A 56838-nucleotide genomic window follows, 5' to 3' on the forward strand; every position below is an offset into this window, starting at 1 on the left:
CCCCCCCCCCCCCCCCCCCCCCCCCCCCCCCCCCCCCCCCCCCCCCCCCCCCCCCCCCCCCCCCCCCCCCCCCCCCCCCCCCCCCCCCCCCCCCCCCCCCCCCCCCCCCCCCCACGGCTCTATCTCGCGGGCTGGTGGGGGTGGGGCCGGGCGGGTCAGGCGGTGGCGACGAACTCGATGACGGCGTCGGCGACGAGCTGGACGGCGATGGCCGCGAGCAGCAGACCCGCGATGCGCGAGATGAGGATCGTGCCCGAGTCACCGAGGATGCGGTGGACGACGTTCGCGAACCGCATCGCGAGGAACAGGCACACGTGCACCGCGAGCAGGGCGAGCGCGATCGAGCTCCAGTCGCCGGCAGTGCCGTCGCTGCTCTGCACGAAGACCATGGTCGCGACGATCGCGCCCGGTCCGGCGAGCAGCGGGGTGCCGAGCGGCACGATCGCCGCGTTGACCCCCTTCGCGCCCGAGGGGCTCGGCTCCTCCATCTTGCCTGTGAGGAGCTCCATCGCCACGAGCAGCAGCAGCAGACCGCCCGAGGCCTGCAGCGCGGGCAGCGAGATGTGCATGTAGGCGAGCAGCTGCTGGCCGAAGATCGCGAACGCAGCGATGACGCCGAGCGCCACGAGCACGGCCTGGCGCGAGGCCTTGTTGCGCTGCGCCCGCGTCATCGTGCTGGTCAGCGCCAGGAAGATCGGCACCGCGCCGGGCGGGTCCATGATCACGAACAGCGTGATGAAGACCTCGCTGAAGAGCCGGGCGTCGAAGACGGCGCTCACGGTCGCACCACCTCGACGTGCCCCTGCTCCTCGATGGCGCGCAGCACCGCGGCATCCGTCAGGTTCTCGCCGATCCGGTTCTGCTTGCCCGCACCGTGGTAGTCGCTCGAGCCGGTGACGAGCAGCCCGAGCCGCTCGGCGATCCCCCGCAGGCGGACCTTCTGCTCGGGCGAGTGGTCGCGGTGCTCGACCTCGAGCCCCGCGAGCCCGGCGTCGGCCAGCTCGTCGAAGACCTCGTCGGGCACCACGCGTCCACGACCGTCCGCGCCGGGGTGCGCGAAGACCGGCACCCCGCCCGCGGCCCGGATCGCCCGCACCGCGGCGGCCGCGTCGGGCGCGTGGTGCGTGACGTAGTAGCGGCTGTCGCTCGTGAGCAGGTCGGCGAACGCAGCGTCGCGGCTCTCGACGGCACCGATCGCGACGAGCGCGTCGGCGATGTGCGGGCGACCCACGACGGTCTCGGGCGTCGACTGCGCGAGGACGTCCTCCCAGGTGATCGGGAAGTCCTCGGCGAGCAGCTCGACCATCCGCCGGGCGCGCCCGAGCCGCGACGTGCGGGTGCGCTCGAGCTCGGCGACCAGGGCCGGGTGCGCGGGGTCCTGGAGGTAGGACAGCAGGTGGACGGACACGCCGTTCGAGCGGGCCGAGACCTCGGTGCCGCGCACGAGCGCGACGCCGTGGTGCACGGCGGCCCGGGCAGCCTCGTCCCAGCCCGAGGTGGTGTCGTGGTCGGTGAGGGCGACGACGTCGAGGCCGGACCGGTTCGCGGCGGCGAGGACGTCGGACGGGCTCTCGGTACCGTCCGAGGCCGTGGAGTGGGTATGCAGGTCGATGCGCACCTCACAAGGGTAGGGCTCACCGCTGGGTCGCCCGGTCGCGGGGCGGCGCACGACCCCGCGCACGACCCGCGTGCCCAGGCTCTGGTGCGAGGATGGTGCCCATGACCGAGGACGTGAACCCTGAGACCCTGCCGTCCGGCGAGCAGCCCCTGGAGAGCCGGGGGGAGAACCGCTCGCAGCGACCGGCCTCCGCCGCGTTCAAGGAGTTCATGGCGTCGGGGTGGGGTGCCCGCCCCGAGCTGTCGACCGAGCGCGGCGCGGCGGCGCCGTTCACCGCCGAGCGCCGCGACCGCCTGTCCGCGCAGTTCCCCGGGCAGCGTCTGGTGATCCCGGCGGGCACGTTCAAGGTCCGCTCGAACGACTGCGACTACCGCTTCCGCCCGCACTCGGCGTTCGCGCACCTCACCGGTCTGGGCGCCGAGCAGGAGCCCGACGCCGTGCTCGTGCTGCACCCGGTCGACGAGTCCGAGGCGCCCGACGGCGTGACCGGCACGCCCGGCACGCACCGCGCCGTGCTGTACGTGCGCCCGCCGGCCGGCCGGGACTCCGAGGAGTTCTTCTCGGACGCGCGCTACGGCGAGTTCTGGGTCGGCGCGCGTCCCACGTTCACCGATCTCGAGACCCTCACGGGCATCCGCACCGCCCACCTGGACACCCTGCGCGACGCGCTGGCGAAGGACGTGGGGCCCGACGGCGTGCAGCTCGTCGTGGTGCCCGGCGTCGACGAGGCCGTCGAGGCGGTCGTCGAGGAGATCCGTGCGGCGCAGGACACGGGCGGGTCCGACGCTCGTCTCGCCGAGGCGCTGTCCGAGCTGCGGCTCGTCAAGGACGAGCACGAGGTCGCGCAGATGCGCGAGGCCGTCGCCACCACGATCGCGGGCTTCGAGAAGATCGTCGGCCAGCTCCCCGCCGCTGTCGCGCACCGCCGCGGCGAGCGCGTGATCGAGGGGACGTTCGTCGGGCACGCCCGGCAGGAGGGCCACGCGGTCGGCTACGAGACCATCGCCGCGGCGGGCGACCACGCGACGACGCTGCACTGGACCGACAACGACGGCCGGGTCCGCACGGGCGAGCTCGTGCTGGTCGACGCCGGGGTCGAGGTCGACTCGCTCTACACGGCCGACATCACCCGCACTCTGCCCGTCGACGGCGTGTACACGGACGTGCAGCGCCGCGTGTACCAGGCCGTGCTCGACGCCGCGGACGCCGCGTTCGCCGCGGCCGTCCCGGGCAACAAGTTCCGTGACGTGCACGCCGCGGCCATGGAGGTCATCGCGGCCCGGCTCGGCGAGTGGGGTCTGCTGCCCGTCTCGGTCGAGGAGTCGCTGAGCCCCGAGGGCCAGCAGCACCGCCGCTGGATGGTGCACGGCACGAGCCACCACCTGGGCCTCGACGTGCACGACTGCGCGCTCGCCCGCCGCGAGCTGTACCTGGACGCGACGATCGAGCCCGGCATGGTGTTCACGATCGAGCCGGGCCTGTACTTCAAGAGCGACGACGAGCTCGTGCCCGAGGAGTACCGCGGCATCGGTGTCCGCATCGAGGACGACGTGCTCGTGACGGTGGACGGCAACGAGAACCTCTCGGCGGCCCTCCCCCGCGACCCCGACGAGGTCGAGGCCTGGATGGCACGCCTGTCGGCCCGCTGACCCGCACGCACCAGGCCGGGCCACCCACGTCGGGCGGCCCGGCCTCGTCGCGTCACCCGGCCGGCGGCTGCTGCGGCGGCGCGGGAGGCGTGGTGGGGCCCACCGGCGGGACCGTCGGCGACGCGCTCGGCGGCTGCGCGCCAGGAGGCGTCGGGTACGAGCCGGACGGGTCGGAGGGCGGCAGCGTCGCGGGGGCCGTGCGGGCCGGCCAGCCGGACTGCACGCCGCCGATCTCCTGCAGCAGCGCACGGGCCCGGTGGGCGTGCTCCGCCGCGCACAGCACCGCGTACTGCGCCGCGACGATCTGGCTGGACGAGGTGAAGTCGCGCTTGCCGCCCGTGAACGCGTAGGTGATGACCGAGAACAGCACACCGAACGCGGCACCGATGAGGATCGCGGCGAGCAGCGGCGGGGTCGAGCCCGATCCCGCCGAGAACATCCAGAGCAGCAGGCCCACGAACAGCCCGAACCACATGCCCGTCGCGAGGCCCGCGAGCGCGACCCGCGGGTAGGACAGCCGCCCGGTGACGCGCTCGACCATGCGCAGGTCCGTGCCGACGATCGTGACGTTCTGCACCGGGAACTGCTTGTCGGCGAGGTGGTCCACGGCCCGCTGCGCCTCGAGGTAGGTCCCGTACGACGCGACGGGTTCGCCCTTCGGCAGGGTGGGCGCCTGGGGTACGCGGGTCTGACGGGTGAACGACATACCTCGATCCTCTCTCAGGGTGCGGCTGCACGCCAGGATCCGCGCACGTCTAGGCTGACCTGCGTGAGCAGCACTGGGACCCGTGTCTTCGTCGCGCGCCTCGCCGGCACCACGGTCTTCGATCCGCTCGGTGACCAGGTCGGGCGCGTGCGCGACGTCGTCGTGCTCGTGCGCGCCAAGGGCGCCCCGCGGGCTGTCGGTCTCGTGGTCGAGGTCCCGGGGCGACGCCGTGTGTTCCTGCCCTTGACCCGGGTGACAGCGATCGACCCGGGCCAGGTCATCTCGACCGGTCTGGTCAACATGCGCCGGTTCGAGCAGCGCCCCTCCGAGACCCTCGTGGTGGGTGAGCTGCTGGACCGCACCGTGCAGCTCGTCGACGGATCGGGCACGGGCACGATCGAGGACGTCGCGATGGAGCGCCAGCGTGACGGCGACTGGCGCGTGGTGCAGCTGTTCGTGCGCCGTGACGGCACCGCCAAGGGTGGTCTGCTGCGCCGGCGCGGCGAGACGGTGCTGGTGCCGGTCGACGCCGTGACGGGGCTGGCCGCGACGGACGTGACGCAGGGCGCCGCGCTCATGCTGGCGCGCTACGAGGACCTCAAGCCGGCCGACCTCGCGGACGTGCTGCACGACCTGGGCCTCACCCGGCGGATGGAGGTCGCCGCGGCGCTCGACAACGAGCGCCTCGCGGACGTGCTCGAGGAGCTGCCCGAGGACGACCAGGTCGCGATCCTCTCGGGTCTCGAGCGCACGCGTGCTGCCGACGTGCTCGAGGCCATGCAGCCCGACGACGCGGCAGACCTCCTGGGTGGGCTCCCCGACGCGCAGGCCGCCGAGCTCCTCGAGCTCATGGAGCCCGAGGAGGCGCGCGACGTGCGCCGCCTGCTCGCGTACGAGGACAACACCGCGGGCGGCATGATGACCTCCGAGCCCGTGATCCTGGGCCCGGAGACCCCGGTGGCGGCGGCCCTCGCGCACGTGCGCCGCCAGGACCTCGCGCCCGCTCTGGCCTCCATGGTCTTCGTGGTGCGCCCGCCGCTGGAGACCCCCACGGGGCGCTTCATCGGCGTCGTGCACCTGCAGCGCATGCTCCGCGACCCCCCGCACGAGCCGATCGGCGCCCTGGTCGACACCGACATCGAGGCGGTGTCGGCCGACGCCCCGCTGCTGCACGTCACCCGGCTGCTCGCGACGTACAACCTGCTCGCGCTCCCGGTCGTGGACGCCGAGCGTCGCCTGCTGGGCGCGGTCTCGGTCGACGACGTGCTCGACCACCTGCTGCCCGAGGACTGGCGCGAGGCCGACGACGAGCCGCTGCCGACTCCCCCGCCGGCCCCGGTGCGCGGGCGCGGCCCGACAGCTCGGGGAGGTCGCGATGCCTGAGCGGCTCGACACCCCGAAGGAGACCCGCCGCACCTGGATCCCGCGGGTGCGTTTCGACGACGACACGTTCGGCAAGGTGTCGGAGGGCATCGCCCGGTTCATGGGCACGCCGCGCTTCCTGCTGTGGCTGTCGCTGTTCTGCGTCGCGTGGATCGGCTGGAACACGTACGCGCCGACGCCGGTGCAGTTCGACAAGGCCGCCCTCGGGTTCACGGCCCTCACGCTCGTGCTCTCGCTGCAGGCGTCCTACGCCGCGCCGCTGATCCTGCTCGCGCAGAACCGGCAGACCGACCGGGACCGCGTCACGCTCGAGCAGGACCGGCAGCGCGCCGAGCGGAACCTGGCCGACACCGAGTTCCTGGCGCGCGAGATGGCGGCGCTGCGCATCGCGCTCAACGACGTGGCCACCCGTGACTTCGTGCGGTCCGAGCTGCGCAACCTCCTCGAGGAGCTGCTGGTCGAGCGGGAGGCCGAGCGCGAGGCCGACCGTGCCGAGCGAGAGGCAGAGCGAGATGCAGAGCGGGAGGCGGAGCGGGCAGGTCACCGGCCCGGACCGGACGTCTCGGACCTCCCGGACAGCGGCGACGCCCCCACCCAGACGGACGACGGCCCTCGGCCGACCTAAGGCCCAACGGCCCTTGTCGCGGACCGACCTACGATGGGGCCATGCCGTCCTCCCTTGACCCCGCCGCCCTCGCCGATGCCGTGCGAGGTGCCCTCGCGAGCGTGCTCGACCCCGAGATCCGCCGTCCGATCACCGAGCTCGGCATGGTCCGCTCGGTCGACGTGACGCCCGGCGGTGCGACCGACGGTGGTCCGCTCGTGGTGGTGGGCGTCGACCTGACCACGGCGGGCTGCCCGCTCAAGGGCACGCTCACGACCGACGTGACAGCGGCGGCCCGCACGGTCGAGGGCGTCACCGACGTGCGCGTCGACATGGGCGTGATGTCGGCCGAGCAGCGGTCGGCGCTGCGCACGCTGCTGCGGGGTGACGCCGCGGAGCCGGTGATCCCGTTCGCCCAGCCGTCCTCGCTGACCAAGGTGTACGCGATCGCGTCGGGCAAGGGCGGCGTCGGCAAGTCGTCCGTGACAGCGAACCTGGCCGTGGCGATGGCGGCCGACGGGCTGCGGGTGGGCGTGGTCGACGCCGACATCTACGGCTTCTCGATCCCGCGCCTGCTGGGCGTGACTCGCCCGCCGACCAAGGTCGACGACATGCTCATGCCGCCCGTGGCGTTCGACGTGAAGGTCGTCTCGATCGGCATGTTCGTCCCGGAGGGCCAGCCGGTGGTGTGGCGCGGCCCGATGCTGCACCGCGCACTGCAGCAGTTCCTGGCGGACGTGTTCTGGGGTGACCTGGACGTGCTGCTGCTGGACCTGCCGCCCGGAACGGGTGACATCGCGATCTCGGTCGCGCAGCTGCTGCCGACGTCGGAGGTCGTGGTGGTCACGACGCCGCAGGTCGCGGCCGCCGAGGTGGCCGAGCGCGCGGGGACGGTCGCGCAGCAGACCCGGCAGAACATCGTGGGGGTCGTGGAGAACATGTCGTGGCTCGAGCAGCCCGACGGCTCGCGGCTCGAGCTCTTCGGCGCGGGCGGCGGTGCGCGCGTCGCCGAGAACCTGTCGCGGATCAACGGTGCCGACGTGCCGCTGCTGGGTCAGGTGCCGCTCGACGTGACGCTGCGCGAGGACGGTGACGCGGGCACCCCGGTGGTGCTGGCGCACCCGGACTCGGCCGCCGCGGTGGCGCTGCGTGGTGTCGCGCGTGCGCTCGCCGGTCGTTCGCGCGGGCTCGCCGGACGCTCGCTGGGGCTCACTCCCGCGGGTCGGTGACGCGCCGCACAGCAGCCATGTTGGTTGTTGTGCGTTCTTGGTGAATACTGTTCGGGTGCTCGCCTCCCTTCGTCAGGAGCGCATCCTGGCAGCCGTCCGTCTGCACGGGGCCGTCCGTGTGGCCGACCTCGTCGACGAGCTCGACGTGTCCGACATGACGATCCGGCGCGACATCACCGAGCTCGCCCGTGCCGGCCTGGTCCGGCGCGTGCACGGCGGCGCGGTCGGCCCCGACACGGGCTCGCGCCCGGCCCACGAGCCGGGCTTCGAGGCCAAGCGCAGCTGGGCGACGGCCGAGAAGCAGGCGATCGCCCGGCTGGCCCTGACCCTCGTCGAGCCCGGGCAGGCGATCGCGCTCTCGGCCGGCACCACGACCCACCTGCTCGCGCACCTCGTCGCGGCCGACGCCGCGCTGCGACCGCTCACGGTCGTCACGAACTCCCTCGCGGCCGCCGAGGCCCTGCACGCCGCCGTCACCCCCGCGGGGCTCGACGTGATCCTCACGGGCGGGGTGCGCACCCCGTCCGACGCGCTCGTCGGCCCGGTCGCGGACGCCTCGCTCGCCCAGCTGCGGGTCGACACCGCGTTCCTCGGCGTGCACGGGCTCGACGGCGACGGGCTCACGACCCCCAACCTGCTCGAGGCCGCGACCGACCGGGCGCTGCTCGCGGGCGCGGCCCACGTCGTGGTGCTGGCCGACCACACCAAGTGGGGCGTCGTCGGGCTCGCCCGCATCGCCCCGCTCGACGAGGTCGACACGCTGGTCAGCGACACCCAGCTCACTGCCGAGGCCCGGCGCGCGCTCGACCCGCTCGTCGGGCGCGTGCTGCTCGCCCCGCCCGACGACCCGACCCCCGAGCCCCCCCTCGACCCTGGAGCACCATGAGCGCCACCGTGCGTCGCACCGCCACGACCCTCGCCGACGGCCGCGACCTGCTCTACTTCGACGACTCCCCCGAGTACGTCTCGGGGCAGCGCACGCGCCGCCTCGACGACCCCCGCCCGCTCACCGGCCGGTTCGCCGACGTGACCGGTCCCGACGGCGCGGTGCGTCCGTTCCAGGGGCCCGAGATGCGCCTCGACCCGCTCACGGGCGACTGGGTGCCCATGGCCTCGCACCGGATGAACCGCACCTTCCTGCCCGCCGCGGACTCGTGCCCGCTGTGCCCGGCACGCCCCGGCGCGGAGTACTCCGACGGCGAGGTGCCCGACACCGACTACGACGTCGCGGTGTTCGAGAACCGCTTCCCGGCCCTCATGCAGGTCCCCGGTCTGAGCGTCGACGACACCTGGGCGGTCGACGGCGAGGACGTGTGGCAGGCCCGGCCCGCCGCGGGACGCTGCGAGGTCGTGTGCTTCAGCTCCGACCACACGAGCTCGTTCGCCGACCTCACCCCGACCCGGGTCCGCACGATCATCGAGGCGTGGGCCGACCGCACCCGCGAGCTGGCCGCGCTGCCCGGCGTCGAGCAGGTGTTCTGCTTCGAGAACCGCGGCAAGGAGATCGGCGTCACGCTGCCGCACCCCCACGGCCAGATCTACGCGTTCCCGTTCGTGCCGCCGCGCACGCAGGCCATGCTGCGGCAGGCCGCCGCCCACCAGGCGCGCACCGGGCGCAACCTGCACCGCGACGTCCTCGACGCCGAGCGCCGCGCCGGCACCCGCGTGGTGCTCGAGTCGGAGCACTGGACGGCGTACGTGCCCGCCGCGGCCCGGTGGCCCGTCGAGGTGCACCTGGCGCCGCACCGCGACGTCCCCGACCTGCCGGCGCTGACCGACGCCGAGCGCGACGACCTGGCCGTCACGTACCTCGAGCTGCTGCGCCGGCTCGACAGGTTCTTCGTCGAGCCCGACGGCACGCCCATCCCCTTGCCGTACATCGCGGGCTGGCACCAGGCCGTGGTCGGCGAGGGACGCGACCTGGGTCGCCTGCACCTGCAGATCTTCTCGGTGCTGCGGGCCCCGGGAAAGCTCAAGTACCTCGCGGGCGTCGAGTCGGGCATGGCCGCGTGGATCAGCGACACGACGCCCGAGCGCGTCGCCGCCCGCCTGCAGGAGGTCTCCCGATGAGCACCACGCCCCCTCTGGCGCGCGTCGATGCGTGGGCCCCCGAGGCCGGCACCGAGCGCGTGCGCGCCGCGTTCACCGAGCGGTTCGGCACCGACGGCCCCGCGCCGGGAGTGTGGTCGGCACCGGGCCGGGTCAACCTCATCGGCGAGCACACCGACTACAACGGCGGGCTCTGCCTGCCGATCGCGCTGCCGCACCGCACCTATGTCGCGCTGCGCGCCCGCCAGGACGACGTGGTCCGGCTCGCCTCGGCCCAGGAGCCGGGCTCGGGAGGGGTCGAGCTCCGGCTCGCGGACGTCGCCCCGGGCACCGTGGACGGCTGGGCCGCGTACGTCGTCGGGGTCGCGTGGGGCCTCGCCGGGCAGGGTCACCGGGTGCGCGGCTTCGACGCCGTGGTCGACTCGTGCGTGCCCTACGGCGCGGGGCTGTCCTCGTCGGCCGCGCTCGAGTCCGCTGTCGCCGTCGCCCTCGACGCCACCTTCGGGCTGGGCCTCGCCGGCCCGGTCGACGCGCCCGACGACGCGGGCCGCACGGTGCTGGCCGCGGCGTGCGTCCGGGCCGAGAACGACATCGCGGGCGCCCCCACGGGTGGCATGGACCAGGCGGCCTCGCTGCGGGCCCGGGCCGGCCACGCGCTGCTGCTCGACTGCCTGGACGCCTCGGTGCGCCATGTGCCGTTCGACCTCGAGGCGCAAGGCCTCGCGCTGCTCGTGGTGGACACGCGCGCCGCGCACGCGCTTGTGGACGGCCAGTACGCCGCCCGCCGGGCGACCTGCGAGGCGGCCGCCGCGTCGCTGGGCGTCGCGACCCTGCGCGAGATCGCACCGGACGACCTCGACACGGCCCTGGACCGGCTCGCCGCCACGTCGGAGGCCGACGTGGCCGAGGTCGCGGTGCGGCGGGTGCGCCACGTCGTGACCGAGATCGCCCGGGTCGAGGCGGTCGTGGCCCTGCTCGACGCCGACCGGGTGCGCGACATCGGCCCGCTGCTCGACGCGTCGCACACCTCGCTGCGCGACGACTACGAGGTCTCGTGCGTCGAGCTCGACGTCGCGGTCGAGGCGGCCCGCTCGGCCGGTGCGCTCGGCGCCCGGATGACCGGCGGCGGCTTCGGTGGTTCCGCGATCGCGCTCGTCGAGGCCTCCGACGTCGAACCGGTTGCCGCGGCCGTGGCCTGGGCGTTCGTCGCGCACGGCTTCACCCCCCCGGCCTTCCTCGTCGCGACCGCGGCGGCCTCCGCCCACTGACGGACCAGCGCCCCGAACCACTCATCCCGCGGTCTGATCCCGCTGCGCCACCGGGGCCGCTACGTTCCCTGCCAGGGGCGCAGCGGCGTACCCCTCCACCCGACGCGAGGAGCCAGACCGTGGGGGTCACCCGCAGGATCATCTTCCCGACCATCCGCATCCTGCTGTGGGCGGTGATCGCCGCGGCCCTGGTGAAGATCGCGTTCCAGGGCGCCGAGCTCACCACCACCGACGACGCGCTGGTCCCGACCGCCGTCATCACCGAGCAGCACGCCGAGGTCACGACCGGGACGGTCACCAACGCGGTCGCGGTGCAGGGATCGGTCATCGACGACCCGTCCGTCCCGGTCAAGGTGACGATGGCCGGGACCGTCACCAAGGTCCTCGCGACCGCCGGGCAGCACGTCGAGGTGGGCACCCCCGTCCTCGAGGTCACGCTCGAGACACCCGTCGAGCCCACGGTCGCGACCAACCCCGAGACGGGTGAGCAGACCGTCACCGAGAACAAGCCGAAGATCAAGAAGGAGACGATCAAGGCCTCGTCCGCCGGGACGCTCACGCTCACGGCGCTCAAGGAGCAGATCGTCGCGGTGGGCGACACCGTCGGCTCGGTGGCCCCGGGCACGCTCTCGGTCACCGGTGCACTCTCGGCCGACCAGCAGTACCGCCTGCTCGGGCTGCCGGGCGAGGCGCAGGTGACGCTCAAGGGTGGCCCGGCCCCGTTCACGTGCACCGGCCTGCGGATCGGGTCCAGCATCCCGGACACCGGCACGGACGCGACCCAGGTCGACACCAGCCCGTCGACCGGGGGCACGGTGACGTGCGCGGTCCCCGCCGGCATCACCGCGTTCGCCGGGCTCGGCGCCGACATCGTCATCACGAACGGCACGGCCGAGAACGTCGCTGTGGTCCCCGTGACCGCGGTGCAGGGCTCGGTCCAGGACGGCAACGTGTGGGTCGTGCTGCCCGACGGCACCAACGAGGAGCGCGCCGTCAAGCTGGGGCTCACCGACGGCGAGAACGTGCAGGTCACCGAGGGCCTGTCCGTCGGCGACCAGATCCTGCTGTTCGTGCCCGTGGGCGACGTCACCGCGGAGTGCGGCGACGGCACGTCGGGGGTCGACGGGGTGTGCCCCGGATGAGCCTCCTCGAGCTGACGGACGTCACGCGCTCGGTGCGCCTGCCCGACGACCGCGTCCTGGAGATCCTGCGCGGCATCACGCTCAGCGTCGACGCGGGCGAGCACGTCTCGATCGTCGGCAGGTCGGGCACCGGCAAGTCCACGCTGCTCAACATCCTGGGGCTGCTCGACTCCCCCACGTCGGGCGAGTACCGGCTCGAGGGCGGGTCGGTCGCCCGGCTGTCGAACCGTCGCCGTGCCCGCCGCCGTGGCGACGACTTCGGCTTCGTGTTCCAGCAGTTCAACCTGCTGCAAGGGCGCACGGCCCTGGAGAACGTCACCGCCCCGCTCATGTACGCCCGCGGACGCCAGTTCTGGGCGCGCCGCCGGATCGCCGCCGAGATGCTCGAGCGCGTGGGCCTGGGCGACCGTCTCGACGAGAAGCCCGAGAAGCTCTCGGGCGGCGAGCAGCAGCGCGTCGCGATCGCCCGGGCGCTCGTGCGCGGGCCCCGCGTGATCCTGGCCGACGAGCCGACCGGTGCGCTCGACGTCGACACGGGTGGCGAGGTCATGGCGCTGCTCGACGAGATCGCCGCGCAGACCGGCGCCGCGCTCATCGCCATCACGCACGACCTGGCCGTCGCGGCCCGCGCCCAGCGGCACTACCGGCTCGCCGACGGTGTGCTCGTGCCGATCGTCCTCAACGCCCCTGGCCGCGTCACGGAGTGGGTCGGTGACGTCCCCACCGACGTGCACCACCACTCCGACCCGAGCCGCCCGGCCGGGACCGTCGAGCTGCCCGGGACGGTGCACGCATGAGCGGCGTGGTGAGCACGATCCTGGAGGCCTGGGACGAGCTGCGGATCCACAAGCTGCGCGTGCTGCTCGCGCTCATCGGGGTCGCGGTCGCGGTCACGGCGATCACCGGGATCACCGCCGCCGTGCAGATCCTCGACCAGGCCGTGACCGAGATGACCGAGCGCGGCCAGGGTCGGGAGGGCACGTTCGACGTCAGCGCCTACCAGGAGTGGGTCGACGGCGAGCAGCCCGTCGCGCCCGCCGACGAGGTCGTCGACGCCGCGTTCGAGCGGATCGTCGAGCAGTACGGCATCACGTACTGGTCGCGCCAGTCCTACACCCAGACGACCCTGCGGTTCCCGACGGGAGCGGCGACCGTCGACACCCGGGTGGTCGACCCGGGGTACGGGACCATCACCCGGTTCCGCACGACGCAGGGCCGGTGGTTCACGGACGCCGACGCCGAGCGCCTCGCCCCCGCGCTCGTCGTCAACGAGTCCACCTGGGCGCTGCTCGGCTCGCCCGCGCTCGACACCCACCCCACCGTCACGTTCGGCGGAGCGAACCCCGTCGTCGCGGAGGTGGTCGGGGTCTACGCGAACTCGTGGGAGAAGTCACCGCCCGAGGCGTACGCGCTGAGCGCCCAGATGACCCGCTGGGGCATCGGCGACTTCCAGGGGCAGATCCCCACGCTGCGCATCTGGGCTCCCCCCGAGATGACCAAGGAGCTCATGCCGCTGGTGAGCCGCGACCTCGCGGCGGCGATCCCGGGCGTCCACGCCGACGCGTGGACGTCGGGCGGCTACAACGTGCTCGACGGGGCCACCAAGTGGGCCGTCCTCGGCATCGGCGGCATCGCGCTGCTGCTCGGCGGGCTCGGCCTGGTCAACATCGCGCTCGTCACCGTGCGGCACCGCATCCGCGAGATCGGCATCCGGCGCAGCTTCGGGGCCACGTCGGGCCGGGTGTTCTTCGGGGTGCTCATGGAGTCGGTCGTCGCGACGGTCGTCGCGGGCGTGGTGGGGGTCGTGATCGCCGTCGCTGTCATCAAGAACATCCCGGTGGACCGGCTGACCGGCGGAGGCCTCGACGACCTGCCGCCGTTCCCGCTGTCCGCGGCGCTGGTCGGCATGGCGTGCGCGACGGGTGTCGGCATGCTCGCGGGACTGATCCCCGCGATCGTCGCCGTGCGGGTCAAGGTCATCGACGCCATCCGCTACTGACCCCATCGACCGGTCTGCACCCAACGGTTCCCGGACGCGCACCACGCGCGGCCGGGAACCGTTGTCAGCCCGGAGGATGACTGTCCGGGCGGCTGCGTACGCCTGCGGGTCGAAACCGGTCGATCTGCGCCCGAATCCCTCCCGCGACCGCGCACGTGCGCGCTACGGTCCTGGGACCGCGCTCGAGGACCAGGCGCGGCGGTCAGGGGGCCGTTCCGGGTGAGTGCCATCGCCCGTCCTTCCGTGCACCCCGACCCGCGTGCCCCGCGCGGTCCTTCGAGCACGCCCGCACATCGAGGAAGGCACACCCATGAGGGCCATCACCCTGACCGTGGCCGCGGCCGGCTGCACGGCGCTGCTGCTCGCCGGTTGCTCCGACGCGTCGTCGACGTCGAGCGAGGACCCGACCACCGGCCCCCTCAGCGCCTACTTCGAGCGCATCTCGGGCGGGTACGAGGAGCAGGACTGGGACGCCATGAACCGTCAGATGGAGGAGGTCACCGCGGCGTGCATGCGGGAGGCCGGCTTCGAGTACACCCCCCAGGACTACACGGGGACCACGACGGTCGTCACCGAGGAGGCCGGCGCCGAGTACGGCACCGAGGAGTACGCCGCCAAGAACGGCTACGGCATCACCACCTCGATCGGGGCCACGGCTGACCCGGACGCCGAGGAGTGGGTCGACGCGAACGCCGACTACGTCGCCGGCATGTCGGAGACCGAGCAGGCCGCGTACTACGAAGCGCTCTACGGGGAGCAGTCGACGACCGACGTCGAGGACCCCGAGGCCGAGGCCACCGAGTACGACTGGACGACGGCCGGGTGCCAGGGCAAGGCCAGCCACGAGGTCTACGAGACCGGCACGGCGCAGGAGGCGTGGGAGGACCCGGCGTTCGCCGACCTGCAGGAGCAGATCCAGGCGCTGTACGAGCAGTCGAGCACAGCTCCGCAGTTCACCGAGATCAACACCGCGTGGTCCGACTGCATGAGCGAGGCCGGCTACGACTTCGCGACGGTGAACGACGCGTCGATGAGCATCTCCGACGCCAGCAACGCGCTGTGGGAGAACGTCCAGGACGAGAGCGGCCCCGACCCCGCCGCGCTCGAGGAGCTCAAGACGAAGGAGATCGCCACGGCCGTCGCCGACGCGCGGTGCCAGAAGTCCACCGACTACCAGAAGCGGTACCAGAAGGCCTGGAACGCCCTCGAGCAGGACTTCGTCGACCAGCACAAGGACGAGCTCGAGGCCTGGGTGGCCGCCCACGCGACCGACGAGGCCGACAAGTGAGGTTCGCCGTCACCCGGGGCAACCGGACCGTGCTGGTGATGGCCGCGGTGGCCGTCCTGTCGCTCGTCGCGGGGCTGCTCCTGAGCAGGCTCATCACCTCCCCCGCGCAGGCCGCCGCCGACGCCGCCGCCCCGGTCGCGGGACCCGTCACGGTCCCGGTCGAGAGCCGGGTCCTCGCGAACGACGTGACGCTGCGCGGCGACGCGCAGTATGACGACCCCGCCGACGTGCGCATCGAGACGGGCGAGATCGGCGGCTCGGCCGTGGTCACCGGCCAGGTGCCCGATGTCGGCGCGACGCTCGACGCGGCCGGCATCGCGCTCGAGATCATCGGGCGGCCCGTCATCGTGCTCCCCGGGACGCTGCCGACCTACCGCACGCTGCGCGAGGGCGTGTCGGGGCCCGACGTCCGCCAGCTCAAGGCAGCGCTCGCCACGCTCGGCATCGCCGCCGGCAAGCAGGACTCCGACGTGTACGACGCGGCCACCGCCGCCGGGGTGGTCGCGCTCTACCAGCGCGTGGGCTACCAGCCGCCGGCGACCACCAAGGACCTGAAGGAGGCCGTCAAGGCCGCTCAGGACTCCGTGCGGGCGGCCGAGCAGAACCTCGCGACCGCGCAGCTCGCCCTGACCCAGGCCAAGGCGGGACCGAGCGACGTCGACCGGCTCCAGGCCGACAACGCGGTGCGGGCGGCCGAGCGTGCCCTCGCCGCCGCCCAGAACCCCCCGACCGGCACCGAGACCGAGGCCCCGGCAGCACCGACCGACGTCGCCGAGCTGCAGGACGCGCTCGCGCTCGCCGTGGCGCAGCGTGCCGCGCTGCTCGCCGGCACCGGTGCGGCCGCGGAGGCCGCGCAGGTCTCTGCCGCCCAGCTCGCCCTGACCGACGCCCGCACCGCGCTGACCGAGGCGAAGGCGTCGACGCTCACCCCGCTGCCCGCGAGCGAGGTCGTGTTTCTGCCGTCGCTGCCGCGTCGCGTCGACGACGTCACGGTCAAGCAGGGCTCGGTCGTCAACGGGCCCGTCATGAGCGTCTCGGGTGCCACGCTCGAGATCGTCGCCTCGGCCGCACGCAAGGACGCCGACCTGCTGACCGTCGGGGCGGTCGGGGCCACGACGGTCGACGGGACCGACATCCCGCTCACGGTCACCGCGATCGAGGCGCCGGGCACGTCGGGCGAGCCGAGCGACGACAGCACGGGGGGCACCACCAGCAGCTCGGGCACGACCGGCAGCGACAGCGGCCGGTACACGGTCCGGTTCGCGCCGGGTGAGCTGACCGAGGCCCAGGTGACGGCGCTGCAGGGCACCAACGTGCGGGTCAAGGTCCCCGTCAGCTCGACCGGCGGCGAGGTGCTCGCGGTACCGCTCGCGGCGCTCACCGCGGGCCCGGGCGGGGAGTCGCGCGTCGAGCGCCAGGCGAAGGACGGCACGAGCGAGCTGGTCACGGTCGAGACGGGGCTCGCCGCGGGCGGGTACGTGCAGATCACGACATCGAGCACACCGCTCGCCGCGGGTGACCTGGTCGTGGTGGGGATCTCGGGCCCGACCGCCGAACCGGCCACGACCGACGACGCCACGACCGCGGGAGCCGACGGATGAGCATCCTCGACGCGATGCTCGACGAGCCGGCGGTGCTGCCCGCCCCGGCGGTCATCGAGCTCGCGGGGCTCACGCGCTCGTTCCCGGGCGACCCGCCCGTGGTCGCGCTGCACGAGGCGGACCTGCGCATCGAGGCCGGCGAGTACGTGTCGGTCATCGGGCCGTCGGGCTCGGGCAAGTCGACCCTGCTGCACATCCTGGGCCTCCTCGACCGGCCGTCCACGGGCGAGTACCTGCTCGACGGGGTCCCCACCGGCAGCGCGCCCGAGTCCGAGCGGTCCCGGCTGCGCGGGGGCCGCATCGGCTTCGTGTTCCAGTCCTTCCACCTGCTGCCGCACCGCACAGTGCTCGACAACGTGCTGCTCGCCACGCTGTACGCCGGTGTCCCCCGTGCCGAGCGCCGCGAGCGTGCCCTGGCGGCCCTCGCCCGGGTGCACCTCGGGCACCGCATCGACTTCCTGCCGACCGTGCTCTCGGGCGGCGAGCGTCAGCGCGTGGCCATCGCCCGCGCCGTGGTCGCCTCCCCGCAGGTGCTGCTGGCCGACGAGCCGACGGGCAACCTCGACTCGTCGAACTCGGCCGGCGTGCTCGACCTGTTCGACGAGCTGCACGCCGACGGGCTGACGCTCGTGGTCATCACGCACGACCCGGCCGTGTCCGCGCGGGCCCAGCGCCGCGTGCGGATCACCGACGGCACCCTGACCGAGCTCGCATGAGGCACCTGCTCGCCCGCCCCCGGACGGCCGGCGTCCCGCGCGGCGACCGGTTCGGCGTGCGGGACCTGGTCGCCGAGGCCACGTTCGGCATCGGCGCACGACCCGGGCGGCTGCTCCTGACGATCCTCGGCACCGTGCTCGGCATCGCCTCGGTCGTGGTGACCGTGGGCCTGGCGCAGACCGCCGCCGGGCAGATCAGCAAGCAGTTCGACGCCGTCGCCGCGACGCAGGTCGTGGTCCAGCCCGCCACGTCGACCTCGATGACAGGCCAGACCCTTCCCAAGGCCCGGCTGCCGTGGGACGCCCCCGAACGCGTGGGTCGGCTCGCGGGAGTCGAGTCGGCCGGCACCCTCGCGACCGTCGACGTCGGCGCAGCGGCCATCACCTCGGTCCCCGTCAACGACCCGTCGCAGCCGGCCACGCTGACCGTCCCCGTGCTCGCGGCGTCCGGCGGACTGCTCGAGACCGTGCGCGGGCACGTCGTCACAGGGCGGTGGTTCGACGCGGGCCACGACGCGCGCGGCGACCGCATCGTGGTCCTCGGGGCGCGCGCCGCCGAACGGCTCGGCGTGCACCGCGTCGACCGGCAGCCCTCGATCTTCATCGGCGAGGTCTCCTACACCGTGATCGGGATCATCGACGACGTGAAGCGGCGCACCGACCTGCTCGACGCGGTCGTGCTGCCCATGGGTACCGCGCGGGCCGACTTCGACCTGGCGGCCCCCGAGCAGCTGCAGATCCGCATCGCCGTCGGAGCCGGTCAGGTGGTCGGCGAGCAGGCGCCGGTGGCCCTCGACCCCAACTCCCCCGACGGCTTCACGGTGCAGGCCCCGCCCAGCGGCTCGAAGGTCCGCGCCGGCGTGCAGGCGGACATCAACACGATCTTCCTCGCGCTGGGGGCCGTGGCCCTGCTCATCGGCGGGGTCGGGATCGCCAACGTGACGCTGCTGTCGGTCATGGAGCGCGTCGGCGAGATCGGGCTGCGGCGCGCGCTGGGGGCGACCCGGCGGGACATCGCGGCGCAGTTCGTGGTCGAGTCCGTGGTGGTCGGTCTGCTCGGAGGGCTCATCGGCGCGTCGCTGGGGGTGGCCGTCGTGGTGCTGGTCTCCGCGCTGCAGGAGTGGACCCCGCTGCTCGACCTGCGGGTCGTGGGCGCCAGCGCGCTCGCGGGCGGCGTGATCGGGCTCGCCGCCGGCATCTACCCGGCGCTCAAGGCCGCGGCGATCGAGCCGATCGCCGCGCTCCGCGGAGGGGTCTGACGATGAGGTCCTGGAGGCGGGGGGCGCCGGGCGTCGCGGCCGTCGGCGGTGCACTGCTGGGCGTCGCCCTTCTCGCGGCGTGCACGTCCGGCCCGGACCCGGTGGCGGCAGCCTCGCCGACCGTCGGCCCGCTCGACGTGTACCTCGACCTGATCACCGGCGTCGAGGACGAGAGCGCCGAGGCCTTCGTCGCCCAGGCGTCGAAGGCCGAGGAGATCGTCGCGGCCTGCATGCACGACGCGGGCTTCGAGTACGTCCCTGACCCCACGAGGTACCACTCCTCGGTGCAGGACACCGAGGCCCTCGCGACCTTCGACGAGCACGCCTACGCGGCCGAGTACGGCTACGGGCTCACCGAGCCCGGCGAGCGGCCCGGCATCACCACGTCCTCGGTCGCCGACGACCCGAACACCGAGTACCAGATGGCGATGTCGCCGGCGCAAGGGGCCGCGTACCAGAAGGCGCTGCAAGGGGTGTTCGCGTTCGGCGACACGGCGCCCACGGACGAGGAGATCGACGCCGCCTACACCGCACCGTGGACCGAGAAGGGCTGCTCCGGCCGTGCCGAGCACGAGGCCTTCGACTGGGAGGTGGCCACGAGCGAGGACGTCGTGATGATCCGCGACGAGTGGGAAGGGTCCTGGCAACGCGACCTCGACCCGCAGTTCGACGCCGTCCGCACCGCGTGGGTGGCCTGCATGCGCGAGGCAGGGACCCCCGCGTACACGCACCCGCAGGACGCGGTGGACCAGCTCCAGGCCGAGATGCTCGTGCGCCAGGAGGCGCTCGCCGGCGGGGAGCCGGGCTCGGGCAAGGCGTGGAAGGAGCTGCACGAGCTCGAGATCACCGTGGCGGTCGCCGACCTCGCGTGCCAGGACGCGACCGACTACCAGGACGAGCTCGAGGCCCTCGAGCACGAACGCCAGCAGGAGTTCGTCGACACGCACCGGGCCGAGCTCGACGCGCTCGTCGAGCGGTACTCGGCCGACCGCTGAGGCGATGTCCGCCGGTCACAGCCCCGGCGGCCCGGCTCGCCGAGAGGGCGGTGCGGCAGGTCAGCGCGGCAGGCGCCCGGTGTCCTCGTGCATCGCCCAGAACAGCGAGTACGGGACGCCGTCCGCGTCCGGCTCACGCGCCGCGAGCTCCTCGAACAGGGCGTGCACCCGGGTGCGCAGCTCGTCGAGGTCTGCCGGGCTCAGCCGCACCCCGAGCCGAGTGATGGACACGCTCGCGGGATCGGCCAGGGCGAGCTCCTCGACGAACGTGTCGACGAGGACCCGGTCCTGGCCCGGGGCGAGGCTCGTGCGCCACGACTTGCCCGTCGCTCGGTAGGGCACCTCGCGCGCGCCCCGGTTGCCGCGGCGCGCCGGCTCGGCGGCGAGGAAGCCGCGGTCGACGAGCATGCGCACGTGGTGCAGCGTCGTCGCGGGATTGCGGCCGAGGCGTTCGGCGATCTCCCGGTTGGTGCGGGGCTCGTCGAGGCACAGCCGCAGGATGCGCAACCGGACGGTCGAGGCCAGGGCGCGGGCGTCTGCGTCGGCGTCGGCGTCGGCGTCGGCGTCGGCGTCGGCGTCGGCGTCGCGGGCCACGTCGGGCGCGGCAGGTCTCCTCGCGGGTGTCGCCATGCCCCGATCCTATCTAGTGATTGACTTTTCCCAATCGCACGCACCATGCTCCCCTCGTGACCTCCACGACGCCCGGCCCGGCAGACGCCGGCACCGACCATTCGCCTGCCCGGCGGTCGCTCGTCCGGCACGCCGACTTCCGGCGGTTGTGGGCCGGCGACGCCCTGGGCCAGCTCGGGTCGCAGCTCACCATGCTCGCGCTGCCCGTCCTCGCTGTGCAGCACCTCGGTGCTGACGCGTGGCAGATGGGGCTGCTCAGCGCGGCGGAGACCGCCGCGTTCCTCGTCATCGGGCTGCCGGCGGGCGCCTGGGTGGACCGGATGAGCAAGCGCCAGGTGCTGATCCGCGCCGACCTGGTCCGCGCGCTCGTGCTCACCGTCCTCGTCGCCACCGCGCTGGCCGGACAGGCCTCGATGCCCCTGCTGTACGTGCTCGCGATCGTGCTCAGCGCCGCCACCGTCTTCTTCGACGTCGCGCACCAGAGCTATGTGCCCGGCCTCGTGGGGCTCGAGCACGTCGTCGAGGGCAACGCCAAGCTCCAGGCCACGCAGTCGGTCGCGGGCGTCGTGGTCCCCGCGATCGGCGGAGCGATGCTCCGGGTCGTCACCGCGCCCGCGCTCATCGCCGTCAACGTCGTGCTGTACGTCGTCTCGGCCCTGACGGTCGCCCGCATCCGGGCGTCCGAGGAGGTACGCCCCCGCGACGAGCACCCGCCGCTGCGCGCGGCCATCGCCGAAGGCCTCGGCTTCGTGGTGCGGCATCCGCTGCTGCGTCGCATCGTCGCGTGCACGTCGGTGGGCAACCTGTTCGCGACCGCCGGGCAGGCCCTCGTCGTGCTGTTCGTGCTGCGCGAGCTCGGCCTCGACGTCGCGACCCTGGGCGTCGTCTACTCGGCGAGCGCGGTGGGCGGACTCGTGGGTGCCGTGCTCGCGGAGCGGATCGCGCGCGTCGTGGGTGAGGGGCGCGTCATCGCTCTCACTGCCGTGGCCATGGCCCCGGCGCTCGCCCTGATCCCGCTCTCCCTGCCGCTCGCCGGCTGGGGGGTGCCGCCCGTCCCGGTGCTGGTGCTCGGCGGCGCGCTCGTCAGCCTCAACGTCGTCGTGTACAACGTCGCGCAGGTGAGCTACCGCCAGCGGGTGTGCCCGCCCGAGCTGCTGGGCCGCATGAACGCCTCGGTGCGCTTCCTGGTGTGGGGCTCGATGCCCCTCGGCGGGCTGCTCGGCGGCGTGCTCGGCACCCACCTCGGCGTCGTCCCCACCCTGTGGGTCGCGGCCGCCGGTCAGATCCTCGCCGCCCTGCCCGTGCTGGCCTCGCCGATCGCCCGGATGCGGACGCTGCCCGCGACCTGAGGTCGAGGCAGCGTCCGCCGTTCCCGGGCGCCCGGAACGATCACCGGCGGCGCCGCGACGGGTCACCAGGGGGCGTCGAGCGCCTCCCGCACGTCGGGTGCCAGGGTGAGGCGGATCCCGGACATCGCCGCCTCGAGCTGCGCGAGGCTGCTGACCCCGAGCACCGGGCGGACCACCGGGTCGCCGCCCGCGAGCCACGCCAGCACGACCTCGCTCCGGGTGCGGCCGAGCTCGCGCGCGACGGCGTCGAGCACCTCCAGGCGCCGGGTCGTGCCCGGGTGCGTGAACGCGTCGGACAGCGGACGGTCGGGGCGGTCGTAGGCGCCCTGCACGAGCGGGCTGTAGGCCCACAGCTCGACGCCCGGGTTGCTCACCGCGTAGTCGAGCACCTCGTCGGTGATCCAGCCGAACCGGTGGTCGTGGTCGTGGTCGCGGACGAACGGCCGGGGCTGGACGTACGAGTACCGCAGCTGGAGCGCGCTCGGCCCCACGAGCCCACGGGACGTGGCGTGCGCCGCGGCCCGCTCGAACCGCCACGGGGTGGTGTTCGAGTACCCCCAGCGCCCGATCGCACCGTCCTCGACGAGCCCGCCGAACGCCTCGACCGTCTCGGCGACCTCCGTCGCCCGGTCGTCCCGGTGCGCCAGGAACAGGTCGATGCGGTCGATGCCCATCCGCTCGAGGCTCTGCGACGCGACGCGGCGCACCACGTCGGCACCGAGTCCGTCGGAGTGCGCCGGGTAGCTGCCCGGGTACAGCGGCTCGCACCCCACCTTGGTCACGATGCGGACCTGCTCGCGGACCCCGGGGCGGGCCGCGAGCCAGCGGCCCAGCAGCAGCTCGCTCGCCCCGCCGTGGCCCGACTCGTCGACCCAGAACGAGTAGCAGTCGGCCGTGTCGATCCACACGCCGCCCGCGGCCACGTAGGCGTCGAGCAGGGCGAACGAGGTGTCCTCGTCGATCGTGGTGCCGAAGGGCATCGCGCCGAGCGCGAGCGGAGGTGCGGCGGGGGTCGGGGCGGTCGGGGTCGGGGCGTCGGGGGTCGTCATGCCCCTACTGTCGGACCTGGAGCGCGCTCCAGGTCAAGCGACACGTCGCGTGCCGACGCAGGTCCCGGGCCAGGTGGGATCATCGGCGGATGACCTCGTTCACCCCCGCCGAGGCGGCGCGACGCAGCGGCTTCAGCATCGACACCCTGCGGTACTACGAGCGGATCGGGCTGCTCACCGGCGTCGAGCGCGACCACGCGGGGCGCCGCGCCTACTCGGACGGCGACCTCGGGTGGCTCGAGATCCTGCGGTGCCTGCGTGACACGGGCATGCCGATCGCCACGATGCGCCGCTACGCCGAGCTCGCGCTGGCGACCGGTGCGGACGCCGACCGGACCGTGCCCGAGCGGCTCGAGATCCTCGAGCAGCACGCGGCCGAGGTCGCCGCGACCGTCGCCCTGCTGGCGCGCCAGCAGGAGCACCTGGCCGAGAAGATCGCGTACTACCGCACGGTCGTCGACGGGTCCGGCGCGCACGAGCTCGCGGGCGCGGCGGCTCAGACGTCGTAGGTGACCACCACGGGGGCGTGGTCGCTGAACCGCTCGTCGTAGGTCTCGGCACGATCGACCACGGCGGTGCGGGCCAGGTCGGCGAGGGCCGGCGTCGCGAGCTGGTAGTCGATGCGCCACCCGGAGTCGTTGACGAAGGCCTGCCCGCGCCACGACCACCACGTGTACGGCCCGGGACCCTCGCCGCCGAGCTCACGCCCCAGGTCCCGCCACCCGAGCTCGTCGAACCAGCGGTCGAGGTAGGCGCGCTCCTCGGGCAGGAAGCCCGCGGCCTTGAGGTTGCCCTTCCAGTTCTTGATGTCCACGTTCCGGTGGGCGATGTTGAGGTCGCCCGCGACCACGACGTGGCGGCCCTCCCCCGTGAGCTCGGCGAGCCGCTTGGTCACGTGGTCGAGGAACGCGTACTTCTCGTCCATCTTGGGCGTCCCGGCCGTGCCCGAGTGGATGTACGTCGACACGACGGTGACCGTGCGCGTCGTGCCGTCCGCGGCCGGGACCTCGAGGTCGGCCTCGACCCACCGGCCGGTGTCGACCGGCACACCCGTGGCCAGCCCGATCCGCACGGCCGACATGGGCAGCCGCGACGCGATCGCCACGCCCGCCCGGCCCTTGATCTCGCACGCCTCGTGCGCGACGTGCCACTCGCTCGTGGGCAGGAAGTCGCCGACGATCTCGTCGGGCGCCCGCACCTCCTGCAGCAGCAGCACGTCAGGCTTGCGGGTCGCGACCCACTCGGCCATGCCGCGCTTGAAGGCGGCGCGGATCCCGTTCACGTTCACAGTGGCGATGGTCAGCACGGGGACATCCAACCCCATGACCCTGACAGAGGCCGCCGCCGTCCGTGGTGTCAGACGCCGTCGTAGGCGGCCTGCACCGCCGCGATGTCGAGCTTCGTCATCGCGAGCATGGCCTCGGTGGCGCGCGCTGCGCCCGCAGGGTCGGGGCCGAACAGGACGCCCCCGAGCATGCGGGGAGCCACCTGCCACGAGAGCCCGAACCGGTCGGTGAGCCAGCCGCACTGCCCGTGCTCGCCACCGTCCACGACGAGCGCGTCCCAGTAGTGGTCGATCTCGTCCTGGGTGTCGCACTCGACGAGGAAAGAGAACGCGGCGTTCAGCGTGAGCGACGGCCCGGCGCTGATGGCCGTGACCGGCATCCCGTCGAGCGTGAACTCGACGATGAACGCGCTGCCCGGCTCGGTGCCGGGCACCCCCTCGGGGGCCGTGACCACGTTCGTGATCTCGGATCTCGGGATCACCGAGACGTAGAAGCGGGCGGCTTCCTCGGCGTGCTCGTGGTACCAGAGGTGCGGTCGGACGATGCCCATGGTGATCTCCTCCTGTGCACTGCTGCTCCAGGTACTCCGCGGCGGGGTCGTGACCTGACCCTTTGCCCGACGTGTCAGTTGACCACGGGTCAGGCGGGTCCGGCCAGCCGCTCCGCGGTTGGGACGTCAACGCCTGAGCGGTATACACACTGTGTATACGCAGTGTGTATAGTCATCCGGGCCAGCCGGGCTCACACTCCTCGCCCCACTGCGGCAGGGCTCGCTCCACGGGCCCCTGCGAGTGCGCGCGCCGGCTCGATCGCCACCCGCTCCACCGTTCCGAAGGAAGGCACACCCATGAGGCCCATCCCGTTCACCGCCGCCGCTGCCGGCTGCGCACTGCTCCTGCTCAGCGGCTGCGGGAGCAGCGGCGACGACGGGGCGGGGAAGGACGCCAAGTCGTCCGAGGGCCCGCTCCAGGCGTACATGAAGCCGGTCACGAGCGCCTACGACGACATCGACTACGAGAAGCTCCAGGTCGAGCAGGAGAACATCATCGCGGCCTGCATGCAGGAGGCTGGGTTCGAGTACTTGCCCCAGGAGTATTCGAACGTGTCGAACCCGTGGGACGAGGACGAATGGGGCACCGAGGAGTTCGCCCAGAAGTACGGCTACGGCTACTCGAGCGGCTCGGAGTCCGAGGACGGCGAGGAGGCCGCGCAGGTGGACCCGAACGCCGACTACGTCGCCGCCATGTCCGAGAGCGAGCAGGCCGCCTACTGGGAGGCCCTGTGGGGGCCGCAGCAGCCCGAGCCCGTCGACGAGGAGGCGGAGGTGACCTGGGACTGGACGACCGCGGGCTGCTACGGCAAGGCGAGTAACGAGACGTACGGCTCCGCCAACTCCGCGTACGAGGACCCGGCGTTCGTCGAGCTCCAGGAAGAGATCGGCCGGATGTACGAGAAGATCTCCAACGACCCGAAGCTCACCGCGCTCGATGCCGAGTGGTCGGACTGCATGAACGAGGCGGGCTTCGACTTCGCGAAGGTCCCCGAGGCGGCCGCCAGCATCTCCGACGCCTACTCAGCGCTCTGGGAGTCGGCTGACCCGGACGGTGGCACGGACAAGGCCGCGGAGACCGCTCTGCGCGAGAAGGAGATGGCCACCGCGATCGCCGACGCGAAGTGCCAGACGAAGGTCGGATACCAGGACGCGACCAGAGAGGTGCAGTTCGCCCTCGAGCAGGAGTTCGTCGACGCGCACAAGGCGGACCTCGACGCGTGGATCGAGCAGTACGGCACCGACGCCAAGGCGACCAAGTGACCCGCGCGATCCCGCAGGGCAACCGCACCATCCTCGTCATGGCCGGCGTCGCGGTGCTGAGCCTCGTCGCCGGCCTGGGGCTCAGTCAGCTCATCACCTCTCCGGCCAAGGCCGAGGCGGACGCCGCTCCCCCGATCGCCGGCGCGGTGACCGTTCCTGTGGAGAGTCGCGTCATCGCCAACGACGTGACGCTGCGGGGCGACCCGTCGTACGACGACCCGGTCGAGATCCGCATCGAGACGGGCGAGGTGAAGGGCCAGCCGGTGGTGACAGGCCAGGTGCCCGAGGTCAGCTCCACTGTCGACGCGGCGAGCGTCGCCCTCGAGGTCGCGGGACGCCCGGTCATCGTGCTGCCTGGCGCGCTCCCCACCTACCGCAGCCTGCAGGCTGGCGTCGCGGGGCCGGACGTCCTCCAGCTGAAGGCGGCGCTCGCGACTCTGGGGATCGACGCGGGCAAGGCTGACTCCGACGTGTATGACGCTGCCACGGCCGCCGGAGTGGTGGAGCTCTACCGGAAGGTCGGCTACCAGCCGCCCGCGCCCGGCAAGGAGCTCAAGGACGCACTCAAGGGCGCGCAGGATGCGATGCGGTCCGCCGAGGACGCGCTCTCCTCCGCCCAGATCGCATTGAAGGCCGCTTCCTCGGGTCCCACCGAGGTGGAGCGGCTGCAGGCCGACAACGCCGTGCGCGCCGCGCAACGCGACGTCGCCGCAGCCGAGGCGGCAGCGGCCTCCGGTGACCCCGAGGCGCCGAGCGCCGCCGGCATCGAGGCGCTGCGCGAGGCCGTCACTGTGGCCGAGGCACAGCGCACGCAGGTGCTGACAGGCATGGGGACCTCCGCCGAGGCGGCCGCCGTCGCCTCGGCGCAGCGGGCGCTGGCCGACGCCAAGGCCATGCACACCGAGGCGAAGGCCGCGACACTCACCGCGCTCCCCGCGAGCGAGGTCGTCTTCCTCGCCTCTCTGCCGCGACGGGTCGACAACGTGGGCGTGAAGCTGGGCGCGATCGTCAGTGGTCCCGTCATGACCGTCTCGGGCGCCACGCTCGAGATCGTCGCGTCCGCCTCCGCCGACGACGCCGCACTGCTGGCGGTCGGGAACCCGGGGATCGTGACAGTGCTCGGGCAGGACGTGCAGGTCACAGTGAAGGCCATCGAGGCCCCGGGCTCGACGAGCAGCTCCGCAGAGCCCGAGGGCGAGGGGGCGGAGGGCTCCGAGGCGCCCGCAGGCTCCGGGTCGACCGCCGGCCAGTCGGGGCGGCACACCGTCCGCTTCCAGCTCGGCGATCTCACCGAGGAGCAGCTCTCCACGCTCCAGGACGGCGGCAACGTGCGGATCAAGGTGCCGGTGAGCTCCACCGGCGGCGAGGTGCTCGCCGTGCCACTGGCCGCGCTCACGGCCGGACCCGGCGGCGAGTCGCGCATCGAGCGGCAGGACGCCAAGGGCGCCACCGAGCTCGTGACCGTGGAGACCGGACTGGCCGCCGGGGGGTACGTGCAGATCGTGAGCTCGCAGGAGCCGATCACCGCCGGCGACCTGGTCGTCGTGGGGGCGCGCGGCGCCGCGGACGCCTCCGACGCGGAGACGGAGGCAGCGGGATGAGCGTCCTCGACGTCCTCCTGGACGAGCCGTCAACCGTCCCGGCCGTCATCGAGTTCGCCACGCTCACCCGCTCGTTCCCCGGGGACCCGCCGGTCGTGGCGCTGCACTCGGCGGACCTGCGCATCGAGGCAGGCGACTACCTGTCCATCATCGGCCCGTCCGGGTCGGGCAAGTCGACGCTGCTGCACATCCTGGGGCTGCTCGACCGGCCCAGCTCCGGGGAGTACCTCCTCAACGGGAGCCCCACCGGCGCCGCCTCCGAGTCGGACCGCTCACGGCTGCGAGGCGGCTGCATCGGCTTCGTCTTCCAGTCGTTCCACCTGCTGCCACATCGCACGGTGCTCGACAACGTGCTGCTCGCCACCCTGTACTCCGGGGTGCCACGAGCGGAACGCCGCGACCGGGCGATGGCGGCGCTGCACCGGGTCCACCTCGACCACCGGGTCGACTTCCTGCCCACAGTCATCTCGGGTGGCGAGCGGCAACGGGTGGCCATCGCCCGCGCCATCGTCGCGGAGCCGCAGGTGCTGCTTGCCGACGAGCCCACCGGCAACCTGGACTCGGTGAACTCCGCGGGGGTGCTCGACCTGTTCGACGAGCTGCACGGCGACGGCCTTACGCTCGTGGTGATCACCCACGACGCGCAGGTGTCCGCACGGGCCCAGCGGCGGGTGCGGATCTCCGACGGCCGATTGACCGAGCTCGCATGAGGCGGCTCCTGACCCGGACCCGCCCCACCACCGACCCGGACGGCCCCGAGCTCGCCGACGCGCGCGCGACCCCCGCCAAGCGGCCGCCACGCGGCGACAGGTTCGGGGCGCGGGACCTGTTCGCCGAGGCCACGTTCGGCATCGGCGCCAGGCCTGGGCGCCTCATCCTGACGATCATGGGGACGGTGCTCGGCATCGCCTCGGTGGTCGTCACCGTCGGGCTCGCGAACACCGCAGCCGGGCAGATCAACAAGCAGTTCGACGCGGTCGCCGCCACCCAGGTGGTCGTCGAGCCCGCCACGTCGTCCGGCGGCGGCCAGACGCGCGCCAAGGCGCGGCTCCCCTGGGACGCCGCCGAGCGCGTGAGCCGTCTGGCCGGCGTGGAGTCGGCGGGAACCCTCGCCGAGGTGAACGTCCGCGGCGCGCAGGTCACCTCGGTGCCCGTGAACGACCCCTCGCAGGCGGCCCAGACCTCCGTCCCGGTGCTGGCCTCGTCGGAGGGCCTGCTCGAGACGGTGCGGGGCGCCGTCGTCACCGGCCGCAACTTCGACTCCGGGCACGACGCGCGCGGCGACCGCGTGGTGGTGCTGGGCGCGCGGGCCGCCGAGTCCCTCGGGGTGCACCGCGTCGCCATGCAGCCGTCGATCTTCATCGGCGAGGACTCCTACACCGTGATCGGCATCATCGACGACGTGAAGCGCAAGACGGAGCTGCTCGACGCGGTGATCCTGCCCATGGGCACCGCGCGGTCCGACTTCGACCTCGCGGCGCCCGCCGAGCTGCAGGTGCGCATCGCGCCCGGGGCGGGCGAGGTCGTCGCCGAGCAAGCGCCGATCGCTCTCGACCCCAATTCCCCCGACGGCTTCAGCGTCAAGGCCCCGCCGGCCCGCTCGACGGTTCAGGAGAACATCCAGGGCGACGTCAACCTGATCTTCGTGGCCCTGGGCGCCGTGGCACTGCTCATCGGCGGGGTGGGGATCGCGAATGTCACGCTGCTGTCGGTGATGGAGCGCGTGGGCGAGATCGGGCTGCGGCGGGCGTTGGGCGCCACTCGCCGGGACATCGCCGCGCAGTTCATCGTCGAGTCGGCGATCATCGGGCTGATCGGCGGGCTCATCGGCGCGTCACTCGGTGTGGCCGTCGTGGTGCTCGTGTCCGCGCTGCAGTCCTGGGTGCCGATCCTCGACCTGCGCGTGGTGGGCGCCGCGGCCATCGCCGGAGGGCTCATCGGGCTCGCGGCAGGCTTCTACCCCGCGCTCAAGGCCGCCGCCATCGAGCCCATCACGGCCCTGCGCCGCGGGGTCTGACTCGACGGGGTGACCGAGGGCGGGCCGACGACCATCGTCGGCCCGCCCTCCGTCATCAGGCGTCGGTCACCAGGGGGCGTCGAGGCGCTCACGCACCTCGGGCGGCAGGGTGAGCCGGACGCCGGAGAGCGCGGCCTCCACCTGCGCCATGCTGCTCACCCCCGCCACCGGCCTGACCACCGGGTCGCCGCCCACGAGCCACGCGAGCACCACCTCGCTGCGGGTGACTCCCAGCTCGCGCGCCACCTCATCGAGCACCTCGAGCCGCCGGGTGGCGCCCCGCGACGATCGCGCTGCTCACCCGGAAGCAAGAGCACCTGGCCGAGAAGATCGCGCACTACCGCACGGTGCTGGCCACCCGCGCGGCGTCGGCCCCCCACGCGGTGTCCGCCGCGCCCGCGAACGCCGACGCCCTGGTGGGCGCCGCGGCTCACACGTCGTAGGTGACCACCAGGGGGGCATGGTCGCTGAACCGGTGGTCGTAGGCCTCCGCGCGGTCCACCTCGGCGGTCCGGGCCAGATCGGCCAGGCCCGCGGTGGCGAGCTGGTAGTCGATCCGCCAGCGGGCGTCGTTGTCGAACGCCTGGCCGCGCCACGACCACCACGTGTACGGCACGGGCCCTCCCCGCCGAGCTCGCGGCCCAGGTCGCGCCAGCCCAGCTCGTCGAACCAGCGGTCCAGGTAGGCGCGCTCCTGCGGCAGGAACCCGACGGCCTTGAGGTTGCCCTTCCAGTTCTTGATGTCGACGTTCTTGTGCGCGATGTTCAGGTCAACCGCCACCACGACGTGCTGTCGTCGCGGAACAGCAGCGAGTCCAGCGAGGTGGGGAACATCTGCCACGACAGGCTGAACCTGTCCTTGAGCCACCCGCACTGGCTGGGCTCGCCGCCGTCGGCCAGCAGCGCGTCCCAGCAGTGGTCGATCTCCTCCTGGGTCTCGCACGCGAGCATCATCGAGAACGACTCGTCGAGGGTGAAGGCCGGGCCGGCGCTGATCGCCGTCACGGGCATCCCGTCGAGGGTGAAGTCGACGATGAACGGGGTGCCCTCGGCGCCGTCCGGCACTCCCGCCGGGGCTTTGACGATCCTCGTGACCCGCGAGTTCGGGATCAACGAGGTGTAGAACTTCGCGGCCTCCTCGGCCTGCGAGTGGTACCAGAGGTGCGGGCTGACGATTCCCATGAGGGTACCCTCCGACGACGTAGGGTCACAGGTACTGACCATGTCGGGGAGGCGGACTCATCGGCCGCTCAACCGGCCAGCCGCTCCGCGGTGTCGACCACGTTGCTCAGCAGCATCGCGCGCGTCATGGGGCCCACGCCGCCGGGGTTGGGCGAGACCCAGGAGGCGATCTCGAGCACGCCGGGGTCGACGTCACCCACGACCACGGACCTGCCCGTCTCGGGGTCGGTCGCCCGCGAGACGCCCACGTCGACCACCACGGCACCCGGCTTGACGATGTCGGCCGTGATGATGCCGGGCACGCCCGCCGCGGCGACGATCACATCGGCGTTGCGCGTGTGCTCGGCCAGGTCGGTCGTGCCCGTGTGCGTGAGCGTGACCGTGGCGTTGATCGCCCGACGCGTGAGCAGCAGCCCGATCGAGCGCCCCACGGTCGTGCCGCGGCCCACCACCGTCACGTCGGCCCCCGCGAGCTCGACGCCGTGCCGCTGCAGCAGCTCGATGATCCCGCGCGGCGTGCACGGCAGCGGTGAGGTGACCGGCTCGTTGACGCGCAGCACGAGCCGACCCAGGTTGGTCGGGTGCAGGCCGTCGGCGTCCTTGTCGGGGTCCACGAGCTCGAGCACCCGGTTGGTGTCGATGCCACGGGGCAGGGGCAGCTGGACGATGAAGCCGGTGCACGCCGGGTCGGCGTTGAGCCGCGCGACGGCGTCCTCGATCTCCTGCTGCGACGCCGACCCCGGCAGGTCCTCGCGGATCGAGGCGATGCCGACCTCGGCGCAGTCGCGGTGCTTGCCGTTGACGTACCACTGCGACCCGGGGTCGTCACCCACGAGCAGCGTGCCGAGCCCGGGCCGGATGCCGCGAGCAGCCAGGGCCGCGACCCGCACCGTCAGCTCCTGCTTGATCGTGGCAGCCGTCGCCTTGCCGTCCAGAACCTGTGCGGTCATCGCTCGCTCTCTTCTTCTGCGCAGAGCGCCGGACCACCGGCCCGGTCGCCGCACGAGGCGGGCGACCCGGACCGGTGTCCCGGCGGGGGGTCGATCAGTACTGCTGGAGCCCGGCGTACAGCGGGTGGGCGTCCGTCAGCTTGTCCACGCGGGCGCGCAGGGCCTCGACGTCGGTCCGCGAGCCGTCGACCAGCGCCGTGGCGATGATGTCCGCGACCTCGGTGAACTCGGCGTCCCCGAAGCCGCGCGTGGCGAGCGCCGGGGTGCCGATCCGCAGGCCGGACGTGACGCGCGGGGGGCGCGGGTCGAACGGCACCGCGTTGCGGTTGACCGTGATGTTGGCGGCGTGCAGCAGGTCCTCGGCCTGCTGGCCGTCGAGGTCCGAGTGCCGCAGGTCGACGAGCACCAGGTGCGTGTCCGTGCCGCCCGTCAGCACCGAGACGCCGGCACCGGCGACGTCGGCCGCGGTGAGACGCTCGGCGATGATCTTCGCGCCCGAGAGCGTGCGCTCCTGGCGGTCGCGGAACTCGGGGGTGCCCGCGATCTTGAACGACACGGCCTTGGCGGCGATCACGTGCATGAGCGGACCACCCTGCTGGCCCGGGAAGACCGCCGAGTCGATCTTCTTGGCGTACTCCTCCTTGGAGAGGATGAAGCCCGAGCGCGGGCCGCCGATCGTCTTGTGCACCGTCGAGGACACGACGTCGGCGTACGGCACGGGGCTCGGGTGCAGCCCGGCGGCGACGAGGCCTGCGAAGTGCGCCATGTCGACCCAGAGCTTCGCGCCGACCTCGTCCGCGATGGACCGGAACGCCTCGAAGTCGAGCTGACGCGAGTAGGCCGACCAGCCACCGATGATGACGTCGGGGCGGTGCTCGAGGGCCGCGGCCCGCACGGCCTCGGGGTCGATGAGGAACGTCTCGGGGTTCACGCCGTACGCGGAGACGTCGTAGAGCCGGCCCGAGAAGTTGATCTTCATGCCGTGCGTGAGGTGGCCGCCGTGGGCCAGCTCGAGCCCGAGGATCTTGTCGCCCTTGTTGATCAGGGCGTGCAGCACCGCCGCGTTGGCCGTGGCGCCCGAGTGGGGCTGGACGTTCGCGTGCTCGGCGCCGAAGAGCTCCTTGGCCCGCGTGATCGCGAGCGTCTCGGCGACGTCGACCTGCTCGCAGCCGCCGTAGTAGCGACGGCCGGGGTAGCCCTCGGCGTACTTGTTGGTCAGCACGGAGCCCTGCGCCTGCAGGACGGCCCGCGGCACGAAGTTCTCGCTCGCGATCATCTCGAGGGTGCCCTGCTGGCGGGCCAGCTCACCGTCGAGGACGGCGGCGATCTCGGGGTCCACGACGGACAGGTTCTGGTCGAGCACGGGGATCTGGTCGCTCATGTCACTCCTCGCAGTCAGCGGTGCGGGTCCCGGCTCGTCGTCGGGCACGCACACGGAAGGTGTGGTGACCGAGGGCCCAGGCGTCCGACCCGAAGTCTGCTGCTGCGTCGCTCCCCGGTGGTATCCCACCCGTTGCGCCAGTCACGACGCGTGCAAGCCTAGCAAGCGACGGCCGTCCCGAGGGCCCCGTCTCATGCCCGGCGGCCTCGTGACCGGCGACGCCGTGCGGTCAGCGCTCGGCCGCGGCCACGTGCCGGTCGGCGCCGTCCGGATCGGTGTCGCCGCCCAGGATCTTGCGCAGGTAGGCGAACGTGAGGTCGCCCGCCGTCTTGTCGTGCTGGTGGGTGTAGCCGTGCTTCTCGTAGAGCGCGAGGTTCTGCACCGAGTCGCGCCCGGTGAAGACCCACACCTCGGAGATGTCCTCGGGCAGCAGCGGCAGGATCGCGAGCAGCAGGCGGGTGCCGATCCCCTGCCCCTGCAGGTCGGGAGCGACGGCCAGGCGCCCGAGGGTCGCCTTGGACTCCTCGATCAGCACCCGGATCGAGCCCACCAGGCGGTGCCCCCGCCAGGCGCCGAGCGTGATGACGCCCTCGGCCACGAGGTCCTCGCGCAGCTCGTCGAACGTCTGCGTCAGCGGCGGGATGCTCGGGTCGCCATAGATCTGGGCCTCGCTCACGAACGCCGCGCGGCGCAGCGTCAGCAGCTCGCCGGCGTCGGCCAGGTCCACGGTGCGGATGTCCAGATCGGGCTCGCTCATGGCGACATCGTGCCACTCCCGCGCCCGGGTTCCGGGAGAACCACGCGCACGCGAGACACGGGCGCTGCGGGGCGCGCCCCCCGGCCCGGCCTGGCCGGACTCGACTAGCCTGGGTGACCGTGCCCACCGAGCTGCCCACCGCCGATGCCGGGACCCACTGGGTCCTGACCCTGTCCTGCCCCGACCGCCCCGGCATCGTGCACGCCGTCGCCGGGCTGCTCGCGGAGCACGGCGGCAACATCACCGAGTCGCAGCAGTTCGGCGACCAGCTCACCGGGCTGTTCTTCATGCGGGTGCAGGTCACCGCGACGGTCGCGCGGGGCGCGCTCGAGGCAGCGCTGACGGACCTGGCCGCACGGTTCGAGATGGCGTGGCACCTCGACGTCGCGGGGCGCCCCGTGCGCACGCTCGTGATGGGATCGACCGCTGCCCACTGCCTCAACGACCTGGCGTTCCGGCAGCGCTCCGAGAACCTGCCGGTCGACCTCGTGGCGGTCGTGTCGAACCACACCGCGCTCGCCGACCTGGCGGCGTTCTACGACATCCCGTTCCACCACGTGCCGGTCACCTCGGCGACCAAGGCGTCCGCCGAGGCGCGGCTGCTCGAGCTCGTCGAGGAGCTCGACGTCGAGCTCGTGGTGCTCGCGCGGTACATGCAGATCCTCTCGGACGACCTGTGCCGGTCGCTGTCGGGGCGGATCATCAACATCCACCACTCGTTCCTGCCGTCCTTCAAGGGCGCGCGCCCCTACGCCCAGGCCCACGACCGGGGCGTCAAGCTCATCGGTGCGACGGCGCACTACGTCACGGGCGACCTCGACGAGGGCCCGATCATCGAGCAGGACGTCGAGCGCGTGGACCACACCCGCACGGTCGACGACCTGGTCGCGCTCGGGCAGGACGTCGAGCGCCGCACGCTGGCCCGCGCGGTGCGCTGGCACGCCGAGCACCGGGTGCTCCTCGACGGGCACCGCACGATCGTCTTCCGCTGAGCGCCTGACAACGGTATCGACAACGATGTCGGGCTGAATCGCTTCAGCCCTTGGGCCGCCCAGGCCCACCCGAGCATGCTGCGCGTACCCAGGACCCCGCGCCGTGGGGGCCACCGACCTGGCGTCCGGACGCCGACGTCCGCACGCCGGCACCGGAGGAGACGCATGATCCGCTCCCGCTCGCCGCTCCGTCGCACGCTCGCCGCCGCCACCACGTTCGTCCTGGCGCTCGCCGGCGTCACCGCAGCCGCCGTCACCGCGGCCCTGCCCGCCCAGGCCGCCTCGCTCGTCCAGGTCACGAACTTCGGGGCGAACCCCAGCGGGCTCTCGATGCACCTGTTCGTCCCGGACAACCTGCCGGCCCGTCCCGCCGTGCTGGTCGCGGTGCACTACTGCACCGGCTCAGGGCCCGCGCTCTACAACGGCACCCAGTTCGACGAGCTCGCCACCCGGTACGGCTACATCGTCATCTACCCCTCGGCCACCCGCAGCGGGAACTGCTTCGACGTCTCGTCGTCCGCGGCGCTGCGCCGCGACGGAGGCAGCGACCCCGTCGGCATCCGGTCGATGATCCAGTACGTCCAGCAGCGCTGGACGACCGACCCCAGCCGGGTCTTCGTCACCGGCGTCTCCTCCGGCGCGATGATGACGCAGGTGCTGCTCGCCGACTACCCCGACGTCTTCGCCGCAGGCGCCGCGTTCGCGGGCGTGCCCGCCTCGTGCTTCGCGACGACCAACGGCTCGCTGTGGAACAGCGACTGCGCGCAGGGCCGCATCACCCGCACCGCCGCCGAGTGGGGCACGCTCGTCCGCAACGCCTACCCCGGCTACACCGGCACCCGACCCCGGGTGCAGCTCTGGCACGGCACGGCCGACGAGACGCTGAGCTACGTCAACCTCGGCGAGTCGATCAAGCAGTGGACCAACGTGCTCGGCGTGAGCGCCGCACCTGCCTCGACCAGCACCCCGGCGAACGGCGTCATGCGCACCCGGTACGGGTCCACGGGCGACCGCGCCCCGGTCGAGGCGAACAGCCTGCAGGGCGTCTCGCACAACCTGCCGGTCGACGCCGCGGCCGCGATCCACTTCTTCGGCCTCGACACCACGACCACCCCGACGCCCACGCCGACGACGTCGCCCACCACGTCCCCGACGCCCACGCCGACCGTGACCACGCCGCAGCCCACCGTGAGCCCCACCGCCAGCCCGACGACCGGCACGGGAAGCTGCCGGGTCGGGTACAGCGTCAACCAGTGGAACACCGGGTTCACGGCGAACATCACCGTGACCAACCTGTCGGGGGCGGCGGTCAACGGTTGGCGGCTGACCTGGGCCTACCCGTCGGGCCAGCAGGTCACGCAGGCGTGGAGCTCGGTCACGACCCAGTCAGGGGCGCAGGTCACGGCCACCAACGCCGCGTGGAACGCCGTGATCCCGGCGGGCGGCTCGGTGCAGCTCGGGCTCAACGGGTCGCACACGGGTACCAACACCGCGCCGACGTCGTTCGCGCTCAACGGGACGGCCTGCGCGCTGGGTTGAGAGCGCTGGGTTGAGAGCGCTGGGCTGAGACGCGGGGCAGCTGAGCCGCGGGGCGCCCGCGCGACCCCGGTCCGCGCCCGCGCGCGCCGGGGTCGGTTCAGGCGAGCCGGGGCCGCCGCGAGAGCGAGTCGATCGTCACCGCGAGCGCGAGCACCAGGCCCGTGACGACGTAGCGCTCCGACGTGCCCATGTTGAGCAGCGTCAGGCCGCTCGCGATCGAGTGGATCACGAGCACCCCGAGCAGCGCCGACCAGGCGCTCCCCCGGCCACCGAACAGGCTCGTGCCCCCGATCACGGCCGCGGCGATGGCCGTGAGGTAGAGGTCGCCGCCACCCGTGCCCTGGTTGGCGGCGGACAGCCGTCCCAGCGCGAGCACGCCACCCAGGGCCGCGAGCGTCGAGCAGGCGACGAACACCGAGACGATCGTGCGGCGCACCGAGACGCCGGCACGGCGCGCGGACTCCGCGGAGCCGCCCACGGCCCGCACCGCGCGACCCCAGCGGGTGCGGCGCAGCAGCACGTCGGTCACGGCCACGAGGCCCAGGAACAGCGCGAACGCGACGCCCACGCCGCGGTTGGTCTGCAGGTGCGCCACAGCGACGCCCAGCACCGCCGCGAGGGCCACGACGCGGACCGCGACCGAGAGCGCGGACGCCGTGGGCAGCCCCGCACGCTCGCGGCGACGCCGCGCCACGACGAGCGACCCGGCGTAGCCGAGCACCACGAGCACGACGGCGGCACACGCGACGGCCGGGGGCAGGAAGCCCTTCTGGACGGTGCGCACGAGCCAGGACCCGAACGGGAGGTTCACCGAGCCGGTCGGTCCGAGCACCCGCAGCTGCAGGCCGGCGATCACGAGCAGGCCCGCGAGCGTGAACACGAAGCTCGGCAGCCGCATCCGCGTCGCGAGCACGCCGTACAGGAGACCGACGAGCGCCCCGACGACGAGCGCCGCGACCACGCCGAGCGCGAGCGGCCACCCGAGCTGCACCGACCCGACCGCCACGACGGCAGCCGACAGCCCGCACACCGACCCGACCGACAGGTCGATGTGCCCCACGAGCAGCACGAGCACGACGCCCAGGGCGATGACCCCCGTCGCGGCCGACTGCAACGTCAGGTTGACCAGGTTGTCGGCCGAGAGGAAGTGCGGGTTGAGCGCCTGGAACACGGCCCACAGGGCCAGCAGCGCGCCCGCGATGGGCAGCATGCCGAGCTCGCCCGCCCGGGCGCGCCGCCCGATCGAGCGCGCGAGCTCGACCACCGAGGACGACGCACCCTCCGGGACGTCGATCCGCTCCAGCAGCTGGGGCGTCGTCACGACACCCGCTCGGGCAGGGTCGCGCGGGCGCTCCGCCCGCTCGGGGTCACTCCCGTCACGCTCGCGATGAGGTCCTCGTAGCTCGTGCTCGCGGCGTCGAAGTCGCCGTTGATGCGTCCGAGCCGGAGAACCACGATGCGGTCCGCCACCGCCTGCACGTCCGCCATCGAGTGGCTGATGAGCACCACGCCGTGGCCCCGCTCACGCAACCGCTCGATGAGGTTGAGCACCTCGGCGGTCTGCGTGATGCCGAGCGCGGCGGTCGGCTCATCGAGCACCACGACGCGCGGCTCCCCGAGCAGCGCGCGGGCGATCGCCACCGCCTGGCGCTGGCCGCCCGCGAGCGCCCCGACGGGGGCCCGCACGGACGGCACGCGGGCGGCGAGCTGGTTCAGCAGCTCCCACGCCCGGCGCTCCATCGCGACCTCGTCGAGCATCGGGCCCTGCGTGACCTCCTGGCCCAGGAAGATGTTCTCGACCACGTCGAGGTTCTCGCACAGCGCGAGGTCCTGGAACACGGCGGCGATGCCGTGGGCGCGGGCGACCGCGGGGTTGGAGAGCTGGACGGGGCGACCGTCGCGCTCGACGTGACCCGCGTCGGGCACGAGCGCACCCGAGACGATGCCCGTCAGCGTCGACTTGCCCGCGCCGTTGTCACCGATGACGGCGACGACCTCGTGCGCATGGACCTCGAAGTCGATGTCGACGAGTGCACGCACCGCGCCGTAGGACTTCGAGATGCCGTGCAGGGACAGCACAGGAACCTTCACCGGTCCCCCTCCTCGATGAGGCCTGCCTCGATGCAGGCGCGCCGGTAGGGATCCACGCAGATCACCTCGCTGGTGTAGACGCCACCGTCGACGACGACGTGGCGCAGGTTCTCGGACGTGACGGCCACGGGGACGAGCAGGACGGCGGGTACGCCCTGCACCGTCGTGGTCGTCGTGGGCGTGCGGCCCTGCAGCATCTCGACGGCGATCCTGGCCGCCGTGCGAGCCTCGTCCGCGACGTCCTTGTAGACGGTCATGTGCTGGTCGCCGCTCACGATCCGCTGGACCGCGGACAGCTCGGCGTCCTGGCCGGTCACGGCGGGCACCGGGTCGAGCCCGGCGCCCTTCATCGCGGAGATCGCGCCGCCTGCGGTGCCGTCGTTCGCGGCCCAGACCGCGTCGACCCGGCCCGCGTACTGGGTGAGCTGGCCCGCGACCCACTCCTGCGCCTTGTCGGGGCTCCAGTCGGGCGTCGCGTACTCGGCGAGCACCTCGACCCCCGCGCCGGCCAGCGCGCCACGCGCACCGGCGAGCAGCGCGGCGGAGTTGCCGTCGGTCCCTGCCCCACCCACCAGGAGCACGCCGGGGGTGCGTCCCGTGGGGTGTGCGGCGAGCTCGGCGACGAGCGACTCGCCCTGCAGGCGTCCCACGAGCTCGCTGTCGAACGACACGTACGCCGCGACGTCGGCGTCGAGCCACCGGTCGTACGCGACCACCGGCACGCCGCGCGCGGTGGCCGCGGCCACGACGCTCACCGCGGCCATCACGTCGACCGCGTCGAGCACCAGCACCCCGGCACCCTGGCTCAGCACCGACTCCGCCTGCTGCTGCTGACGTTCGGCGTCCTGCGCGGCGTTGGTCGTGAGCACCCGGCACTCCGGGCACGCCTCGGCGACCGCCGCCTCGAACGCCGGACGGTCGACGTCCTCGTAGCGTGCGGTCTTGGACTCGGGCAGCAGGAACGCGACGGTCGGGGCGTCGGTCGACGACGGGTCGGTGGCGCAGCCCGCCGCACCGGCGAGCGCCAGGACCAGCACGGCGACCGCCGCCGCACCGCGAGCCCGGCTCATCCGGCCCCCACCAGTGCCCCGGCGATGCCCGCACGGTCGAGCGCGATCGCGAGCGCGCCGCGCACCTCGGCCTCGGCGCCCAGCTCGGACGCGACGACCTTGACGGGGCCCGCTGTGCTCGGCACGGTGCGCTGGCCGAGCACGGTGCGCAACGGGTCGAGCAGGATCGCCCCCGCCTCCGCGAGGCGTCCGCCCACGACCACCAGCTCGGGGTCGAACAGGTTGCACACGTTCGCGGCGGCCACCCCGAGGTGCTGGCCTGCGTCGAAGATCACGCGTCGACAGCCGGGGTCGCCCTCGTGGGCCCGCGAGATCACGTCGGGCAGCGTCAGGTTGCCGTGGCTCGCCTGGAGCATCGCGAGCAGCACGGGCGCCCCGACGAACGTCTCGAGGCAACCCCGGTTCCCGCACCGGCAGATGGGGCCGTTGTCGTCGATCGTGACGTGGCCGATCTCGCCCGCGGTGCCCGACCGGCCGTGGAAGAGCTCGCCGTTGAGCACCAGGCCGCCGCCCACGCCGTGCGAGACGCGCAGGTACACCACGTTGTCGCGGCCACGCGCGGCACCCAGGCGCACCTCGGCGAACGCCCCCAGGTTCGCGTCGTTGTCGACGAAGACGGGGACCCCGAGCCGGTTCTCGAGCACCTTCGGCACAGCGACGCCGTCCCAGCCGCGCAGCATGCCGAGCGTCGAGACCTGACCGGTGCGCACGTCCACGGGGGCGGGCACACCGACACCCACGGCGAGCACCTCGCTCATGCTCGCGCCCACCTGCTCGACCATCTCGGTGAGCAGCAGGGCGGCCCGTTCCAGGCCCGCGTCGGCGCGGTGGTCGGGGGGCAGCGGCATGCGCTGCTCGGCGACGATCCGGTGGGCGACGTCGGCCAGCGCGACGCGCAGCGACCGGGTACCGAAGTGCACGCCCGCGACGAGGCCGAGGTTGCGGGCGAGGGTGACCTGCTGCGCGCGACGGCCGCTGCGCGAGGTCGGGGCGGTGTGCAGGATGCCGACGCCCGTGAGCTCCTTGACGATGTTCGACACCGTCGCCGGGGACAGCCCTGTCACCCCGGCCAGCTCGACCTGCGTGAGGGAGCCACGCTGCTGGACCGCACTCACGATCCGGGCCCGGTTGGCTTCACGCAGTGAAGTCTGGGAACCCGGGGTCACCCGGTCTGTGCCCACAGCGGGAACAATACACAGGCCATCTCGCGCATCTGCCTGCGCCTCGACAGGCCGGGCTACCCCTTGACCAGGGGATCGAGCGGCGGGTCGCCCGCCCCCGGCACCTTGTACAGGCTCAGGTCGAGGGCCTGCGCCACCTGGGCCACCGCCGCCATCGCCCGCACGCTGTTGCCGACCGGGTCGAGCGGTGGCGAGAACGCCGCGATCGCGAGCTTGCCCGGGGCCACGGACAGGACACCGCCGCCGACCCCGCTCTTGCCCGGGAGCCCCACGGTGTACGCCCAGTCGCCCGACGACGTGTACATCCCCTCCATGGTCATCTCGGCCAGGAGGTGCGGCACGAGCTCGGCGTCGACGACGTGCTCGTGGGTCACCGGGTTCGTTCCCCCCGCCGCGATCGTCGCGCCCATGGTCGCCAGGTCCTCGGTCGTGATGAGCGTCGAGCACTGCCGGGTGTAGACGTCGCACGCCTCCATCGGGTCGGAGTACATCGCGCCGCCGCCGTACAGCAGCCACGCGATGGCCCGGTTGTGGAAGTTCGTCGCCTGCTCCGAGGCGTTGACCTCGACGCTGAGCCGGATCTCTCGTCCCGCGAAGGCCCGCTGGGTCTGGAGGATGCGGCTCCACCGCTGCTCGGTGTCGACGGCCGTCACGAGGCTCACGGAGGACATGGCGCCCGCGTTGACGAGCGGGCTGAGCGGCTTGTCGTTGTGCAGCTCGAGGGCCGAGACCGAGTTGAACGGGAGCCCCGTCGGGTCCGCACCGATCTTCCGGTGGAACTCGACAGGCCCGACGTCCGCCATGGCGCGCGCCATCGTGAACACCTTCGAGATCGACTCGATCGCGAACTCGGCGTCCGAGTCGCCGGCCGTGCAGGCGGCCCCGTCCACCGTCACCACGGCCACGCCGAACAGCGACGGGTCGACCGAGGCGAGGTACGGGATGTAGCTCGCGTTCGCCCCGCCGGTGCGGGTGGTGCAGTCGCGGTGCGCGGCGTCGACCGCCGCCTGGATGGTCTGCGCGTCGAGCGCCATGGTGGAACCTCCTGCTCGATCCGTTCAGCCGTCAGCTGTCGAACCACCCGGTCACCGCGTCCACCACGAGCCGTGGCCCGCGGCGGCGGGCTCCACGAGCACCGCGACGGTGCGCGGCGGCACCGTCACGGTGCCCGTCGACGACGCCCAGGTGGTCTGCCGTACGACGGCGTCCGTGCCCTTCTGCTGCACGGGCGAGAGCGTGTAGCGACGGCCCGCGAGCGCGGGCACCACCTGGGTGGTGGTCTCGTCCGAGGCGTTGACGACCACCAGCAGGCCGTCGAGCCCCTTGTCGACGTCCTTGCCCGTGGCTTGCCGCCCGCGCCGGTCGTCGACGTGCATCACGACCACGCCCGGGGTGGCGTCGGGCCCGCTGCCGGGGAACGTCACCTTCTTCTCGATGAGCGCGGCGTCCCCGAGCCGGAACAGCGGCGTCGAGAAGCGCAGCCGCAGCAGGTCCGCAGCGGCGGCCCTCGCCGTCGCCACGTCCCGCGCGGTGGGCTTGAGCGTCGTGTCGGCGAGCAGCGCCTGCTGGAAGGGCCACAGGGCCGCGTTCTCGGTCTGCGGCGGCAGACCCCGGCCGAAGCCGTTGTCCTTGCCCGAGACGTCGAGCACGTTGAACCAGTCGCCCGAGTCGTACGAGTTGCGGTCGAGGGACTTGCTGCGCAGCAGGTCCGCCCCCGCGTGCCAGAACGACGGGGTCTGGGCGAGCGCGGTCGTCGCGAGGGACACGGTGTTCATGCGCACCCGGTCGCTCATCGACGTCGTGCGCGGCAGCTTGAACGTGAGGGCGTCGAACAGCGTCTCGTCGTCGTGCGCGTCGACGTACGTCACGACCTCCTCGGGCGAGTCGGCGTAGCCCGCGGGCGCGCCGTCGTCGTCGATCTCGGCGCCCGATCGCACCTGCCCGTCGCTCGTGAGGAACGTGTAGTCCCGCAGGTTCCCCGCGAGGCCCAGCCGCACGAGGTCGCCCTGGTGCTGGACGCGCGCGAGCTGCTGCGCGGGCGTGCCGTTGACCGACGCTCCGTTCGGGTCGGTCGCCGCGCCCGAGCCGAAGCCCTGGATGCGGGGGTCCTCGTCGAACGGGCTGCCGCCCCGCACCGCGTCGCGCAGCCGGTCGCTGAACGTCCCGATGCCCGTGCCGCCGAGCTGACCCTGCGTGGCCTGCGTGAACAGCGCGTTGTTCGCGACCTCGCCGAAGCTCCAGCCCTCGCCGTACAGGTACACGGCCTTGCCGTCGACCCCGTCACGCCGCACCGTGAGCCGGTCCAGGGCGGCGCGCACGGCCTGCATGGTCTCGACCGAGTGGTGCCCCATGAGGTCGAAGCGGAACCCGTCGACCTTGTAGTCACGGGCCCAGGTGACGACCGAGTCGACCATGAGCTTCTGCGCCATGGCGTGCTCGGTGGCGACGTTCTGGCAGCACGTCGACGTCTCGACCGAGCCCGCGGCGTCGAGCCGGTGGTAGTAGCCGGGCACCACGCGGTCGAGCACCGACGCGGGCGCCTGGCCGCTCGCGGACGTGTGGTTGAAGACCTGGTCGAGCACGACCTGCAGCCCGTCGGCGTGCAGCGCACCGACCATGGTGCGGAACTCCGCGACGCGCGCACCGCCGACCGGGTCGAGGGCGTACGAGCCCTCGGGTGCCATCCAGTGCAGCGGGTCGTAGCCCCAGTTGTAGGCGTCGGTCGCGGCGACGGCAGCGACGGCGGCCTGCTGCTCGGTCGAGTCGGGGGCGAACGACGCCAGGTCGCCCTGGGGCACCGCCTGCTTGCTGCGGTCCTCCTCGATCGTCGCGATGTCGAACGTCGGCAGCAGGTGGATCGTGGTCATCCCGGCCTTGCGCAGCGCACGCAGGTGCGCCCGGCCCGCGCCGTCGGTCGCGAACGCGCCGTACGTGCCCCGCAGCACCGCGGGGACCGTCGCGTCCGAGGCCGAGAAGTCCCGGACGTGCAGCTCGTAGATCGTCTGGTCGACGGGTCGCACCACGGGCTGGGCCGTCCGCTCCCACTGCCGCGGCCGGTAGGTCGGGTCGGCGAGGTCCACGAGCACCGAGTGGGTCGAGTTCGTGGTCAGCGCGACCGAGCACGGGTCGGTCACGGCGTTGACCTCGACCTTGCCGGTGGTCGGCGCGTACACGCTCACCTCGAAGAGGTAGGCCGAGCCCACCCACGAGCGCGTGCCCGCGACCGTCCACGCGCCGTCCTTCTGACGCTGCATCGTGACGCGGCGTGGCGCCGCGCTCGTGCCGGTGCCCGACCAGAGCAGCAGGTCGACCTTCTGGGCCGTGGGTGCCCACAGCGCGAGCGACGGCGCTCCCTTGGCCCAGGTGACGCCCAGCGTGCGACCCGCGGCCGCGGCGTACAGGGCGTCGAGCGCCCCCGGGACCTGCACGCCCGAGACCGCGAGCGGGGTGCCGTCGGGGCCGCGCTGCGTCACGAGCAGCTGCCCGCCCACGAGCGCCTCGACATCGGCGCGCGCGAGGCCGTCGGGCACGCGCAGCGCGAGGAAGCCCGCGAGCGCGGGGAACCGTTCGAGCTGGGCCGCGCTGAGCCCGGCCGGGTCGTACGACAGCTCGTGGGTCGCTCCCCCGGTCACCGTGCCGTCGGCGATCGTGAGGCTGCCGTCGGGCGAGCCGTGCAGCCGGTACGTCGACGCGCCGGGGGCTGTGCCCGCGGGCACCCACGACGCGGGCCAGGCGAGCGTGCGGGCGTCGACCCAGTGCGCGCGTTCCTCCCCGGTGCCGGGCAGCGGCGCGTCGGCGACCTCGATCGTCAGCAGGTGCGTCGCGAGGACGTAGGTGAACAGCACGGGCGTGCCTTCCGGTGCGGCGAACGGGAAGCTCGCGCCGTCACGCGTGCCGCCCGCCCCGTCATTCTCTGCCCAGGACAGCCCGTGGGCGACCTCGTCGCCACCAGGGGGCTGCGCGGCGAGCAGCAAGCGTCACGTGCCCGCGCGCAGCTCCTCGACCCGTGCCGCGAGCGCCGGCTCGTCGGCCGCAGGGACGTCCACCTCGACGACCTTGTCGCGGCTCGTCGCCCCGGTCACGAGCGAGACCGCCCGCCGGCGCACCCCGCAGGCGTCCGCCACCGCCGCGAGCGCAGCCTCGGTCGCCGCCCCCTCGACCGCCCGCGCGCCCACGGCCACGACCAGCCGGTCGCCGTGCAGCCCGCCGACACGGGTGCGCGACGCCCCCGGCTTGACCCTGATCGCGACGCGCACCCGCACATCCTCCCCGACTGGTCAGACGAGCCCGAGCTCCCGCACGGCAGCCTGCTCCTCGAGCAGCTCCGCGACCGACGCGTCGATGCGCCCCCGCGAGAAGTCGTCGATCTCGAGGCCCTGCACGATCTCCCAGTCGCCTCCCGAGGACGTCACCGGGAACGACGAGATGAGCCCCTCGGGCACGCCGTACGAGCCGTCCGAGACCACGCCGGCAGACGTCCAGTCCCCCTCGGGGGTGCCGTGGACCCACGAGAACACATGGTCGATCGCCGCGTTCGCGGCCGACGCGGCCGACGACGCACCGCGGGCCGCGATGATCGCCGCCCCCCGCTTGGCCACCGTCGGGATGAACTCGTCCTCGATCCATGCCTGGTCCGCGACGACCTCGGTGGCGGGCCGACCGGCCACCGTCGCGTGCGTGAGGTCGGGGTACTGCGTGGCCGAGTGGTTGCCCCAGATCGCCAGCCGCGCGATGTCCGTGACCGGCGCCCCGGTGCGTCGCGCGAGCTGCGAGACCGCGCGGTTGTGGTCCAGGCGGGTCATCGCGGAGAACCGTGCACCCGGCACGTCGGGGGCGTGCGAGGCGGCGATCAGCGCGTTCGTGTTCGCCGGGTTGCCGACCACGAGCACCCGCACGTCGTCCGCGGCGCCCTCGTTGATCGCCTGGCCCTGGGGCTTGAAGATGCCGCCGTTCGCGGAGAGGAGGTCGCCGCGCTCCATGCCCGCGGTGCGGGGGCGAGCCCCGACGAGCAGCGCGATGTTCGTGCCGTCGAACGCCGCCTTGGCGTCGTCGTGGATGTCGACCCCCGCGAGGAGCGCGAACGCGCCGTCCTCGAGCTCGAGCGCAACCCCTTCTGCGGCCTTCATGGCCTGCGGGACCTCGAGCAGCCGCAGCCGCACCGGGGTCGTGGGGCCCAGCAGGTGACCCGACGCGATGCGGAAGAGCAGGGCGTAGCCGATCTGGCCGGCAGCACCGGTCACGGTCACGTTGACGGGGTTCGTCATGCGAATCTCCTTTGATCCTCTGAACGGACGACGTGCAGCTGCGGGTGCGGGACGCACGGTGCCCGGCGGCCCGGCGGGACCGACCGGGCACCGTGCGTCACCGGGGTGAGATCAGGCGAGCCGGGCCGCCAGGTTCTCGTCGAGCGCGCCGAGGAACTCCTCGGTCGTGAGCCACGGCTGCTCGGGTCCGACGAGCAGCGCGAGGTCTTTCGTCATCTTGCCGCTCTCGACGGTCTCGATGACGACCTTTTCGAGCGTCTCGGCGAACTCCGTGACCTCGGGGGTGCTGTCGAGCTTCCCGCGGTGCTTGAGACCACCGGTCCACGCGAAGATCGACGCGATCGGGTTCGTGGACGTGGGCTTGCCGGCCTGGTGCTGGCGGTAGTGCCGCGTCACGGTGCCGTGCGCGGCCTCGGCCTCGACCGTCTTGCCGTCGGGGGTCATGAGCACCGAGGTCATGAGACCGAGCGAGCCGAAGCCCTGCGCGACGGTGTCCGACTGCACGTCGCCGTCGTAGTTCTTGCAGGCCCAGACGTACCCGCCCTCCCACTTCATGGCCGCAGCGACCATGTCGTCGATGAGGCGGTGCTCGTACGTCAGGCCGGCCTCGGCGAACTGGTCCTTGAACTCGGTGTCGAACACCTCCTGGAAGATGTCCTTGAACGCGCCGTCGTAGGACTTGAGGATCGTGTTCTTGGTCGACAGGTAGACCGGGTACCCGCGCTGCAGCCCGTACGCGAACGAGGCCCGCGCGAAGTCGCGGATCGAGTCGTTGAAGTTGTACATGCCCATCGCGACGCCGCCGCCGTCGGGGTACGTCACGACCTGCTGCTCGATCGGCTCGGAGCCGTCCGCGGGCGTGAACGTCAGGGTCAGCGTCCCGGCGCCGGGCACCTTGAAGTTCGTGGCGCGGTACTGGTCGCCGAACGCGTGACGGCCGATGATGATCGGCTTGTTCCAGCCCGGCACCAGGCGCGGGATGTTCGAGATGATGATCGGCTCGCGGAACACCACGCCACCGAGGATGTTGCGGATGGTGCCGTTGGGCGACAGCCACATCTTCTTGAGGCCGAACTCCTCCACGCGGGCCTCGTCGGGCGTGATCGTGGCGCACTTGACGCCGACGCCGTGCTCCTTGATGGCGTGGGCGGCGTCGACCGTGACCTGGTCGTCGGTCGCGTCGCGGTTCTCGATCGACAGGTCGTAGTACCGCAGGTCGATGTCGAGGTACGGGTGGATGAGGCGGTCCTTGATGAACTGCCAGATGATGCGCGTCATCTCGTCGCCGTCGAGCTCGACGACGGGCCCGACTACCTTGATCTTCGCCATGCGGTGGCTCTCCTGTGCTCTCGTGAGTGCTCGTCCCGGCGGGGCCGGTCACGACGCCGACGGGGTCCGGCGCCCAGATTACTCGACATCAAGAGACTTGTGGCCCGGCCGGCGGCAGTGGTTCACCGGACGCTCAGGCCCGGGTGCTGGCATATTGGGAGGTCTCAGCCGCTGCGCGGGGCACGGTGGACCCGGGGGACCGCGCCCGCCGCCGTCCCGGTCACGGACCGACACACCGATGACAGGACACGTCATGTCTGAGCCCAAGGACACCCCTGACACCCCCGGCCCGCCGGTGCCCGACGAGACGCCCGCCACCCGCCAGGGGCACCGCTCGCCCACCGGCCCCGCAGACGCCGTGGTCGAGGACGTCGCCTACACGATCCCGGCCGGGCGCTTCGTGGACAGCTCGGCGCTGCTCCCCCGGCTCGGCGCGGAGGCCTTCGGCACGTTCCTCCTGGTGATCGCGGGTCTCGGCGTCGCGCTGTACTCAGGCTTCACCGGGCTCGGCGGTGGCCCGCTCGCTGTGGGCCTGGCGTTCGGCCTCGCGTACGTCGCCGGCGCCGTGGCGCTCGGGCACGTCTCGGGCGCCCACTTCAACCCCGCCGTGACCCTCGGCGCCGCGATCGCCGGGCGCTCGCCGTGGCGCGACGTCGTGCCCTACTGGCTCGCGCAGCTGATCGGCGGTGCGTTCGCCGCCGCGGTGCTGTTCGTCGCGCTCGCCTCGTTCCCGGCGCTCGACGGCGCCGAGAAGACGTTCTTCTCGACCACCGCCAACGGCTTCGGCGATCACTCGCCGATCGGCGCGGTCTCGGGCGCCGGTGGCAGCGGCTTCAGCCTGTGGGGTGCGCTGATCATCGAGGCCGTGCTCACGGCGACCTTCGTCGGGGTGGTGCTCGGCTCGACCGACCGCCGCTCGACCAAGGCGCACGCACCGTTCTCGATCGGCCTGGTCTACACGGTGCTGCTGCTCGCCGCGATCCCCGTGACCAACGGCTCGCTCAACCCCGCGCGCTCGACCGCGGCGGCGATCTTCTCGGAGGGCTGGGCGTTCGGCCAGCTCTGGCTGTTCTGGGTCGCGCCGCTCGTCGGTGCCGCGGTCGCGGCGCTCGTCTACCGCGCGTTCGTGCCCGAGCCGGTCGAGGACAACCTGCAGCAGGAGGACGACGTCGAGGAGGTCGACGTCATCGAGGAGGTCGACGTCGTCGACGGTCCTGAGGAGCCGAAGGCCTGAGCCGCGGTCGCCACCGGTCAGCCGGTGGGGACCACCTGGGACAGCACCCCGATCGTGAACGCGAGGCCGACCAGCAGGGTCACGTCGATGAACCTGGTCCGCACCGCGAGCGCGGCGGGGTGCTGCCCCGGGGCCACCGAGCGTGCGACCGCGCACGCCACGAGCACCACGGAGAGCACGAGCCCACCCCACGAGATCCCGGCGGCGACCGCCACGAGCGCCGAGACGACGACCCCTGCCGAGACCCACCACAGCGACAGGTTGCGCCCCGCGGCGAGCGACGCCCGGGCGATCTGACGCGGGTCGAGCTCCTGCTCCTCGGGCGGCACCTCGTCCTCGGTCTGCGGCGCAGCGGCAGGTTCGGCGGCGGCGCCGGCTACGGGGTCGGGTCGGGGCGGGTTCAGCGACGGCCAGCGGGGCTGCCGCGCAGCCTGCTGCGGGTCGCTCGCCCCGGGCTCCCCTGCGGGTCCCTGCGCACCTTCTCGACGCTCCACGTTCGCTCTGCCTCCCACCCGGGAGACTACCGTTGCTGCCGTGCCGCCCTCACCGCGAATGCCGTCCCGACCGCCGCGGTCCGTCGTGGTCGTGGGTGCGGGCCTGGCGGGCACCCGCACGATCGCCGCGCTGCGCGAGCAGGGCTTCGACGGCGTCGTCACGCTGCTGGGCGCCGAGCCCGACGCACCGTACGACCGGCCCCCGCTCTCCAAGCACCTGCTCGACCGGCCCACCCCGACGCTGCTGCGCGACGAGCTCGGCGCCGACGCGCTGGCCCTGGCCGACGACGTGCGGCTCGGGACGGCGGCCCGCGGGCTGCGGGTGCTGCCCGGCGCGGTCGAGGTCCTGACCGACGACGGCGCGCTCACGGCCGACGCCCTCGTGGTCGCCTCGGGGTCGCACGCGCTGCGCCCGGCGGGCTGGCAGGACGCGCACGTGCTGCACACCGCGTCCGACGCCGCCCGGCTGCGCGCGCTGCTGGTGCCCGGCGTGCGGCTCGTGGTGGTCGGGGCCGGCTGGATCGGCGCCGAGGTCGCCGGGGTCGCGGCCGCCGCAGGGATCCACGTCGAGGTCGTGGAGGCGTTGCCCGCGCCGCTCGCCGGTCCGCTCGGCGTCGCCGTCGGCGCGGCGTTCGCGCCCTGGTACGCCGACGCCGGGGTCACCCTGCACACGGGCGTCCAGGTCGCGCGCGTGCACCCCGGCGGGGTCGACCTCGCCGACGGCCGCTCGATCGCCGCCGACGTGGTGCTCGCCGCGGTCGGAGCCCGTCCGGCCACCGGGTGGCTCGGGGACGCCCTGCCGCTCGAGCCCGACGGCGCTGTGCGCGTCGACGCGGGGTACGCCCCCGAGGAGGGCCCCGCCCACGTGCGCGCCGTGGGCGACGTCGCACGCCGCCGGTCCCCCCGGCACGGGCTGGTGCCCGGTGGGCACTGGGACGGCGCGCTCCGCGGACCCGACGTGGCGGTGCGCGCGCTGCTCGGCACGGGCGCCCCGACCGCCGACCCGGACGCTCTCGACGACCCCGCGCCGTACGTGTTCTCGACCCAGCTGGGCCACGACCTGGCGATGTTCGGGCACCGCGGCCCGTACGACGACCTGGTGCTGCGCGGCGACGCGGCCGGCGGCCCGGACGGCTGGTCCGCCCTGTGGTTCGCCCCGGGCAGCGACGTGCTCACAGCTGTGCTCACGGTCGACCGGCCCCGCGACGTGGGCGCCGCGCGTCGCCTGTTCGCGGGCCGCACGCTCCCCCGCCTCGACCCGGCCCGGGCAGCCGACACGGACGTCCCGCTGCGGGGTGCCGTGCGCTCCTGAGCCGGGCGTCGTCCGGCCAGGTCCGGGCACCCAGACCGGGTGCCCGGACCCCGACCGTCAGTGGGCGAAGTGCCGCGTGCCCGTGAGGTACAGCGTGACGCCCGCGGCGCGGGCGGCGGCCACGACCTCCTCGTCACGCACCGAGCCACCGGGCTGCACCACGGCGCGGACCCCGGCGTCGAGCAGCACCTGCAGGCCGTCGGCGAACGGGAAGAACGCGTCCGAGGCGGCGACCGCCCCGCGTGCCCGGTCGACGCCGCCGACGTTGGCCCGCTCGACCGCGAGCCGGCACGAGTCGACCCGGTTGACCTGGCCCATGCCCACGCCCACCGACGCACCGTCGTGGGCGAGCAGGATGGCGTTGGACTTCACGGCCCGCACCGCGCGCCACGCGAACTCGAGGTCGCGCAGCGTCGCGTCGTCGGCGGGCTCACCGGCCGCGAGGGCCCACGTGGCCACGTCGTCGCCCGCCGCGTCGACCCGGTCGGTCTGCTGCGCGAGCGCCCCGCCCGAGATCGGGCGCAGCTCGAAGCGCCCGGCGGCGGCCGGGACGACGGTGAGCAGGCGGATGTTCTTCTTGCGGCTCAGCACCTCGAGCGCCTCGGGCTCGAAAGAGGGAGCCACGACGACCTCGGTGAACACCGGGGCGATCTGCTCGGCCGCGGCCAGGGTCACGGGGCGGTTGGCGGCGATCACGCCGCCGTACGCCGAGACCGGGTCGCACGCGTGGGCCTTCGCGTGGGCGTCGGCCACGTCGCTGCCGATCGCGATGCCGCACGGGTTCGCGTGCTTGATGATCGCCACGGCCGGCGCGTCGTGGTCGTGCGCGGCCCGCCACGCGGCGTCGGCGTCGACGTAGTTGTTGTAGCTCATCTCCTTGCCGTGCAGCTGCTCGGCCCCCGCGAGCCCGCGACCCGCGGCGCCGTCCTGACCCAGGTACAGCGCGGCGTCCTGGTGCGGGTTCTCGCCGTAGCGCAGCACCCGCCCGCGCTCCCACGTGCCTCCGACGAACGCCGGGAAGCCGGACTCCTGCGCCGCGGCGTCGGGCGCGTGCTCCTGCGCGAACCAGCCGGCGACGGCTGTGTCGTACGCCGCTGTGTGCGCGAACGCCTCGGCGGCCAGGCGGCGACGCTCGGCCAGGGTGAAGCCCTCGGCGGCGGACGCCGCGACCTCGGCGTAGCGGGCCGGGTCGATCACGACGGCCACGCTGGGGTGGTTCTTCGCGGCCGCGCGCACCATCGACGGGCCGCCGATGTCGATGAGCTCGACGCACTCGTCGGCCGTGGCCCCCGAGGCGACGGTGGCCGAGAACGGGTAGAGGTTGACGACCACGAGGTCGAAGGGCGCGATGTCGAGCTCGGCGAGCTGGGCCAGGTGCTCGGGGCGGCGGGTGTCCGCGAGGATCCCGGCATGCACGCGCGGGTGCAGCGTCTTGACCCGCCCGTCGAGGCACTCGGGGAACCCGGTCAGGTCCTCGACCCGGGTCACGGGGACCCCGGCCGCGGCGATGGTCGACGCGGTCGAGCCTGTCGAGACGAGCTCGACGCCCGCGGCGTGCAGCGCCGCGGCGAGCTCGGTCAGGCCGGTCTTGTCGAACACGCTCAGCAGCGCGCGGCGGATCGGGCGGCGCGTCGTGGGCGCATCGGGATCGGCGACGGGGGCGAAGGGGGTGGCGAAGCCGGACATGCGGGTGACCTCCCGGGTCGGTGCGGTCTCGTGAGACGGTCTGGACCCGAGCACCCAGGCGAACGGTGCGACGGCAGGGGTACCTCCGGCCGCTCCCCGGTGGTTGTGCCCACCTCAGGTACGCCAGTCACGGCCAGGAGCAGTCTAGCCGCGTCGTGGCCCACGTCACCCGACGACGACGCGCCGACCCACCACGGTCATGCCCTCGCGCGCGATCCGCCCCACCCACTCGACCAGCAGGTCGCGCTCGACGACCTTGATGCGCTCGTGCAGGCTCGCCTCGTCGTCGTCGGGCTCGACCGTGACGGCTGCCTGGGCGATGATCGGCCCGCTGTCGACGCCCGCGTCGACCACGTGCACGGTGCAGCCCGTGACCCGGGCCCCGTAGGCCAGCGCGTCACGCACGCCGTGGGCCCCCGGGAACGCAGGCAGCAGCGCGGGATGGGTGTTGACGACGCGGTCGGGGAAGCGCGCGAGCATCGGCGCACCGAGGATCCGCATGAAGCCCGCGCTCACGACCAGGTCGGGGTGGAACACGGCGACCACCTCCCCGATGCCGGCGTCCCACGCGGCACGGTCGGCGAAGTCGCCCGGGACCAGCACCGCGGTGGGGATCCCGGCGGCGCGGGCGAGCGTGACCGCCCCCGCGTCGGGCCGGTCGCTCACCACGCCGACGACACGGGCGCCGTAGGCCGGGTCGGCGTGGGCCGCGAGCAGCGCCGCGAGGTTCGACCCGGTGCCCGAGACGAGCACGACGACCCGACCCGACCTGCGGGTCGGCGGGACCGGTGGGCGAGGCCCGTCGCTCGCGGTGGTGCTGGGCACGGCGGCGCGGGGGGCGCGGGGCGAGCTCATGCGCCGACCCTAACCGTCGGCCCGCGGGGCCGAGTGGGGCGTCCGGGGGCGCGGATGGGCGAGAATGCTCACGTGTCCAACCCGTACGCCCCGCCGTCCGAGGACACCCCTCGCCCGGACCCGTCCCGCACGCGGCCCGTCCCCGACCGCCCGCACGGTGGTCCGCGCCCTGGCCCGCCGAGCGGTCCCCCGTCCCCGGGTCGCGACCCCCGGCAGGGACCGCCGCCCGCGCCGCTGCCCCCGATCGACCCCGAGGCGCTGCGCGTCGCGAGCCGGCGGGTCATGAACTTCGGCCTGCTCATGATCGCCACGATCGTCGTGAGCACGCTCCCGCTGCCGTGGCGCGCGGCGAGCCTGGTGTTCGTGGTCCTCGCGATCGTCGCGGGCGTGCGTGCGCTCGTCGCGACCCGGCGGGCCCGCGTGCGCGGCGCGCTGACCCCGATGCTGCTGGTCGGGCTGGCGTTCGCGGGGATGCTCTCGCTCACGCTCGTGACCATGCTCGCGACGTGGCCCGTGCAGCAGGCGCACGAGGAGTGCCTGCGCGGCGCGCTGACGGTGTCGGCCCGCGCGGGGTGCGACCAGACCTACGAGCAGGACCTGCTCACGTGGCAGGAGAACCTGACGAGTCGCGCGACCCGCGGCTGACCACCCGGCGCGCGACGTCGGCACACCAGCCCCGGAACGCAGCGTCGCCCGGCAGCGTCACGGCGAGCACCCCGACGAGCACCCCCGCCCCGGTGCGCAGACCCACCGCGAGCGTCGACGCCCCCACCTCGGCCATCCGGCCCGGCCCGACCCCGCCGCTGGCCGCCGCGACGAGCAGCGCCGCCCCGACCCCCGCGACGAGCGCCGCGACGACGCCCGCGACGAGCGGGTCGACCCATCGGTCGGTGGGCAGCCGCCGGTGCAGCCACCACCCCGCGACGAGCCCGGCCACGACCACGAGCAGCGGCGCCGCGGCGAGCACGCCACCCTCGCTGCCCGGCTGGGGCAGCGCGCCGAGCAGCGGGACAGCAGGCAGCGGACCCGCGACGACCTCGGTCGGGGTGAACATGCTGCCCGTCCCGACCTGGAAGCCCGCACCCACGACCCACGCGAGGGCCCACACCACGAGGTTGGGCACGAGCCCGAGCTGGGCCAGTGCGAGCACGCCGCCCCCGACCACGTCGAGGTCCAGGGCCCGCACCACCTCGCTGATCTCCGAGCGTCCCGTCAGGACCCAGGCCACCACGACCGCCGCCGCGACGGCGACCAGCCCCGAGAGCGCGACCAGCCCGGCACCCGCCCCGGTGCGCACCGGCGGGACGACCCGCGACCGCAGCGCACGGAACGTCCGCAGCAGGGTCGCGTCGCTGCGCCGGGCGAGGCCCGCGGCGAGGCCTGCGCCGGACACCGCCGCACCGCCCAGCAGCGCCAGGGCCACGTCCGCGACGCTCGCACGCACGCAGAGCGCGATGGCCGCCGTGAGCACCGCGTACCCACCGACCCCGGCCCCGAGACCCACGGGCGTCGCGTAGCCCGAGCGGCGGGCCGAGGTGCCGCAGGTGAACAGCGCGAGGCACGTGATGCCGAGCGGGACGAGCGTGACGACCCCGTCGCCGACGCCCAGCGGCACCCCGTGGCCGAGCAGCCACAGCCCGGCGCCGACCCGCGCCGCGTCGGTCCACGTCGTGCCGGCGTTCGACGGGTCGGCCGACGTCACGACGTAGGCGGTCACCGCCGGCAGGACGACCACGAGCAGCGAGAGCACAGCGCCCTGCACGCCCGCGAGCAGGCCCGTGACCCAGCGCGGCGTGCCGTCGACGGCGCTGCCGGGCGGCGTGGGCGGCGCCTCGTCGGTCAGCACCCGGGGGCGCCGGGCCCGGTCGAGACGGTCGGTTCCAGACGGATCGGTCACGAGGACATCGTCCCCGCCCGACGCGGGTGAAGCGTCCAGGTGCGTCGGCGCGCCGGGCAGGTCGTGCGGGAGGTCACCGACCGGCGCCCACGGGCACCCAGCCGTCCAGGTGCGTGCGCACGATCTGACCGAGGGCGTCGGTCCACGCCGGGCGCGCGTTGCCCCAGGGCACGTACGCGAAGCCCGAGCCGCCCGCCTCCTCGTAGGCCTCCCGGTTGAGCTGGTCGATCTCCTCGAGGGTCTCGAGGCAGTCGGACACGAACCCGGGGCACACGACCTCGGTGCGGCGCGACCCGTCGGCCCCCAGGCCCCGGACCGTGTCGATCGTCGCAGGGCCGAGCCAGCGGGCCGGGCCGAAGCGCGACTGGAACGTCAGCAGGCACGAGCCCGCGTCCAGGCCCAGGCGCTGGCGCACAGCGTCGGCCGTGCGCTCGCACTCGGCGAGGTAGGGGTCGCCCGCGTCGGACATGGCCTGCGGGATGCCGTGGAAGCTCAGCACCACCCGGTCACCCGAGGCAGGGTCGGGGCGCCCGACCTGGTGCCAGCGCTCCTCGAGCGCCGTGCACACGGCGTCGACGTACGCCGGGTGCTCGCCGAACGCCCGGACCGTGCGCACCTCGGGGTGGTGCGGCAGCGCGGCGACCGCGCGGTGCGCCGCGTCGAGCACGGTGCCGGTCGACGAGCTCGCGTACTGCGGGTACAGCGGCACCACGAGGACGCGCTCGTGCCCGCGGTCGACGAGGTCGGCCAGCACCGTGGCGAACGCCGGCTGGCCGTAGCGCATCGCGACGGCCACCTCGACGTCCGCACCGAGCGTGGCCTGGAGCGCCGCGGCCTGGGCGCGGGTGTGCACCAGGAGCGGCGAGCCGTCGGGGGTCCATACCGTCCGGTACTTCGCGGCCGAGGCGCGCGGGCGGGCGCTCAGCACCCCCAGCTCGAGGATCGGGCGCCACACCGCCGGATGCATGTCGACGACCCGGCGGTCCGTGAGGAACTCGCGCAGGTAGGGCCGCACAGCGCGCGACGTGGGCGCACGGGGGGTTCCGAGGTTGACCAGGACGACGGCTGTCCCGGGACGGGGCTCGATCACGCGACGCGACCTCCGGTGGATGATCCGGCGAGCGTATCGACGCCCGGGCACCCCCGATGACGACGTGTCGTCAGGTCACAGCGTCAGGTCAGCACCGGACGCGACGACGGCGCCGCACCCGCAGGGGGTACGGCGCCGTCGGTCGTCCGCGCGGTGCGCGGGATGTCAGGCGAGCAGCTCGCGGGCCAGCGCGGCGGTCTCGCTCGGCGTCTTGCCGACCTTGACCCCGGCGGCCTCGAGGGCCTCCTTCTTGGCCTGCGCGGTGCCGGCCGAGCCGGACACGATCGCCCCGGCGTGGCCCATGGTCTTGCCCTCGGGGGCCGTGAAGCCCGCGACGTAGCCCACGACCGGCTTGGTCACGTGCTCGGCGATGTAGGCCGCCGCACGCTCCTCGGCGTCGCCGCCGATCTCGCCGATCAGCACGATGACCTCGGTCTCGGGGTCGGCCTCGAACGCGGCGAGCGCGTCGATGTGGGTGGTGCCGATGATCGGGTCGCCGCCGATGCCGATGGCCGTGGAGAACCCGAGGTCCCGCAGCTCGTACATCATCTGGTAGGTCAGGGTGCCCGACTTCGACACCAGCCCGATCTTGCCGGGGCCGGTGATGTCGGCCGGGATGATCCCCACGTTCGACTTCCCGGGGCTGATCAGGCCCGGGCAGTTGGGGCCGACGAGCCGCACGCCCTTGTCCTGCGCGTACGCGAAGAACTCGGCGGTGTCGGCCACCGGGACGCCCTCGGTGATGATGACGGCCAGCGGGATGCCCGCGTCGACGGCCTCGAGCACGGCGGCCTTGGTGTGGGCCGGCGGCACGAAGATGACCGACACGTCGGCGCCGGTCTCCTTCATCGCCTCCTCGACGCTGCCGAACACGGGCACGTCGACGGTGCCGTCGCCCAGCGGGAACGTCACGGACGTGCCGGCCTTGCGCGGGTTGACGCCGCCGACCACGTCCGTGCCGCTCGCGAGCATGCGCGTCGTGTGCTTGGTGCCCTCGGAGCCCGTCATGCCCTGGACGATGACCTTGGATGACTCGGTCAGGAAGATCGCCATGTCAGTTGTTCTCTCGTCTCTGCGTGATCGGGCTCAGGCGGCGGTGTGGGCGAGCTCGGCGGCCTTCGCCGCTCCGCCGTCCATCGTGTCGGCGAGCGTGACGAGCGGGTGCGCGGCCTCGGCCAGGATGCGGCGCCCCTCGAGCACGTTGTTGCCGTCGAGGCGGACCACGAGCGGCTTGGTCGCCGCGTCGCCGAGCATCTCGAGCGCGGCGACGATGCCGTTGGCGAC

General features: G+C 73.5%; 53 protein-coding genes, 2 pseudogenes and 2 riboswitches (1 of these 57 only partly in view). Of the genes and pseudogenes, 26 read left to right on the plus strand and 29 right to left on the minus strand.

Translation table 11 applies throughout. The annotated features are described in order from the left end of the window. Window positions 1-155 precede the first annotated feature (155 nt). Together ACGIF2_RS16920 and ACGIF2_RS16925 are read right to left on the minus strand one after the other, a co-directional pair. A complete protein-coding gene (locus ACGIF2_RS16920; protein ID WP_396048282.1) occupies window positions 156-779 on the minus strand; it encodes a MarC family protein in 624 nt (207 codons plus the stop codon). Continuing rightward, entirely contained in the window at window positions 776-1618 is an 843-nt protein-coding gene (locus tag ACGIF2_RS16925) for a PHP domain-containing protein (RefSeq protein ID WP_396048285.1), read from the minus strand. Before ACGIF2_RS16925 ends, ACGIF2_RS16920 begins: the two co-directional genes overlap by 4 nt. A gap of 101 nt (window positions 1619-1719) precedes the next feature. Here ACGIF2_RS16925 and ACGIF2_RS16930 point away from each other — a divergent pair, with 101 nt between their 5' ends. After that, the gene (locus tag ACGIF2_RS16930; RefSeq protein ID WP_396048287.1) at window positions 1720-3267 is read left to right on the plus strand and encodes an aminopeptidase P family protein; all 1548 of its coding nucleotides are present in this window, start codon (window positions 1720-1722) and stop codon (window positions 3265-3267) included. 52 nt (window positions 3268-3319) lie between these two features. Here ACGIF2_RS16930 and ACGIF2_RS16935 read toward each other — a convergent pair whose 3' ends face one another. Next, complete coding sequence (locus ACGIF2_RS16935; protein WP_396048289.1) at window positions 3320-3973, minus strand: general stress protein; 654 nt, start codon at window positions 3971-3973, stop codon at window positions 3320-3322. Window positions 3974-4036: 63 nt separating this feature from the next. On the opposite strand from ACGIF2_RS16935, the gene ACGIF2_RS16940 reads away from it, so the two are divergent. From ACGIF2_RS16940 to ACGIF2_RS17005, 14 genes are all read left to right on the plus strand, one after another. Beyond that, the gene (locus ACGIF2_RS16940) at window positions 4037-5356 is read left to right on the plus strand and encodes a magnesium transporter MgtE N-terminal domain-containing protein (protein WP_396048291.1); all 1320 of its coding nucleotides are present in this window, start codon (window positions 4037-4039) and stop codon (window positions 5354-5356) included. Then, entirely contained in the window at window positions 5349-5981 is a 633-nt protein-coding gene (locus tag ACGIF2_RS16945; RefSeq protein WP_396048294.1) for a DUF1003 domain-containing protein, read from the plus strand. The genes ACGIF2_RS16940 and ACGIF2_RS16945 overlap by 8 nt, the downstream gene beginning before the upstream one ends. Before the next feature lie 41 nt (window positions 5982-6022). Beyond that, window positions 6023-7189: an Mrp/NBP35 family ATP-binding protein gene (locus ACGIF2_RS16950; RefSeq protein WP_396048296.1), complete on the plus strand. Its 1167-nt coding sequence runs from the start codon at window positions 6023-6025 to the stop codon at window positions 7187-7189. Window positions 7190-7244: 55 nt separating this feature from the next. Beyond that, window positions 7245-8075 carry a DeoR/GlpR family DNA-binding transcription regulator gene (locus ACGIF2_RS16955; protein WP_396048299.1) on the plus strand — a complete coding sequence of 277 codons (831 nt, stop codon included), beginning with the start codon at window positions 7245-7247 and terminating at the stop codon, window positions 8073-8075. Then, entirely contained in the window at window positions 8072-9259 is a 1188-nt protein-coding gene (galT, locus tag ACGIF2_RS16960; RefSeq protein WP_396048301.1) for a galactose-1-phosphate uridylyltransferase, read from the plus strand. The genes ACGIF2_RS16955 and galT overlap by 4 nt, the downstream gene beginning before the upstream one ends. Beyond that, the gene (gene galK / locus ACGIF2_RS16965) at window positions 9256-10506 is read left to right on the plus strand and encodes a galactokinase (RefSeq protein ID WP_396048303.1); all 1251 of its coding nucleotides are present in this window, start codon (window positions 9256-9258) and stop codon (window positions 10504-10506) included. The genes galT and galK overlap by 4 nt, the downstream gene beginning before the upstream one ends. A 119-nt stretch (window positions 10507-10625) precedes the next feature. Beyond that, the gene (locus tag ACGIF2_RS16970) at window positions 10626-11648 is read left to right on the plus strand and encodes a secretion protein HlyD (RefSeq protein WP_396048305.1); all 1023 of its coding nucleotides are present in this window, start codon (window positions 10626-10628) and stop codon (window positions 11646-11648) included. Continuing rightward, window positions 11645-12445 carry an ABC transporter ATP-binding protein gene (locus ACGIF2_RS16975; RefSeq protein WP_396048307.1) on the plus strand — a complete coding sequence of 267 codons (801 nt, stop codon included), beginning with the start codon at window positions 11645-11647 and terminating at the stop codon, window positions 12443-12445. The genes ACGIF2_RS16970 and ACGIF2_RS16975 overlap by 4 nt, the downstream gene beginning before the upstream one ends. After that, window positions 12442-13647, plus strand: a complete 1206-nt coding sequence (locus tag ACGIF2_RS16980) for an ABC transporter permease (RefSeq protein ID WP_396048309.1) — start codon at window positions 12442-12444, stop codon at window positions 13645-13647. The genes ACGIF2_RS16975 and ACGIF2_RS16980 overlap by 4 nt, the downstream gene beginning before the upstream one ends. A gap of 310 nt (window positions 13648-13957) precedes the next feature. Further along, the gene (locus tag ACGIF2_RS16985) at window positions 13958-14935 is read left to right on the plus strand and encodes a hypothetical protein (RefSeq protein ID WP_396048311.1); all 978 of its coding nucleotides are present in this window, start codon (window positions 13958-13960) and stop codon (window positions 14933-14935) included. Continuing rightward, window positions 14932-16536: a hypothetical protein gene (locus tag ACGIF2_RS16990; protein WP_396048313.1), complete on the plus strand. Its 1605-nt coding sequence runs from the start codon at window positions 14932-14934 to the stop codon at window positions 16534-16536. The genes ACGIF2_RS16985 and ACGIF2_RS16990 overlap by 4 nt, the downstream gene beginning before the upstream one ends. Beyond that, complete coding sequence (locus ACGIF2_RS16995) at window positions 16533-17252, plus strand: ABC transporter ATP-binding protein (protein WP_396048314.1); 720 nt, start codon at window positions 16533-16535, stop codon at window positions 17250-17252. Before ACGIF2_RS16990 ends, ACGIF2_RS16995 begins: the two co-directional genes overlap by 4 nt. Then, a complete protein-coding gene (locus tag ACGIF2_RS17000) occupies window positions 17249-18511 on the plus strand; it encodes an ABC transporter permease (RefSeq protein WP_396048316.1) in 1263 nt (420 codons plus the stop codon). The genes ACGIF2_RS16995 and ACGIF2_RS17000 overlap by 4 nt, the downstream gene beginning before the upstream one ends. 2 nt (window positions 18512-18513) lie before the next feature. Further along, a complete protein-coding gene (locus ACGIF2_RS17005; RefSeq protein WP_396048318.1) occupies window positions 18514-19506 on the plus strand; it encodes a hypothetical protein in 993 nt (330 codons plus the stop codon). Window positions 19507-19566: 60 nt separating this feature from the next. Here ACGIF2_RS17005 and ACGIF2_RS17010 read toward each other — a convergent pair whose 3' ends face one another. Next, window positions 19567-20136: an ArsR/SmtB family transcription factor gene (locus ACGIF2_RS17010; RefSeq protein ID WP_396048320.1), complete on the minus strand. Its 570-nt coding sequence runs from the start codon at window positions 20134-20136 to the stop codon at window positions 19567-19569. Window positions 20137-20192: 56 nt separating this feature from the next. Between ACGIF2_RS17010 and ACGIF2_RS17015 the strand changes: the two genes are divergently transcribed. Further along, window positions 20193-21485: an MFS transporter gene (locus tag ACGIF2_RS17015; RefSeq protein WP_396048322.1), complete on the plus strand. Its 1293-nt coding sequence runs from the start codon at window positions 20193-20195 to the stop codon at window positions 21483-21485. A 62-nt stretch (window positions 21486-21547) separates the two neighbouring features. On the opposite strand, the gene ACGIF2_RS17020 is transcribed toward ACGIF2_RS17015, so the two are convergent. Further along, window positions 21548-22534 carry an aldo/keto reductase gene (locus ACGIF2_RS17020; protein WP_396048324.1) on the minus strand — a complete coding sequence of 329 codons (987 nt, stop codon included), beginning with the start codon at window positions 22532-22534 and terminating at the stop codon, window positions 21548-21550. Window positions 22535-22623: 89 nt separating this feature from the next. Between ACGIF2_RS17020 and ACGIF2_RS17025 the strand changes: the two genes are divergently transcribed. Then, window positions 22624-23043, plus strand: a complete 420-nt coding sequence (locus ACGIF2_RS17025; RefSeq protein ID WP_396048327.1) for a MerR family transcriptional regulator — start codon at window positions 22624-22626, stop codon at window positions 23041-23043. Here the strand turns inward: ACGIF2_RS17025 and ACGIF2_RS17030 are convergent. Both ACGIF2_RS17030 and ACGIF2_RS17035 read right to left on the minus strand, forming a co-directional pair. Beyond that, entirely contained in the window at window positions 23031-23840 is an 810-nt protein-coding gene (locus ACGIF2_RS17030; protein WP_396048329.1) for an exodeoxyribonuclease III, read from the minus strand. The genes ACGIF2_RS17025 and ACGIF2_RS17030 overlap by 13 nt on opposite strands. A gap of 50 nt (window positions 23841-23890) precedes the next feature. Then, window positions 23891-24370: a VOC family protein gene (locus ACGIF2_RS17035; protein WP_396048331.1), complete on the minus strand. Its 480-nt coding sequence runs from the start codon at window positions 24368-24370 to the stop codon at window positions 23891-23893. Window positions 24371-24667: 297 nt separating this feature from the next. Between ACGIF2_RS17035 and ACGIF2_RS17040 the strand changes: the two genes are divergently transcribed. Genes ACGIF2_RS17040 through ACGIF2_RS17055 form a run of 4 tightly spaced genes read left to right on the plus strand, consistent with a single transcriptional unit; the run spans window position 24668 to window position 29251 of the window. Beyond that, window positions 24668-25633, plus strand: coding sequence for a hypothetical protein (locus ACGIF2_RS17040; protein ID WP_396048333.1), 966 nt, complete (start codon window positions 24668-24670; stop codon window positions 25631-25633). Then, a complete protein-coding gene (locus ACGIF2_RS17045; protein ID WP_396048335.1) occupies window positions 25630-27234 on the plus strand; it encodes a hypothetical protein in 1605 nt (534 codons plus the stop codon). Before ACGIF2_RS17040 ends, ACGIF2_RS17045 begins: the two co-directional genes overlap by 4 nt. Continuing rightward, the gene (locus ACGIF2_RS17050) at window positions 27231-27944 is read left to right on the plus strand and encodes an ABC transporter ATP-binding protein (protein WP_396048337.1); all 714 of its coding nucleotides are present in this window, start codon (window positions 27231-27233) and stop codon (window positions 27942-27944) included. Before ACGIF2_RS17045 ends, ACGIF2_RS17050 begins: the two co-directional genes overlap by 4 nt. Further along, window positions 27941-29251 (plus strand): ABC transporter permease, encoded by a 1311-nt coding sequence (locus ACGIF2_RS17055; protein ID WP_396048339.1) that lies wholly within the window; start codon window positions 27941-27943, stop codon window positions 29249-29251. Before ACGIF2_RS17050 ends, ACGIF2_RS17055 begins: the two co-directional genes overlap by 4 nt. 66 nt (window positions 29252-29317) lie before the next feature. On the opposite strand, the gene ACGIF2_RS17060 is transcribed toward ACGIF2_RS17055, so the two are convergent. The 6 genes and pseudogenes from ACGIF2_RS17060 to ACGIF2_RS17085 form a co-directional block, all read right to left on the minus strand. Then, on the minus strand, window positions 29318-29509 hold the full coding sequence (locus ACGIF2_RS17060) for an aldo/keto reductase (protein ID WP_396048342.1): 192 nt from the start codon (window positions 29507-29509) through the stop codon (window positions 29318-29320). Window positions 29510-29681: 172 nt separating this feature from the next. After that, window positions 29682-30040: pseudogene (locus tag ACGIF2_RS17065) on the minus strand (endonuclease/exonuclease/phosphatase family protein); the annotation flags it as partial. Next, a complete protein-coding gene (locus tag ACGIF2_RS17070) occupies window positions 30016-30432 on the minus strand; it encodes a VOC family protein (RefSeq protein WP_396048344.1) in 417 nt (138 codons plus the stop codon). The pseudogene ACGIF2_RS17065 and the gene ACGIF2_RS17070, both read right to left, overlap by 25 nt. Window positions 30433-30500: 68 nt before the next feature. Then, window positions 30501-31382, minus strand: a complete 882-nt coding sequence (locus ACGIF2_RS17075) for a bifunctional methylenetetrahydrofolate dehydrogenase/methenyltetrahydrofolate cyclohydrolase (protein WP_396048346.1) — start codon at window positions 31380-31382, stop codon at window positions 30501-30503. Window positions 31383-31476: 94 nt separating this feature from the next. Continuing rightward, window positions 31477-32763, minus strand: a complete 1287-nt coding sequence (gene glyA / locus ACGIF2_RS17080) for a serine hydroxymethyltransferase (protein WP_396048348.1) — start codon at window positions 32761-32763, stop codon at window positions 31477-31479. A 67-nt stretch (window positions 32764-32830) separates the two neighbouring features. Then, window positions 32831-32918: riboswitch (ZMP/ZTP riboswitch) on the minus strand. 74 nt (window positions 32919-32992) lie between these two features. Further along, window positions 32993-33520, minus strand: coding sequence for a GNAT family N-acetyltransferase (locus ACGIF2_RS17085; protein WP_396048350.1), 528 nt, complete (start codon window positions 33518-33520; stop codon window positions 32993-32995). Window positions 33521-33633: 113 nt separating this feature from the next. On the opposite strand from ACGIF2_RS17085, the gene purU reads away from it, so the two are divergent. Both purU and ACGIF2_RS17095 read left to right on the plus strand, forming a co-directional pair. Further along, window positions 33634-34512: a formyltetrahydrofolate deformylase gene (gene purU, locus ACGIF2_RS17090; RefSeq protein WP_396048352.1), complete on the plus strand. Its 879-nt coding sequence runs from the start codon at window positions 33634-33636 to the stop codon at window positions 34510-34512. Window positions 34513-34677: 165 nt separating this feature from the next. Next, window positions 34678-36051: a PHB depolymerase family esterase gene (locus tag ACGIF2_RS17095; RefSeq protein ID WP_396048354.1), complete on the plus strand. Its 1374-nt coding sequence runs from the start codon at window positions 34678-34680 to the stop codon at window positions 36049-36051. Window positions 36052-36148: 97 nt separating this feature from the next. Here ACGIF2_RS17095 and ACGIF2_RS17100 read toward each other — a convergent pair whose 3' ends face one another. From ACGIF2_RS17100 to ACGIF2_RS17140, 9 genes and pseudogenes are all read right to left on the minus strand, one after another. Next, on the minus strand, window positions 36149-37372 hold the full coding sequence (locus ACGIF2_RS17100) for a sugar ABC transporter permease (protein WP_396048356.1): 1224 nt from the start codon (window positions 37370-37372) through the stop codon (window positions 36149-36151). Then, complete coding sequence (locus ACGIF2_RS17105) at window positions 37369-38142, minus strand: ATP-binding cassette domain-containing protein (protein WP_396048358.1); 774 nt, start codon at window positions 38140-38142, stop codon at window positions 37369-37371. The genes ACGIF2_RS17100 and ACGIF2_RS17105 overlap by 4 nt, the downstream gene beginning before the upstream one ends. After that, complete coding sequence (locus ACGIF2_RS17110; protein WP_396048360.1) at window positions 38139-39212, minus strand: substrate-binding domain-containing protein; 1074 nt, start codon at window positions 39210-39212, stop codon at window positions 38139-38141. Before ACGIF2_RS17110 ends, ACGIF2_RS17105 begins: the two co-directional genes overlap by 4 nt. After that, window positions 39209-40327: an ROK family transcriptional regulator gene (locus ACGIF2_RS17115; protein WP_396048362.1), complete on the minus strand. Its 1119-nt coding sequence runs from the start codon at window positions 40325-40327 to the stop codon at window positions 39209-39211. The genes ACGIF2_RS17110 and ACGIF2_RS17115 overlap by 4 nt, the downstream gene beginning before the upstream one ends. A 122-nt stretch (window positions 40328-40449) precedes the next feature. Then, window positions 40450-41427: a glutaminase A gene (glsA, locus tag ACGIF2_RS17120; RefSeq protein WP_396048364.1), complete on the minus strand. Its 978-nt coding sequence runs from the start codon at window positions 41425-41427 to the stop codon at window positions 40450-40452. Window positions 41428-41478: 51 nt separating this feature from the next. After that, a pseudogene (pulA, locus tag ACGIF2_RS17125) lies at window positions 41479-44349 on the minus strand (pullulanase-type alpha-1,6-glucosidase); the annotation flags it as partial. Between the two features lie 21 nt (window positions 44350-44370). Next, window positions 44371-44649, minus strand: a complete 279-nt coding sequence (locus ACGIF2_RS17130) for a DUF167 domain-containing protein (protein ID WP_396048367.1) — start codon at window positions 44647-44649, stop codon at window positions 44371-44373. A gap of 21 nt (window positions 44650-44670) precedes the next feature. Continuing rightward, window positions 44671-45657: a malate dehydrogenase gene (locus tag ACGIF2_RS17135; protein ID WP_396048368.1), complete on the minus strand. Its 987-nt coding sequence runs from the start codon at window positions 45655-45657 to the stop codon at window positions 44671-44673. 111 nt (window positions 45658-45768) lie between these two features. Further along, the gene (locus ACGIF2_RS17140) at window positions 45769-46986 is read right to left on the minus strand and encodes an NADP-dependent isocitrate dehydrogenase (RefSeq protein WP_396048370.1); all 1218 of its coding nucleotides are present in this window, start codon (window positions 46984-46986) and stop codon (window positions 45769-45771) included. A 253-nt stretch (window positions 46987-47239) separates the two neighbouring features. Between ACGIF2_RS17140 and ACGIF2_RS17145 the strand changes: the two genes are divergently transcribed. Further along, window positions 47240-48220, plus strand: a complete 981-nt coding sequence (locus ACGIF2_RS17145) for an aquaporin (protein ID WP_396048372.1) — start codon at window positions 47240-47242, stop codon at window positions 48218-48220. 17 nt (window positions 48221-48237) lie between these two features. Here the strand turns inward: ACGIF2_RS17145 and ACGIF2_RS17150 are convergent, their stop codons facing one another. Further along, on the minus strand, window positions 48238-48714 hold the full coding sequence (locus ACGIF2_RS17150; RefSeq protein ID WP_396048374.1) for a DUF3017 domain-containing protein: 477 nt from the start codon (window positions 48712-48714) through the stop codon (window positions 48238-48240). Window positions 48715-48754: 40 nt separating this feature from the next. Between ACGIF2_RS17150 and ACGIF2_RS17155 the strand changes: the two genes are divergently transcribed. Beyond that, window positions 48755-50026, plus strand: a complete 1272-nt coding sequence (locus ACGIF2_RS17155; RefSeq protein ID WP_396048376.1) for an NAD(P)/FAD-dependent oxidoreductase — start codon at window positions 48755-48757, stop codon at window positions 50024-50026. 57 nt (window positions 50027-50083) lie between these two features. Here ACGIF2_RS17155 and purH read toward each other — a convergent pair whose 3' ends face one another. After that, complete coding sequence (purH, locus tag ACGIF2_RS17160) at window positions 50084-51712, minus strand: bifunctional phosphoribosylaminoimidazolecarboxamide formyltransferase/IMP cyclohydrolase (protein ID WP_396048378.1); 1629 nt, start codon at window positions 51710-51712, stop codon at window positions 50084-50086. Between the two features lie 45 nt (window positions 51713-51757). Beyond that, window positions 51758-51853: riboswitch (ZMP/ZTP riboswitch) on the minus strand. A 24-nt stretch (window positions 51854-51877) separates the two neighbouring features. Then, the gene (gene purN, locus ACGIF2_RS17165; protein WP_396048380.1) at window positions 51878-52567 is read right to left on the minus strand and encodes a phosphoribosylglycinamide formyltransferase; all 690 of its coding nucleotides are present in this window, start codon (window positions 52565-52567) and stop codon (window positions 51878-51880) included. A gap of 72 nt (window positions 52568-52639) precedes the next feature. Here purN and ACGIF2_RS17170 point away from each other — a divergent pair, with 72 nt between their 5' ends. After that, window positions 52640-53212, plus strand: a complete 573-nt coding sequence (locus tag ACGIF2_RS17170) for a hypothetical protein (RefSeq protein ID WP_396048382.1) — start codon at window positions 52640-52642, stop codon at window positions 53210-53212. On the opposite strand, the gene ACGIF2_RS17175 is transcribed toward ACGIF2_RS17170, so the two are convergent. From ACGIF2_RS17175 to sucC, 4 genes are all read right to left on the minus strand, one after another. Then, the gene (locus ACGIF2_RS17175; RefSeq protein WP_396048384.1) at window positions 53169-54464 is read right to left on the minus strand and encodes a DUF6350 family protein; all 1296 of its coding nucleotides are present in this window, start codon (window positions 54462-54464) and stop codon (window positions 53169-53171) included. The genes ACGIF2_RS17170 and ACGIF2_RS17175 overlap by 44 nt on opposite strands. Window positions 54465-54537: 73 nt before the next feature. Beyond that, window positions 54538-55554: a ferrochelatase gene (gene hemH / locus ACGIF2_RS17180; RefSeq protein ID WP_396048386.1), complete on the minus strand. Its 1017-nt coding sequence runs from the start codon at window positions 55552-55554 to the stop codon at window positions 54538-54540. Window positions 55555-55719: 165 nt separating this feature from the next. Further along, entirely contained in the window at window positions 55720-56607 is an 888-nt protein-coding gene (gene sucD, locus ACGIF2_RS17185) for a succinate--CoA ligase subunit alpha (protein WP_396048388.1), read from the minus strand. Window positions 56608-56640: 33 nt separating this feature from the next. Next, window positions 56641-56838: the end of an ADP-forming succinate--CoA ligase subunit beta gene (sucC, locus tag ACGIF2_RS17190; protein ID WP_396048390.1), read on the minus strand. The gene runs 984 nt beyond the window's last position; the window shows 198 of its 1182 coding nt (coding positions 985-1182); its start codon lies beyond the right edge, outside the window; the stop codon is at window positions 56641-56643.

It is taken from the genome of Cellulomonas sp. P22, assembly GCF_044392165.1.

Coding starts and splice junctions, on each gene's coding strand:
- ACGIF2_RS16930 (WP_396048287.1), top strand. CDS start 1,720: ATGACCGAGGACGTGAACCCTGAGACCCTGCCGTCCGGCGAGCAGCCC.
- ACGIF2_RS16935 (WP_396048289.1), bottom strand. CDS start 3,973: ATGTCGTTCACCCGTCAGACCCGCGTACCCCAGGCGCCCACCCTGCCG.
- ACGIF2_RS16945 (WP_396048294.1), top strand. CDS start 5,349: ATGCCTGAGCGGCTCGACACCCCGAAGGAGACCCGCCGCACCTGGATC.
- ACGIF2_RS16950 (WP_396048296.1), top strand. CDS start 6,023: ATGCCGTCCTCCCTTGACCCCGCCGCCCTCGCCGATGCCGTGCGAGGT.
- galT (WP_396048301.1), top strand. CDS start 8,072: ATGAGCGCCACCGTGCGTCGCACCGCCACGACCCTCGCCGACGGCCGC.
- galK (WP_396048303.1), top strand. CDS start 9,256: ATGAGCACCACGCCCCCTCTGGCGCGCGTCGATGCGTGGGCCCCCGAG.
- ACGIF2_RS16975 (WP_396048307.1), top strand. CDS start 11,645: ATGAGCCTCCTCGAGCTGACGGACGTCACGCGCTCGGTGCGCCTGCCC.
- ACGIF2_RS16980 (WP_396048309.1), top strand. CDS start 12,442: ATGAGCGGCGTGGTGAGCACGATCCTGGAGGCCTGGGACGAGCTGCGG.
- ACGIF2_RS16985 (WP_396048311.1), top strand. CDS start 13,958: ATGAGGGCCATCACCCTGACCGTGGCCGCGGCCGGCTGCACGGCGCTG.
- ACGIF2_RS16995 (WP_396048314.1), top strand. CDS start 16,533: ATGAGCATCCTCGACGCGATGCTCGACGAGCCGGCGGTGCTGCCCGCC.
- ACGIF2_RS17000 (WP_396048316.1), top strand. CDS start 17,249: ATGAGGCACCTGCTCGCCCGCCCCCGGACGGCCGGCGTCCCGCGCGGC.
- ACGIF2_RS17005 (WP_396048318.1), top strand. CDS start 18,514: ATGAGGTCCTGGAGGCGGGGGGCGCCGGGCGTCGCGGCCGTCGGCGGT.
- ACGIF2_RS17010 (WP_396048320.1), bottom strand. CDS start 20,136: ATGGCGACACCCGCGAGGAGACCTGCCGCGCCCGACGTGGCCCGCGAC.
- ACGIF2_RS17020 (WP_396048324.1), bottom strand. CDS start 22,534: ATGACGACCCCCGACGCCCCGACCCCGACCGCCCCGACCCCCGCCGCA.
- ACGIF2_RS17025 (WP_396048327.1), top strand. CDS start 22,624: ATGACCTCGTTCACCCCCGCCGAGGCGGCGCGACGCAGCGGCTTCAGC.
- ACGIF2_RS17035 (WP_396048331.1), bottom strand. CDS start 24,370: ATGGGCATCGTCCGACCGCACCTCTGGTACCACGAGCACGCCGAGGAA.
- ACGIF2_RS17040 (WP_396048333.1), top strand. CDS start 24,668: ATGAGGCCCATCCCGTTCACCGCCGCCGCTGCCGGCTGCGCACTGCTC.
- ACGIF2_RS17050 (WP_396048337.1), top strand. CDS start 27,231: ATGAGCGTCCTCGACGTCCTCCTGGACGAGCCGTCAACCGTCCCGGCC.
- ACGIF2_RS17055 (WP_396048339.1), top strand. CDS start 27,941: ATGAGGCGGCTCCTGACCCGGACCCGCCCCACCACCGACCCGGACGGC.
- ACGIF2_RS17070 (WP_396048344.1), bottom strand. CDS start 30,432: ATGGGAATCGTCAGCCCGCACCTCTGGTACCACTCGCAGGCCGAGGAG.
- ACGIF2_RS17075 (WP_396048346.1), bottom strand. CDS start 31,382: ATGACCGCACAGGTTCTGGACGGCAAGGCGACGGCTGCCACGATCAAG.
- glyA (WP_396048348.1), bottom strand. CDS start 32,763: ATGAGCGACCAGATCCCCGTGCTCGACCAGAACCTGTCCGTCGTGGAC.
- ACGIF2_RS17085 (WP_396048350.1), bottom strand. CDS start 33,520: ATGAGCGAGCCCGATCTGGACATCCGCACCGTGGACCTGGCCGACGCC.
- ACGIF2_RS17095 (WP_396048354.1), top strand. CDS start 34,678: ATGATCCGCTCCCGCTCGCCGCTCCGTCGCACGCTCGCCGCCGCCACC.
- ACGIF2_RS17110 (WP_396048360.1), bottom strand. CDS start 39,212: ATGAGCCGGGCTCGCGGTGCGGCGGCGGTCGCCGTGCTGGTCCTGGCG.
- glsA (WP_396048364.1), bottom strand. CDS start 41,427: ATGGCGCTCGACGCGCAGACCATCCAGGCGGCGGTCGACGCCGCGCAC.
- ACGIF2_RS17135 (WP_396048368.1), bottom strand. CDS start 45,657: ATGACGAACCCCGTCAACGTGACCGTGACCGGTGCTGCCGGCCAGATC.
- ACGIF2_RS17140 (WP_396048370.1), bottom strand. CDS start 46,986: ATGGCGAAGATCAAGGTAGTCGGGCCCGTCGTCGAGCTCGACGGCGAC.
- ACGIF2_RS17145 (WP_396048372.1), top strand. CDS start 47,240: ATGTCTGAGCCCAAGGACACCCCTGACACCCCCGGCCCGCCGGTGCCC.
- purH (WP_396048378.1), bottom strand. CDS start 51,712: ATGTCCGGCTTCGCCACCCCCTTCGCCCCCGTCGCCGATCCCGATGCG.
- purN (WP_396048380.1), bottom strand. CDS start 52,567: ATGAGCTCGCCCCGCGCCCCCCGCGCCGCCGTGCCCAGCACCACCGCG.
- sucD (WP_396048388.1), bottom strand. CDS start 56,607: ATGGCGATCTTCCTGACCGAGTCATCCAAGGTCATCGTCCAGGGCATG.